The sequence below is a fragment of the Hyphomonas sp. genome (genome assembly GCF_046313735.1).
Lineage (GTDB): Bacteria > Pseudomonadota > Alphaproteobacteria > Caulobacterales > Hyphomonadaceae > Hyphomonas.
In genome coordinates, this window is the sequence record NZ_JBKBXW010000017.1 from 1 (window position 1) to 54,521 (window position 54,521).

The 54,521-nt window shown below is 64.8% G+C and carries 60 protein-coding genes and 1 tRNA gene (1 of these 61 running past the window's edge); 17 read left to right on the top strand and 44 right to left on the bottom strand.

Annotated features, from left to right (window positions below; genetic code table 11):
• Positions 1-33: 33 nt before the first annotated feature.
• The 3 genes from ACK4SV_RS09600 to ACK4SV_RS09610 all read right to left on the bottom strand — a co-directional run bounded on the left by ACK4SV_RS09600 (position 34) and on the right by ACK4SV_RS09610 (position 2,307).
• Positions 34-123: transfer RNA gene (locus ACK4SV_RS09600), tRNA-Ser, on the bottom strand.
• A 98-nt stretch (positions 124-221) separates the two neighbouring features.
• The gene (locus ACK4SV_RS09605; protein WP_409917608.1) at positions 222-887 is read right to left on the bottom strand and encodes a hypothetical protein; all 666 of its coding nucleotides are present in this window, start codon (positions 885-887) and stop codon (positions 222-224) included.
• Positions 880-2,307, bottom strand: coding sequence for a hypothetical protein (locus tag ACK4SV_RS09610; protein ID WP_409917609.1), 1,428 nt, complete (start codon positions 2,305-2,307; stop codon positions 880-882). The genes ACK4SV_RS09605 and ACK4SV_RS09610 overlap by 8 nt, the downstream gene beginning before the upstream one ends.
• 161 nt (positions 2,308-2,468) lie before the next feature.
• Between ACK4SV_RS09610 and ACK4SV_RS09615 the strand changes: the two genes are divergently transcribed.
• Positions 2,469-3,410 carry an isopenicillin N synthase family dioxygenase gene (locus tag ACK4SV_RS09615; protein ID WP_409917610.1) on the top strand — a complete coding sequence of 314 codons (942 nt, stop codon included), beginning with the start codon at positions 2,469-2,471 and terminating at the stop codon, positions 3,408-3,410.
• Positions 3,411-3,556: 146 nt separating this feature from the next.
• Complete coding sequence (locus tag ACK4SV_RS09620) at positions 3,557-4,666, top strand: DegT/DnrJ/EryC1/StrS family aminotransferase (RefSeq protein ID WP_409917611.1); 1,110 nt, start codon at positions 3,557-3,559, stop codon at positions 4,664-4,666.
• Positions 4,667-4,687: 21 nt separating this feature from the next.
• Here ACK4SV_RS09620 and ACK4SV_RS09625 read toward each other — a convergent pair whose 3' ends face one another.
• Positions 4,688-6,292 carry a GMC oxidoreductase gene (locus ACK4SV_RS09625; RefSeq protein ID WP_409917612.1) on the bottom strand — a complete coding sequence of 535 codons (1,605 nt, stop codon included), beginning with the start codon at positions 6,290-6,292 and terminating at the stop codon, positions 4,688-4,690.
• Between the two features lie 271 nt (positions 6,293-6,563).
• Positions 6,564-6,770 (bottom strand): hypothetical protein, encoded by a 207-nt coding sequence (locus ACK4SV_RS09630; protein WP_409917613.1) that lies wholly within the window; start codon positions 6,768-6,770, stop codon positions 6,564-6,566.
• Between the two features lie 156 nt (positions 6,771-6,926).
• Here ACK4SV_RS09630 and ACK4SV_RS09635 point away from each other — a divergent pair, with 156 nt between their 5' ends.
• The 7 genes from ACK4SV_RS09635 to ACK4SV_RS09665 all read left to right on the top strand — a co-directional run bounded on the left by ACK4SV_RS09635 (position 6,927) and on the right by ACK4SV_RS09665 (position 14,250).
• Complete coding sequence (locus ACK4SV_RS09635; protein ID WP_409917614.1) at positions 6,927-8,843, top strand: methylmalonyl-CoA mutase family protein; 1,917 nt, start codon at positions 6,927-6,929, stop codon at positions 8,841-8,843.
• A 101-nt stretch (positions 8,844-8,944) separates the two neighbouring features.
• Positions 8,945-9,472 carry an REP-associated tyrosine transposase gene (locus tag ACK4SV_RS09640; RefSeq protein ID WP_409917615.1) on the top strand — a complete coding sequence of 176 codons (528 nt, stop codon included), beginning with the start codon at positions 8,945-8,947 and terminating at the stop codon, positions 9,470-9,472.
• Entirely contained in the window at positions 9,469-11,631 is a 2,163-nt protein-coding gene (scpA, locus tag ACK4SV_RS09645; RefSeq protein ID WP_409917616.1) for a methylmalonyl-CoA mutase, read from the top strand. The genes ACK4SV_RS09640 and scpA overlap by 4 nt, the downstream gene beginning before the upstream one ends.
• An 18-nt stretch (positions 11,632-11,649) precedes the next feature.
• Complete coding sequence (locus ACK4SV_RS09650; protein ID WP_409917617.1) at positions 11,650-11,970, top strand: YbjQ family protein; 321 nt, start codon at positions 11,650-11,652, stop codon at positions 11,968-11,970.
• Positions 11,967-12,377 (top strand): metallopeptidase family protein, encoded by a 411-nt coding sequence (locus tag ACK4SV_RS09655; protein ID WP_409917618.1) that lies wholly within the window; start codon positions 11,967-11,969, stop codon positions 12,375-12,377. The genes ACK4SV_RS09650 and ACK4SV_RS09655 overlap by 4 nt, the downstream gene beginning before the upstream one ends.
• A gap of 26 nt (positions 12,378-12,403) precedes the next feature.
• On the top strand, positions 12,404-13,861 hold the full coding sequence (locus ACK4SV_RS09660) for an amidase (RefSeq protein WP_409917619.1): 1,458 nt from the start codon (positions 12,404-12,406) through the stop codon (positions 13,859-13,861).
• A gap of 2 nt (positions 13,862-13,863) precedes the next feature.
• Positions 13,864-14,250, top strand: a complete 387-nt coding sequence (locus ACK4SV_RS09665) for a GFA family protein (protein ID WP_409917620.1) — start codon at positions 13,864-13,866, stop codon at positions 14,248-14,250.
• 3 nt (positions 14,251-14,253) lie between these two features.
• Here the strand turns inward: ACK4SV_RS09665 and ACK4SV_RS09670 are convergent, their stop codons facing one another.
• From ACK4SV_RS09670 to ACK4SV_RS09690, 5 genes are all read right to left on the bottom strand, one after another.
• The gene (locus tag ACK4SV_RS09670) at positions 14,254-14,772 is read right to left on the bottom strand and encodes a periplasmic heavy metal sensor (protein ID WP_409917621.1); all 519 of its coding nucleotides are present in this window, start codon (positions 14,770-14,772) and stop codon (positions 14,254-14,256) included.
• On the bottom strand, positions 14,769-15,218 hold the full coding sequence (locus ACK4SV_RS09675) for a hypothetical protein (RefSeq protein ID WP_409917622.1): 450 nt from the start codon (positions 15,216-15,218) through the stop codon (positions 14,769-14,771). The genes ACK4SV_RS09670 and ACK4SV_RS09675 overlap by 4 nt, the downstream gene beginning before the upstream one ends.
• On the bottom strand, positions 15,215-15,763 hold the full coding sequence (locus tag ACK4SV_RS09680; RefSeq protein WP_409917623.1) for an RNA polymerase sigma factor: 549 nt from the start codon (positions 15,761-15,763) through the stop codon (positions 15,215-15,217). The genes ACK4SV_RS09675 and ACK4SV_RS09680 overlap by 4 nt, the downstream gene beginning before the upstream one ends.
• A gap of 100 nt (positions 15,764-15,863) precedes the next feature.
• The gene (locus tag ACK4SV_RS09685) at positions 15,864-16,451 is read right to left on the bottom strand and encodes an EF-hand domain-containing protein (protein ID WP_409917624.1); all 588 of its coding nucleotides are present in this window, start codon (positions 16,449-16,451) and stop codon (positions 15,864-15,866) included.
• Between the two features lie 47 nt (positions 16,452-16,498).
• Complete coding sequence (locus tag ACK4SV_RS09690; protein ID WP_409917625.1) at positions 16,499-19,210, bottom strand: bifunctional [glutamine synthetase] adenylyltransferase/[glutamine synthetase]-adenylyl-L-tyrosine phosphorylase; 2,712 nt, start codon at positions 19,208-19,210, stop codon at positions 16,499-16,501.
• 97 nt (positions 19,211-19,307) lie between these two features.
• Here ACK4SV_RS09690 and ACK4SV_RS09695 point away from each other — a divergent pair, with 97 nt between their 5' ends.
• The 4 genes from ACK4SV_RS09695 to ACK4SV_RS09710 all read left to right on the top strand — a co-directional run bounded on the left by ACK4SV_RS09695 (position 19,308) and on the right by ACK4SV_RS09710 (position 23,708).
• Positions 19,308-19,712, top strand: a complete 405-nt coding sequence (locus ACK4SV_RS09695; protein ID WP_409917626.1) for a cytochrome c-type biogenesis protein CcmH — start codon at positions 19,308-19,310, stop codon at positions 19,710-19,712.
• Between the two features lie 153 nt (positions 19,713-19,865).
• Entirely contained in the window at positions 19,866-21,404 is a 1,539-nt protein-coding gene (locus tag ACK4SV_RS09700) for a Do family serine endopeptidase (RefSeq protein ID WP_409917627.1), read from the top strand.
• Between the two features lie 62 nt (positions 21,405-21,466).
• The gene (locus ACK4SV_RS09705; RefSeq protein WP_409917686.1) at positions 21,467-22,147 is read left to right on the top strand and encodes a response regulator transcription factor; all 681 of its coding nucleotides are present in this window, start codon (positions 21,467-21,469) and stop codon (positions 22,145-22,147) included.
• A 121-nt stretch (positions 22,148-22,268) separates the two neighbouring features.
• On the top strand, positions 22,269-23,708 hold the full coding sequence (locus tag ACK4SV_RS09710; protein WP_409917628.1) for a sensor histidine kinase: 1,440 nt from the start codon (positions 22,269-22,271) through the stop codon (positions 23,706-23,708).
• Here ACK4SV_RS09710 and ACK4SV_RS09715 read toward each other — a convergent pair.
• From ACK4SV_RS09715 to ACK4SV_RS09825, 23 genes are all read right to left on the bottom strand, one after another.
• Positions 23,677-25,590 carry a heme lyase CcmF/NrfE family subunit gene (locus ACK4SV_RS09715; protein ID WP_409917629.1) on the bottom strand — a complete coding sequence of 638 codons (1,914 nt, stop codon included), beginning with the start codon at positions 25,588-25,590 and terminating at the stop codon, positions 23,677-23,679. The genes ACK4SV_RS09710 and ACK4SV_RS09715 overlap by 32 nt on opposite strands.
• Positions 25,587-26,012 (bottom strand): cytochrome c maturation protein CcmE, encoded by a 426-nt coding sequence (locus ACK4SV_RS09720; RefSeq protein ID WP_409917630.1) that lies wholly within the window; start codon positions 26,010-26,012, stop codon positions 25,587-25,589. The genes ACK4SV_RS09715 and ACK4SV_RS09720 overlap by 4 nt, the downstream gene beginning before the upstream one ends.
• 54 nt (positions 26,013-26,066) lie before the next feature.
• The gene (locus tag ACK4SV_RS09725; protein WP_409917631.1) at positions 26,067-26,666 is read right to left on the bottom strand and encodes a tetratricopeptide repeat protein; all 600 of its coding nucleotides are present in this window, start codon (positions 26,664-26,666) and stop codon (positions 26,067-26,069) included.
• The gene (locus ACK4SV_RS09730; RefSeq protein WP_409917632.1) at positions 26,663-28,090 is read right to left on the bottom strand and encodes an ATP-binding protein; all 1,428 of its coding nucleotides are present in this window, start codon (positions 28,088-28,090) and stop codon (positions 26,663-26,665) included. Before ACK4SV_RS09730 ends, ACK4SV_RS09725 begins: the two co-directional genes overlap by 4 nt.
• Positions 28,091-28,115: 25 nt before the next feature.
• On the bottom strand, positions 28,116-28,799 hold the full coding sequence (locus ACK4SV_RS09735; RefSeq protein ID WP_409917633.1) for a response regulator transcription factor: 684 nt from the start codon (positions 28,797-28,799) through the stop codon (positions 28,116-28,118).
• A 29-nt stretch (positions 28,800-28,828) separates the two neighbouring features.
• Entirely contained in the window at positions 28,829-29,155 is a 327-nt protein-coding gene (locus ACK4SV_RS09740; protein WP_409917634.1) for a PepSY domain-containing protein, read from the bottom strand.
• 64 nt (positions 29,156-29,219) lie between these two features.
• Positions 29,220-29,639, bottom strand: a complete 420-nt coding sequence (locus ACK4SV_RS09745) for a DUF1761 domain-containing protein (protein ID WP_409917635.1) — start codon at positions 29,637-29,639, stop codon at positions 29,220-29,222.
• Positions 29,640-29,701: 62 nt separating this feature from the next.
• Entirely contained in the window at positions 29,702-30,553 is an 852-nt protein-coding gene (locus ACK4SV_RS09750; RefSeq protein WP_409917636.1) for a DnaJ C-terminal domain-containing protein, read from the bottom strand.
• 37 nt (positions 30,554-30,590) lie between these two features.
• Complete coding sequence (locus ACK4SV_RS09755) at positions 30,591-34,217, bottom strand: glycoside hydrolase TIM-barrel-like domain-containing protein (RefSeq protein WP_409917637.1); 3,627 nt, start codon at positions 34,215-34,217, stop codon at positions 30,591-30,593.
• Positions 34,218-34,221: 4 nt separating this feature from the next.
• Positions 34,222-34,653 carry an NlpC/P60 family protein gene (locus ACK4SV_RS09760; RefSeq protein ID WP_409917638.1) on the bottom strand — a complete coding sequence of 144 codons (432 nt, stop codon included), beginning with the start codon at positions 34,651-34,653 and terminating at the stop codon, positions 34,222-34,224.
• Positions 34,650-35,297: a DUF2163 domain-containing protein gene (locus tag ACK4SV_RS09765; RefSeq protein WP_409917639.1), complete on the bottom strand. Its 648-nt coding sequence runs from the start codon at positions 35,295-35,297 to the stop codon at positions 34,650-34,652. The genes ACK4SV_RS09760 and ACK4SV_RS09765 overlap by 4 nt, the downstream gene beginning before the upstream one ends.
• 3 nt (positions 35,298-35,300) lie before the next feature.
• Positions 35,301-35,918, bottom strand: coding sequence for a TIGR02217 family protein (locus tag ACK4SV_RS09770; protein WP_409917640.1), 618 nt, complete (start codon positions 35,916-35,918; stop codon positions 35,301-35,303).
• Positions 35,915-36,286, bottom strand: a complete 372-nt coding sequence (locus tag ACK4SV_RS09775) for a phage tail tape measure C-terminal domain-containing protein (RefSeq protein ID WP_409917641.1) — start codon at positions 36,284-36,286, stop codon at positions 35,915-35,917. Before ACK4SV_RS09775 ends, ACK4SV_RS09770 begins: the two co-directional genes overlap by 4 nt.
• Positions 36,279-36,473: a phage tail assembly chaperone gene (locus ACK4SV_RS09780; protein ID WP_409917642.1), complete on the bottom strand. Its 195-nt coding sequence runs from the start codon at positions 36,471-36,473 to the stop codon at positions 36,279-36,281. Before ACK4SV_RS09780 ends, ACK4SV_RS09775 begins: the two co-directional genes overlap by 8 nt.
• Positions 36,470-36,763, bottom strand: a complete 294-nt coding sequence (locus ACK4SV_RS09785; RefSeq protein ID WP_409917643.1) for a GTA-gp10 family protein — start codon at positions 36,761-36,763, stop codon at positions 36,470-36,472. Before ACK4SV_RS09785 ends, ACK4SV_RS09780 begins: the two co-directional genes overlap by 4 nt.
• Positions 36,760-37,173: a phage major tail protein, TP901-1 family gene (locus ACK4SV_RS09790; RefSeq protein WP_409917644.1), complete on the bottom strand. Its 414-nt coding sequence runs from the start codon at positions 37,171-37,173 to the stop codon at positions 36,760-36,762. The genes ACK4SV_RS09785 and ACK4SV_RS09790 overlap by 4 nt, the downstream gene beginning before the upstream one ends.
• A complete protein-coding gene (locus ACK4SV_RS09795) occupies positions 37,173-37,586 on the bottom strand; it encodes a DUF3168 domain-containing protein (protein WP_409917645.1) in 414 nt (137 codons plus the stop codon). Before ACK4SV_RS09795 ends, ACK4SV_RS09790 begins: the two co-directional genes overlap by 1 nt.
• Positions 37,583-38,140: a hypothetical protein gene (locus ACK4SV_RS09800; protein WP_409917646.1), complete on the bottom strand. Its 558-nt coding sequence runs from the start codon at positions 38,138-38,140 to the stop codon at positions 37,583-37,585. Before ACK4SV_RS09800 ends, ACK4SV_RS09795 begins: the two co-directional genes overlap by 4 nt.
• A 72-nt stretch (positions 38,141-38,212) precedes the next feature.
• Positions 38,213-38,416 (bottom strand): hypothetical protein, encoded by a 204-nt coding sequence (locus tag ACK4SV_RS09805; protein ID WP_409917647.1) that lies wholly within the window; start codon positions 38,414-38,416, stop codon positions 38,213-38,215.
• A gap of 106 nt (positions 38,417-38,522) precedes the next feature.
• Entirely contained in the window at positions 38,523-39,689 is a 1,167-nt protein-coding gene (locus ACK4SV_RS09810) for a phage major capsid protein (RefSeq protein WP_409917648.1), read from the bottom strand.
• A gap of 35 nt (positions 39,690-39,724) precedes the next feature.
• On the bottom strand, positions 39,725-40,150 hold the full coding sequence (locus tag ACK4SV_RS09815; RefSeq protein ID WP_409917649.1) for an HK97 family phage prohead protease: 426 nt from the start codon (positions 40,148-40,150) through the stop codon (positions 39,725-39,727).
• On the bottom strand, positions 40,140-40,373 hold the full coding sequence (locus ACK4SV_RS09820; protein ID WP_409917650.1) for a hypothetical protein: 234 nt from the start codon (positions 40,371-40,373) through the stop codon (positions 40,140-40,142). Before ACK4SV_RS09820 ends, ACK4SV_RS09815 begins: the two co-directional genes overlap by 11 nt.
• Complete coding sequence (locus tag ACK4SV_RS09825) at positions 40,370-41,491, bottom strand: phage portal protein (protein ID WP_409917651.1); 1,122 nt, start codon at positions 41,489-41,491, stop codon at positions 40,370-40,372. Before ACK4SV_RS09825 ends, ACK4SV_RS09820 begins: the two co-directional genes overlap by 4 nt.
• 227 nt (positions 41,492-41,718) lie before the next feature.
• Here ACK4SV_RS09825 and ACK4SV_RS09830 point away from each other — a divergent pair, with 227 nt between their 5' ends.
• Together ACK4SV_RS09830 and ACK4SV_RS09835 are read left to right on the top strand one after the other, a co-directional pair.
• A complete protein-coding gene (locus tag ACK4SV_RS09830; protein WP_409917652.1) occupies positions 41,719-42,603 on the top strand; it encodes a ParA family protein in 885 nt (294 codons plus the stop codon).
• On the top strand, positions 42,600-43,118 hold the full coding sequence (locus tag ACK4SV_RS09835) for a hypothetical protein (RefSeq protein ID WP_409917653.1): 519 nt from the start codon (positions 42,600-42,602) through the stop codon (positions 43,116-43,118). Before ACK4SV_RS09830 ends, ACK4SV_RS09835 begins: the two co-directional genes overlap by 4 nt.
• Positions 43,119-43,204: 86 nt before the next feature.
• Here ACK4SV_RS09835 and ACK4SV_RS09840 read toward each other — a convergent pair whose 3' ends face one another.
• The 9 genes from ACK4SV_RS09840 to ACK4SV_RS09880 form a co-directional block, all read right to left on the bottom strand.
• Positions 43,205-43,603: an HU family DNA-binding protein gene (locus tag ACK4SV_RS09840; RefSeq protein ID WP_409917654.1), complete on the bottom strand. Its 399-nt coding sequence runs from the start codon at positions 43,601-43,603 to the stop codon at positions 43,205-43,207.
• A gap of 194 nt (positions 43,604-43,797) precedes the next feature.
• Positions 43,798-44,586, bottom strand: coding sequence for a tyrosine-protein phosphatase (locus ACK4SV_RS09845; protein ID WP_409917655.1), 789 nt, complete (start codon positions 44,584-44,586; stop codon positions 43,798-43,800).
• A gap of 49 nt (positions 44,587-44,635) precedes the next feature.
• Positions 44,636-45,226 (bottom strand): class I SAM-dependent methyltransferase, encoded by a 591-nt coding sequence (locus tag ACK4SV_RS09850; protein WP_409917656.1) that lies wholly within the window; start codon positions 45,224-45,226, stop codon positions 44,636-44,638.
• 11 nt (positions 45,227-45,237) lie between these two features.
• Positions 45,238-45,642 (bottom strand): cytidine deaminase, encoded by a 405-nt coding sequence (cdd, locus tag ACK4SV_RS09855; protein WP_409917657.1) that lies wholly within the window; start codon positions 45,640-45,642, stop codon positions 45,238-45,240.
• An 18-nt stretch (positions 45,643-45,660) separates the two neighbouring features.
• Positions 45,661-46,398, bottom strand: a complete 738-nt coding sequence (locus ACK4SV_RS09860) for an endonuclease/exonuclease/phosphatase family protein (protein WP_409917658.1) — start codon at positions 46,396-46,398, stop codon at positions 45,661-45,663.
• Positions 46,395-47,855 carry an AMP nucleosidase gene (locus ACK4SV_RS09865; protein WP_409917659.1) on the bottom strand — a complete coding sequence of 487 codons (1,461 nt, stop codon included), beginning with the start codon at positions 47,853-47,855 and terminating at the stop codon, positions 46,395-46,397. The genes ACK4SV_RS09860 and ACK4SV_RS09865 overlap by 4 nt, the downstream gene beginning before the upstream one ends.
• A 21-nt stretch (positions 47,856-47,876) precedes the next feature.
• Positions 47,877-48,473 carry a Maf family protein gene (locus ACK4SV_RS09870; RefSeq protein ID WP_409917660.1) on the bottom strand — a complete coding sequence of 199 codons (597 nt, stop codon included), beginning with the start codon at positions 48,471-48,473 and terminating at the stop codon, positions 47,877-47,879.
• A gap of 7 nt (positions 48,474-48,480) precedes the next feature.
• Complete coding sequence (infA, locus tag ACK4SV_RS09875) at positions 48,481-48,699, bottom strand: translation initiation factor IF-1 (protein WP_220987554.1); 219 nt, start codon at positions 48,697-48,699, stop codon at positions 48,481-48,483.
• A gap of 102 nt (positions 48,700-48,801) precedes the next feature.
• The gene (locus tag ACK4SV_RS09880; protein ID WP_409917661.1) at positions 48,802-49,977 is read right to left on the bottom strand and encodes an acyltransferase family protein; all 1,176 of its coding nucleotides are present in this window, start codon (positions 49,975-49,977) and stop codon (positions 48,802-48,804) included.
• An 83-nt stretch (positions 49,978-50,060) separates the two neighbouring features.
• On the opposite strand from ACK4SV_RS09880, the gene ACK4SV_RS09885 reads away from it, so the two are divergent.
• Positions 50,061-50,906, top strand: a complete 846-nt coding sequence (locus tag ACK4SV_RS09885; RefSeq protein ID WP_409917662.1) for a LytTR family DNA-binding domain-containing protein — start codon at positions 50,061-50,063, stop codon at positions 50,904-50,906.
• 2 nt (positions 50,907-50,908) lie between these two features.
• On the opposite strand, the gene ACK4SV_RS09890 is transcribed toward ACK4SV_RS09885, so the two are convergent.
• Both ACK4SV_RS09890 and hisD read right to left on the bottom strand, forming a co-directional pair.
• The gene (locus ACK4SV_RS09890; protein ID WP_409917663.1) at positions 50,909-51,397 is read right to left on the bottom strand and encodes a UPF0262 family protein; all 489 of its coding nucleotides are present in this window, start codon (positions 51,395-51,397) and stop codon (positions 50,909-50,911) included.
• Positions 51,398-51,400: 3 nt separating this feature from the next.
• Positions 51,401-52,699, bottom strand: coding sequence for a histidinol dehydrogenase (gene hisD, locus ACK4SV_RS09895; protein ID WP_409917664.1), 1,299 nt, complete (start codon positions 52,697-52,699; stop codon positions 51,401-51,403).
• Between the two features lie 300 nt (positions 52,700-52,999).
• Here hisD and ACK4SV_RS09900 point away from each other — a divergent pair, with 300 nt between their 5' ends.
• Positions 53,000-54,521, top strand: the 5' portion of a protein-coding gene (locus ACK4SV_RS09900) for a TonB-dependent receptor family protein (RefSeq protein WP_409917665.1). Its footprint extends 698 nt past the window's final position; 1,522 of the gene's 2,220 nt are visible here — the first part of the coding sequence; the start codon lies at positions 53,000-53,002; its stop codon lies beyond the right edge, outside the window.

Here is a 54,521-nt window from a genome sequence, read left to right on the forward strand (position 1 = left end):
GCCGGATCGGGAGAACGCTTTAGCGAGGGCAAGTGGCGGAGAGGAAGGGATTCGAACCCTCGATGGAGTTGCCCCCATACGCCCTTAGCAGGGGCGCGCCTTCAGCCACTCGGCCACCTCTCCGGCGACCGAACCCCTACAGATCGGCGCCGCCCGGGGCAAGCCCGATTTGCCGCTGATCCGCCGGTCGGGCTGAGCAGTCGCTATGCGGGCAGGCCTCACTAGCGCCGCATGGCCGACCGGTTAAGCACTGTCCCCAGGACCTGCCCGCCGGCTGCCTGATAGGCCGAGGCCAGCGCCGCAACCTCGGCGGCCGGGGTAGCATCCGCCCCCACGACCAGCACGGCCCCGTCCGCAACGGCTGCGAGCCTCAAGGCGAGGGAGGCATCCGAAAAGGCCGGACAATCAATCACAACGCACCCCGCAATCCTGCGAACCGCCTGCCACCAGTCCGGCGCATCGGTAAAGTGAACGGACTGGCCGGGCGCCAGCCGCTCCGTCCGGAAGCGGGTGACGAACAGGCGGGTCTCTCCGATCTGATGCAAGGTCAGCAGCTTACCTGAACCGGGCGTCTCTGCCCCGCCCGCCAGGCGGTAAATCTGCGGCGTGCCCAGCGACGCATCCAGTGGCCGGCCCGGGCGCCCGATGCCAGAGAGCCGTCCCTCTGCGAAAGCATTGTAGACAGCGTTGCCGGTAAAATCCGCATCGATCAGCCAGACGGGCCGCGCTGAGGATTCGCACGCAAGCAGCGCGGCAGAAGCTGCGACGCTGCTGGTGCCTTCCCCCCGGCGCGCCGCCATGAACTGGATGATCGGCGCCCCGGCGCCACGGGGCTGGAAAACACCGGCAGCGATCAGGCTGGTCAGATGCGGGCGAAGGTCATGCATCCGGACGGGTCCGAACTGGCCGGGCCGGCGCGCTGGCGAGCACGGGCAAGCCGAGGGTGCGCTCGAGCGCGGAGGGCGTGGCAAAGCCCCGCCGCGACCGGGCATAGCCCCATCCAGCTGCGAGCGCAGCGAACAGCGCGGCGAGGACCGATCCCAGAGCCACCGCAATCCGCAGGGTTTCCCCCTTTCTCATGACGGCAACAGGCTCCAGCCGGCTAAGCGGCGCGCCGCTGGCCGCCTCAAGCTGCGCCCTGACGCGCAGGTCCGCATCACGATCGGCGAGCGCTGCCAGGGCGCGGGCGGCAACATCCCTCTGTCGGACAAGGGCCGCAAGCTCTTGCGGCACGGCCTCGTTTCCATTCCGGCGCGCTTCGATCACCGCGAGTTGCTCTGCGAGCTCCGTCTGCTGGCGCACGAGGGCGGCGGCTTCAGCCTCAAGGCGCAGGATCGCGCCCTGCAGTTCCTGATACAGGGGATTTGCGCCCCGCCGGCGCAGCCCTTCCGGCCAGCTGCTGCTCTCGCGCGCGGCTTCGGCCCGCTCGATCTGACGGTCGAGATCGATAAGCGCAGGGTGGTCTGGGGAAACCCGCGCGCGCCAGCGCTCCCGCTCCAGATGCAGTTCCTGCAGGCGCTGACCGGCGGCATCCTCAATGAACAGGTCCTGTTCCGGCGCTATGCTCCGGATTTGCCGCTGATGCACGGACAACTGGCCCTGAACCTCGGTGAGGCGCGCACTGTTCCTAAGGATTGCGGCCCTGACTTCCGCCGAAAGGTGCCTCAGTGTCTCATCATCCTCGGGCAGGGCCGCATCCGTCTGCCCGCGAAAATCTCTAAGGGCCGCCTCAGCTTCGGCAAGCTCCCCCTCGAGGCGCGCATAGGAAGCGCCGAGACCCGCAGGCAGAGGCGGCTGGACGAGACCTGGGCGAAGGGCGCCGTAGGCGTCGAACAAGGCCTTAAGAAAGGCGGCGGCGACTTCCGGGTCGGTATGGATGAACGAGATGCGCAAGATGCCGCTGGCTTGCGCTTGCGGCAGCTTGAGCGCGCGCTGCGCAGCGCGAACCATGTGGGGCTCGCAGTCCGGATCGCCGCAGCCTTGCGCCAGCGCGGGGTAGAGCCGCAAGGGTCCGACCTCGGAAACGGCTCTGGCCACCACCGGCGCGCTGCGCAGCAGGTCCAGTTCGGATTGAACGGTCAGACTTCGCCCGGCCGCGTCAACAGGCGCTGCAACAAGATGCACCTGCGCTTCATGGCGCACTGGCAGGGCCATGGCGGCCAGTATCCCGCAGGCAAACAGCGGCAGAAACACGACCGCCATCAGCCATTTGGCGCGCCACAGGTACAGCGCGACATCCGCCGGGCCGAGGCGCACACGCCGCGGCACCGCGCGCACACTCGGCTGGCCGGCGGCGATGGGGGTCATTTCGGGAGAGGCTCCCTCCTGGATGTCAACCTCACAATCCTCGCATGGCGGCTTTGATATTTCCTTAAGCATCAGGGCCGTGAACACTGCATCCGCCGGCCCCTGCCCCGTGTCAGCACGTCCTCTATCGCGCGCCGGATGTCTCTGGCAAAAAGCTCTGTATGACCCAGTATTTCGACCCCATCCCCTACCCCCTCTGGCATCAGGACAAGGCCGCATTTGCCGCTGCAATCGGCCGTTCGTTCCGTGAAACCGGATTTGCGGTGATCACCGGCCATCCTGTCCCGCAGACCGTGATCGATGAGAACCTTGCGGCAACCAAAGCGTTTTTCGCGCTGCCCGCTTCCGTAAAGGAAACCTATCACGATGCCCCCGGCGGCCGGCAGCGCGGCTACACGCCGTTTGCGACCGAGAATGCCAAAGGCAAAGCTCAGGCAGACCTGAAAGAGTTCTGGCATACAGGCCGGACGCTGCCGCCGGACTCGCGCTACCGGGAGACGATGAAGGACACGCCTTCTGTTGCAGAAGTTGCAGATTTCGACCGAGCCACAAGGGCGCTCTATGAAGCGCTGGACCTGTTCGGCCGGGACCTGCTGCGGAGCGTGGCCCTTCACCTCAAGCTCGAGGAAAACTGGTTTGAAGACAAGGTGCAGTTCGGCAATTCGATCCTGCGCCTGCTTCACTATCCGCCTCAGATGGACCCGCCAGCGGAAGGGTCCGTCCGCGCCGGCGCGCATGAAGACATCAATGTGATCACCCTGCTGCTCGGCGCCGAGGAGGCCGGCCTCGAAGTGCTGCACCGGTCCGGAACCTGGCTGGCCGTCAATCCGCCGCCGGGCGCGCTGGTGATCAATTGCGGGGATATGCTGCAGCGCTATACCGGCGGTGTGCTGCCCTCCACCACGCACCGCGTTGTCAATCCGGCACCGGAGCGTGCGCGATTTCCTCGCTATTCGACGCCCTTCTTCCTTCATTTCAATCAGGATTTCGAGATTGAGGCCCTGCCCGGATGTCTCGCTGAAGGCGGAATGGCCGAGCCGAAAATCTCAGCTCAAGACTTCCTGATGGAACGGCTTCGGGAAATCGGGCTCGTGAAAGCCTGAGCGCCGCCGCGAGGCCCCTTTTCCGCAAGGCCTCGCAAACTGGCGCGGGACTGGCATATATGATCCTCTGAACAAGCTGGCAGCCGCCTGCCAGACACGATTTGAAACAGGGGTTTAGCGTGCCTTCAGTCGGTATCAGGGAATGGATGGCTGTCGGCCAGGCCATCGCGGACGGGCAGATGATCCGTTACGGCACAGGCGCGAACTTCACCGCCCGGTTCGAAGAAGAGCTCTGTGACTATATCGGCGCCGGCCACGCCCTGACGGTTAACTCCGGCACGAATGCCCTCGTCGCGGCGCTGGCCGCAGCCGGGATCGGTCCCGGCGATGAAGTCCTCGTCCCGGCCTACACCTGGATGTCCACCGCTGTTGCCCCGGTGCAGGTCGGCGCGGTTCCGATCCTCGTGGACATCGACGAAACGCTGACGATCGACCCGGAAGACATCCGCCGCAAGATCACGCCGTACACGCGCGCAATCATCCCGGTCCACATGGTCAATGCGCCCTGCGACATGGATGCGATCCTGTCGATCGCGAAGGAGCACGGGCTGATCGTGATCGAGGATGCCTGCCAGGCCGTGGGCGTGCGCTACAAGGACAAGTATTGCGGCGCGATCGGCGATCTTGGCGCGTTCAGCTTCAACAAGTTCAAGAATGTGAACATCGGAGAGGGCGGCGCCGTCATCACCAATGACGAACGCTACTATATCCGCGCGCGCAGCTATCATGATCTCGGCTCCATGATCCGCGGTCATGGCGACCGGATGAATGAGCCGGAATTCATCGGCATGAACATGAAAGTCACTGAAATCCAGGGCGCGATGCTCCGGGTACAGCTGCGCAAGCTGAAGCCGGTGATGCGCCAGATGCAGAAGCGCCGGGCTGAGCTCGCCGGGATCCTCGACACCGCGAAAGACTTCCGGGTGACACCGCACAATGACCTGGCGCATGCCGTCAGCCTGTCGGTCCTCGCGCCCACAAAGGAAAAAGCCATCGCACTCACGGGGCAGCGCGGCGTGTTCAACCGGCTCCGCGACAGCTCGAAACATGTCTACACGAACTGGGAACCGCTGATGGCGAAGCGGACCTTCCATCCGAAAATGAACCCGTGGTCCTGGGCCAAGCGAGAGATCACCTACACGCCGGACATGTGCGCCCGCACACTCGATATCCTTGACCGGACGTGCATCATCAATCTGGGCCTGAAGTATCCGGCGCCGCTGATGCAGATGGTTGCGAGGAAACTCGCCGCCTGAAGGCAGTCCTGATCCGGTTTGTCAGGCGGCAATATCCGAAAGGTTTGTCCGCCGAGCAGCCGCATGGGCTGCAGCCCGCGCCGTCAGCGCCATGATCGTCAGGGTCGGGTTGTGAACGTGCTGGCGCGGGAACGCCGCTGCGTCCGTCACATACAGGCCTTTCATATCCCAGCATTGGTTATCGGGGTCGAGAACGGACGTCTCCGGGTCGGTGCCCATGCGGGCCGTGCCGCATTCATGAATGCTCGTGCCGCCGGGTGAAAGCGCCGTGTTGATCGACACGCCGGTGAGGCCCAGCCCATCCGCGATCTGGCGGATCGTCTCGGCCTGGCGCTGTGCAAGGTCATGCTGAGCGATCGAATGGCGGAACCGGATGACCGCCTGGGGTACGCCATACCGGTCCTTCCGGCCGCGATCGATCGTCACGCGGTTTGAGTCATCCGGGAGCATTTCGGCGAAGGAGACAATGTCCACCCGCGCGCCGCCATCGGCCCGTGGGTGGAGATGGATCTGGAAGCCCATGCGGGTATCGATCGACGGATGCGGCGGCAGGAAGATGCACCGGCCGGGCTCTTCGGGCCCGGCACTCCGGCCCATCGGGCTGGGCACATATCCGGTGCCGCTCATTACGGCGTGGTCCATCAGGTAGGCGCCAAGGGCCGGAGAGCCCGTCCCGGTCGTGCTGCCCCCGTGTTTCGGGCGCGAGGCCAGCAGGATCCTTGTGCTCTCAATTGCCGATGCACACAGGAACACGATGGGCGCAATGGCCGTGCAGATATTGCCGGTCGCGGCATCAAACCATTCGACGCCCGCCACCCCGCCGCGCGGTGTCCGCAGCACCCGGCGCACCACAGCGCCTGCCTGGCAGGTCAGCCGCCCGGTCGAGCCGGCAAGGCCGAGCCAGTCATAGGGCGCCGCGTAATTGCCGATGGCAGGCTCCGCCTCCGGCCAGCGCGCCCTGAGCAGATCAATGATCTCGGCTTCCGCCTCAGCCGGCTGGAGATGTTCCGCCAGCTCGGACCGGTCGGCCCGCTGCCCGCCCGTGACGCCGCCTTTCAGCTTCAGCCTGGCTTCCACGCGCGCATACCACGGATCAAGATCATTGAGGCTAACGGGCCATTGGACCTCACCAGATGACTGCCCCCCCTGCGCCATGCCGGAGAGCCGGTAATACTGCCGGCCATGGCCGGGAACCATCATCCGCCCGCCCGGCTGGCGGGAGCGGAACCAGTAAAATTCGGTGCCTTCTTCAGCGGTATAGCTGCAATCCCGGTCATCCACGAATGCGCCGGGCGCCATCGCCCAGGCAAAACAGCGGGACTGCACAGGCTGGCGCGCGCGTCCGAGCAGCCGGAAGCCCTTCTCGCCGGCCCGTGCCAGCAGAGGCGGCAGGCGGCGTTCAGCGCCCACTGCATCCAGCACCCGGGCGAGGCCCGACAGGCCCGTTGTGACAGGATTGAGGCGGCGCTGCGCGGGAAAGCCAGCTTCCAGCACAAGCACATTGAGGCCAGCCTGGCAGAGATCTGCAGCAGCCACGCCGCCGGCAGCGCCGGAGCCAACAACGATTGCATCGAACCGGGCCCCGGATTCAACCGAAGGGCCCGACCAAAGGGTCGAATCCGGCATGTTTTCCTGTTCCCTCCCGGCACGCAACATCCGTGCGCTTGCAAGAATCGGTTACAGAAAACAGGTTTAAGAACAACTGGAAAGTGAGCCGCAAATTCCAAAGAAGTATGCTGTATTCGCCCGAAGAATACTTCCCCTGCTCAAAAACAACGCTCAGCAGTTGAATTTCCCTGCTGCACTTGGAAAGCCCGGGCCGGAAGGGGAACTGCCCGTGTGCCAGACCCTGTTTCGCAGCGACGAAAGCCGGGCCGGCTGGCTCTGCACGCGCCTATCAGTGGGAGGCCGGATCGGCGCCGGACAGGAGGCCCCGCCAGGCCGCCTGCCGGTGCAGCAGGGAAATCGTGTCGCCCGGATCGCCTTCAGCGATCAGGCGGTCGAGCCAGAGATCCTTCAGAAGCCCTTGCGGTTCTGAGACTTGCCCCTCGTCAGCCGGAGGGGAAACGGCGAGGGGTTGGGCAGCAGACCTTGATGCAGGCACCGTCGGATCTCCAGTTGCGACTAATTCTCACTCGCATAAATTCGGTCCGCGGGTCAAGTCTTCTGCCCATGACAATTCAGCCATGCACTAATGGCCGCACTTCTGCCGCTGAGGAAGCAGTTCACAAATCCGGGCGGATCGCCGTAAAACCAGAACATGGCCGATGATATTCTTTCCCTGAGTTCCGGATTTCCCGAGGCGACCGAAGCAGCCTGGCTGCGCGAGGTCGAAAAAGCCCTGAAGGGCAAGGGTGCCGATACGCTCACCCGCAGGACCGCCGATGGCGTCGGCATCCGCGCGCTGTACCGCGAGACGGATTTTGCCGCGGCAGCCGACCCGCTGGGCGTGCCCGGCGAGGCGCCCTTCCTGCGCGGCGCAACTGCAGCGCCGGATAAGTGGCTGCCTTGGGATATCCGCCAGGCATTCACGCATCCCTCGGCCGCACAGACCAATGCCGAGATCCTGCGCGACCTTGAACGCGGCGTGGCGTCCGTTGAACTGGCGCTGGATTGCACCGGCCAGTCCGGCGTACAGATCACGGCGCTTGAAGATTTCCGCACGGCGCTGGCCGGCGTCCGGGCTGATATCGCCGGGATCGCGCTCAGCCATGAAAATGCCTCCGGCGTGACTGCCTCCGCCCTGCTCGGCCTCTGGGCCACAGAGCAGGACAATCCCGGCGCCCTGAAAATCGATTTCAACATGGACCCTCTGGGGGCGCTCGTCCGCATGGGCCGCCTGTCCGGCGGGCTGAACGCAGCCTTCGAACGCCTTGCAGCGGCGGTGAATGCATTGGGAGAAGCCTTTCCCGCCGCCGGCCTGATCCGCATTGATGCTTCGGCAGTGCATGAGGCGGGCGGTTCGGAGGCGCAGGAACTCGGCGCGCTGATGGCCTCGGCGATGGACACGTTCCGCCAGTTGAACGGAAAGACCAGCCTTGAAACGCTCACCGGCCGGATGAGTTTCGCGCTTGCGCTGGACGCAAATTACGGCGTGGGCATCGCCAAGCTGCGCGCAGCGCGGCGGCTCTGGGCGCGCTGCCTCGAGATCCTGGATATTGCCCCTGCCCCGATGCGCCTGCAGGCCATCACGTCGGCGCGTATGCTGACGAAATATGATCCGTGGACGAATATGCTGCGGAATACAGCAGCGGCCTTTGCTGGCGCCGTTGGCGGCGCCGACATCCTCACCGTCCGGGCCTTCAACGAAGCGCTCGGTCTGCCCGAAGAACTCGGCCGGCGCATTGCCCGCAACACGCAGATCATCGCGATGGAAGAAAGCCAGCTAGGCCGCGTGGCAGATCCCACAGGCGGGGCGTGGTTCACAGAAACTCTGGCGGACGACCTTGCCAAGGCCGCCTGGGCGGAATTCCAGACAATCGAGAGCGAGGGCGGATACGCCGCCTCGCTCCTCTCCGGCACATTCCAGAAGCGCGTTGCCGCCGTGCGCGAGGCGCGCGCCAAGGATATTGCCCGCCGCAAGATTCCGCTGACCGGCGTTTCGGAATACCCGCTGCTGGACGAGATTGCCGCGCCGGTTGCCGAGATCGATCCACCCGCCCCGCGCAGCGGTGTGTCGGATGCCGGCCTCAGGCATTTCGTAAAAACCGCCCTGCCCTCGGGCGCCGACGCGGCGGCAGAACCGCTCACCCCTATTCGCCTCGCAGCCGAGTTTGAAGCGCTACGCGACGCCGCCGCCCGCGCGCCGAAGCCGCCAGCGGCCTTCATCGCTACGCTGGGCGCGCTCGCCGAATTTACACCGCGGGCTGACTTTGCGCGCAACCTGCTCGCCGCCGGCGGCATTGCCGCGAAGGAGGCGCCCGTGCCGCCAAGGGATGCCGCAGAACTGGCGGCCGCCTTCAAGGCATCCGGCTGCCGCCTTGCCGTCATCTGCGGCACGGACAAGGCCTATGAAGCAGGCGCCGCCGATGCCGCCGAAGCCCTGAAAAAGGCCGGGGCACAGGCCGTCTGGCTTGCCGGGAAAGCTGAAACGCCCGGCGTCGACACGAACATTTTTGCAGGCTGCGACGTGCTGCACGCATTGCGCCTTGCCCACGCTGAACTGGGGGTGGGGTGAGATGGTACACCTCGCTGCGCTCGCTACACCCTACGCATTGCGCGCCATTGTAGGGTGCAGCGAGCGCAGCGAGGTGCACCACAAGACCACGGGAGGCATCTATGCCTGAATACCGGCGCCTCTATTCCGATGGCGGAACATACTTCTTTACGGTCAACCTCGAAGATCGCAAAAGCGACTTGCTTGTCAGCGAGATTTCGAAGCTGCGGGCGGCCTATTCCTATGTTCAGAGCCGCCATCCTTTCCGGACCGATGCCATCTGTATACTGCCGGACCATATCCACTGCGTATGGACACTGCCCGAAGGCGACAGCGACTTCTCGAAGCGCTGGATGCTTCTGAAGTCATTTTTTTCCAGAGCCATCACTGGACGGGTGGCAACATCCGGATCGCGCGCCCGGCGAGGTGAGAAAACCATCTGGCAACGAAGATTCTGGGAGCACCTTATCCGAAACAACGAGGATTTCGAGGCGCACATCGGCTACACTTACGAGAACCCCGTGAAGCATGGATATACGAGCCGTGCAGAAGACTGGCCGCACTCGAGCCTTCACCGGGATTTGGTGCACTTCGCTTCGCTCACTGCACCCTACAAAGACATGTTTACGCCGCCGGGAGAACGCCTGTGACCAAATTCCCCGATTTTACGAAGCACGAACTCGGCGCCCCGAAGGCCCGGGTTGTTGCGCCGAAGCTCGGTGACCCCTGGCTCACGCCCGAAGGCATTGAGGTAAAAACGGCCTTCACCGCGGCGGACCGCGCTGGTCTCGACTTCCTCGACGACTATCCTGGCCTCACGCCGTTCGGCCGGGGCCCTTACCCGACGATGTATACCAACCAGCCCTGGACGATCCGTCAGTATGCGGGCTTTTCGACGGCTGAGGATTCCAACGCCTTCTATCGCCGCAACCTCGCCGCCGGGCAGAAGGGTCTCTCGGTCGCCTTCGATCTGGCAACGCACCGGGGCTATGATTCTGATCATCCCCGCGTATTCGGCGATGTCGGCATGGCGGGAGTCGCCATCGACTCCATTCTCGACATGCGCACGCTGTTCTCCGGCATTCCGCTCGACCAGATGTCGGTGTCGATGACGATGAACGGCGCTGTGCTGCCGATCCTCGCGCTCTACATCGCGGCCGCCGAGGAACAGGGCGTTACGCCGGACAAGCTGGCCGGCACGATCCAGAACGACATCCTCAAGGAGTTCATGGTACGGAACACCTACATCTATCCGCCCAAGCCTTCGATGCGGATCATCTCGGATATTTTCGCCTACACGTCCGAGAACATGCCGAAATACAATTCTATCTCGATCTCCGGCTATCATATGCAGGAAGCTGGCGCGACGGCGGACCTTGAACTCGCCTACACCCTCGCCGACGGCATCGAATATATCCGCGCAGGTGTCGCCGCTGGCCTCGATGTCGACAAGTTTGCGCCGCGCCTGTCCTTCTTCTGGGCGATCGGCATGAACACCTTCATGGAAGTCGCCAAGATGCGGGCCGCGCGCCTACTCTGGGCGAAGCTCGTAAAGGAAAAATTCGATCCGAAGTCTGACAAATCCCTCAGCCTGCGGACCCATTCACAAACCTCCGGCTGGAGCCTGACCGCCCAGGACGTCTACAATAACGTCATCCGCACCTGCCTCGAAGCCATCGCGGCGGCAGGCGGGCAAACTCAATCCCTGCACACCAACAGCTTTGATGAAGCCCTCGCCCTGCCGACGGACTTTTCCGCCCGCATCGCGCGCAACACGCAGATCCTGTTGCAACAGGAAGCCGGCGCCTGCCAGTCCATCGACCTTTTCGGCGGCAGCTATTATGTCGAGCGCCTGACGCATGACCTTGCCGCCAAGGCGCTGAAACATATCGAGGAAGTCGAAGCGATGGGTGGAATGGCGAAAGCCATCGAGGAAGGCCTGCCGAAGCTGCGCATCGAGGAAGCCGCCGCCAACACGCAGGCCCGCATCGACAGCGGTGCGCAGACTGTGGTCGGCGTCAACAAATTCCTGCTGGACGAAGAAGAAGAAGTCCCTGTGCTGAAGGTCGACAATGCCGCCGTGCGCCGGATGCAGCTGGAGAAACTTGCCCGCCTGAAAGCCGAACGGAATGAGGCCGAAGTCGCCGCCAAGCTCGACGCCATCGCCGAAGCCGCCGCCGGCACGAAGGGCAACCTGCTCGCCCTCGCCGTTGATGCGGCGCGCGCCAAGGCCACCGTGGGCGAAATCTCCGAAGCGGTCGAGCGCAGCCAGGGGCGCCACCAGGCGGTCATCCGCTCGATCCAGGGCGTCTATGGCAGCGGCGTGAAAGGTACGAACAAAGCGAGCGAGGCCGAGGCACTCGCCGCCGCCTACACGGCGAAACATGGCCGCAAGCCGAAGATCTACATCGCCAAGATGGGCCAGGACGGGCATGACCGTGGCCAGAAAGTCGTCGCTTCCGCGCTGATGGACCTTGGCTGGGAGGTCGAGATCGGCCCGCTGTTCCAGACGCCGGAAGAAGCCGCGCGCGATGCCCGCAAGGCGGGCGTGGATATTGTCGCGGCCTCCTCGCTGGCGGCGGGGCATCTGACGCTGGTGCCGGAGCTGAAACGCGCGCTCGGCAATGAAGGCGCGGTGAACACGCAGATCATCGTGGGCGGCGTGATCCCGCCGCAGGATTTCGATGCCCTGCGCACCGCCGGCGCGGCGGCGATCTTCCCGCCGGGCACGGTCATCGCCGACAGCGCGATCCGGATGCTGGAGCTCCTCCTCGGCAAGGACGATCCGGCATTGACGGCGGCGGAGTAGTCTTGGACAACAGAGGTCATGATCCTCTCGACCACTCCCACGCTTCAGGGCCGCGATATTCGCGAATACAAGGGCATCGTCTGCGGCGAGGTCGTCGTTGGCGCGCATATCGGCAAGGATATTCTCGCCGGTTTCACCAATCTCGTCGGCGGACGCTCTGAAGCCTATGAAAGCACGTTGCGCGAGACGCGCGACAGCGCCCTGCAGGAGATGACTACGCAGGCCCGCAAGCTTGGCGCCGACGCGGTCGTGGCCGTCAAGTTCGACTACAGCGTCATCGGCCAGGGCGGCTCGATGATGCTCGTCGCCGTCTCCGGCACCGCCGTCACGCTGGCATGAGCGCCCTCGGGATCGTCGCGCCGGACGGGGAGGCGCTCTATGCGTGCGCGGAGAAATGCTTCGCGCTGCTGCCGGATTTCATGCGCAAGGCGGCCGGCGACGTCCACATCATCGTCATGGAATATGCCGAGGATGAAATCCTCGACGAGATGGACATTGACGATGCGCTGGACCTGACGGGGCTCTATGCCGGTGTCCCGCTGACGCTGGAGAGCGTGACCAACCCCTCCGCCGAACGCCCGATCATCTTTCTCTACCGTATGCCCATCCTGTTCGAATGGGCGATGCGGGGCGACACAACGTTGGAAGACCTTGTGACTCATGTGTTCATCCATGAACTCGGCCATCACTTCGGCTGGTCGGATGAGGAAATGGATGCCAAACTCGCCGACGATGACGGCGACTGACGCCGCACCAGTCTGGGGAGGCGACTTTGACACTGGCAACAGATTATTCCGCTGAGGACGGGCTCGGCCTTGCGGGGCTTGTCCGCGATGGGAAAGTCTCGGCAGGTGAGCTGCTTGAAGAGGCGCTGCGGCGCGCAAAGGCCGCGCAGGCGCAGATCAACTGTTTCTCTGCGCTCTATCCGGAACTTGCCCGGGCGCAGATTGCGGCGGGGGGCCTGACCGGCCCCTATGCAGGCGTGCCCTTCCCGGTGAAAGACCTTGGGGTGGAAGTGAAAGGCGCGCCGATGACCAATGGCAGCCGCGCCTTCAGGGACAATGTCGCGCAGCGGGATTCGACGCTGGTCGAGCGATTCCGCAAGGCCGGCACCGTGTTCTTCGGCGCCACAACCTCCCCCGAATTCGGCCTGACGCTGACGACCGAGTCGATCCTCTACGGCCAGACGAAGAACCCCTGGGATGTCACGCGGATCACTGGCGGCTCCTCCGGCGGGGCGGCTGCGGCGGTGGCGGCAGGCGTGGTGCCGGTGGCCCATGCGAGCGATGGCGGCGGCTCGATACGCATTCCGGCAGCGTGTTGCGGCGTGGTGGGGCTGAAGCCATCGCGCGGGCGGATGCCGATGGGCCCGGCGCGGACCGAAGGCTGGAACGGGCTCTCAACTGTGGGCGTTGTCAGCCGCACTGTGCGCGACACCGCCGCGATGCTGGACCTGACCCACGGGCCGGAAACAGGAAGCCGCTATGCCGCGCCTGCCGTGACCCGGCCTTATCTTTCCGAGCTTGACCGCGACCCGCGCCCCTTGCGCATCGCGCTCTGGACGACGGCGCCCAACGGCACGAAGCCGGACGCCGATGCCGCCGAAGGCCTCGCCAGGACGGTGAAGCTGCTGGAAAGCCTTGGCCATGTCGTGGTGGAGGCCGGTCCAATGCTGGACGGAGAAGCCCTGGGCCGAGCCGCGCTCTTCACGATCTCTGCCAATATCGCCGCGATGATTGATGAACGCAGTGCTGCGCTGGGCCGCGCAGTGACGGAAGACGAGATCGAGCCAATCACCGCCTCGATGGCCAATCTCGGACGGACGGTGCCGATGGTGGAGCTGGCGCGCGCCAACAATGCCTTCATCACGGCGGCAATCTGCTACGAACAGTTCCTGGATGCCGGCAGCTTCGACCTGACGCTCTCCCCGACCCTTCACCGCGCGCCGGACCCGCTGGGCACGATGGCGCTGACGGCAGAACCGCAGGCGATGGGCGCGGCAGTCGCAGGCTTTGCCCCGCATTGCGCTGTGTTCAACCAGATGGGCAATCCCGCCATCTCCCTGCCGCTGCACTGGACCGGGCCGACGCCGACGGCGCCGTCGGGCCTGCCCATTGGCATGATGTTCGGCGCGCGCTATGGCCGCGAGGACCTGCTGATTTCGCTGGCAGGACAGCTGGAGCGCGCCGCGCCATGGGCCATGAAGAAACCGCCGGTCTGGGTGGGATAGCTATGCGCTGGTATGCTGGTGGCTGCCATTGCGGCGCCGTGCGCTTTGAGGTGCAGCTGCCGGAGGCTTTCGATGTGGAAGATTGCAATTGCACCATGTGTGCGATGAGCGGGAACATCCACGTCATCGTGCCCGCCAGCCGGTTCCGGCTTCTTCAGGGGGCGGATAATCTGTCCGAATACACCTTCAACACTGGCAATGCGAAACATCGGTTCTGCCGGACCTGCGGGATCAAGAGTTTCTATGTCCCGCGTTCTAATCCCGATGGCTTTGCCGTCACCTGGCGGTGCCTTGATGACTGGATGGAGCTGAACGTCACTGTGGTACCTTTCGATGGCCAGAACTGGGAGGCGAATGCCGCCCGGCTGGCGCACAAATCGAAAGCCTGAGGCTCAGTCGGCCGGCTTCTCGCGCGGCGGTGAACGTCCATTCTCTCCGCCCCGGCGGCCCCGGTGACCATCGCGGCGATCGGCCAGGATATGCGCCACCCAGGCGCGCTGGTCGGCATTCAACGCATCGAGCCCATCGATCAGGCCCGCGCCAATGCGCTGGCGAAGGCGTTCATCCGCGGCCCGAAGCGCATCGAAAGCGTCATCGGCAGCCTGCCGGTCGAACGGCTGCGACCCAATAACCTCCGCCAGCCGCCGCTCTGCAGCCCGGCGCGCTTCGAGCTCAGCCTCCGCCGTCTCGAATGCCGCACGCATCAGCATGCGTACTTCGCGCCGGTCTTCGCGGGAGAGTTCCGGTAACTCGGCAGGCCGCTCACCCATCGGGCGATCTTCGCCGGCTTTCGGCGGCGGCGGACCATCAGGGCGCAAGTGTGCGCCGGCTATAAACCCGCCAAGGGCAAGGTTCAGCAGCAGCGAAGCAGCAAGCCCGGCCGGCAGCACCCATCTGGGCATCGCACTCATTCGTCAGCCTCCAGAGCAAAAGCAGACACATCAAAGCCGAGCGCCGAGATCACAAGTTCCTGCACTTCGGTGTCGATTTCGTCTGCGGCGCTCGCGGCCGGCGCCATCGTCAGCCCCATCATGAGGCCCGCAACCGCAGCGGCGAAACCGCTCGCCGGCGCCCAGGGCGTTTTCAGGCCAAGCCATCCGCGTGCCGCTTTCCGGCGAGGCCGCGGCGCAGCAGCGAGGATCGCCTCTGTGAGGGCGGCAGAGGGCACAGCCTCTGGCAGCGCATCGAACGCGGCATCCAGCGCCCGGGCGGCCGCAAGAGCGTTGGCAAAGCGGTCCGGATGTGCGGCAAGAAGCGCCTCTGCCGAAGCCCGTTCCGCTTCCGGCCAGGAGAGCGTATCCGCCCCCCAGCACTCGATCAGCTCGAGCAGCCGTGCTTCCGTGATCTGAGCTGTCATCTCTGGCCTCCTTCGCCGAGAAGCTCTGCCTTCAGGGTCCGCCGGGCGCGGGCCAGAAGGCTTTCAAGGGCTTCCACACTGATGTCCATGATTTCTGCGGCTTCTGCCTGCGAGTGTCCCTGCAACGCGCACAAGGTCAAGGCGGCTGACTGGCGCTCAGGCAGGCGGGCGATCGCCGCCTCGACCGAGCGCACACGCTGCATCTGGTCGAGCGCTTCCATCGGTCCGGCAGAAGCATCCGCCAGATCGGGGAGCGCATCCCCGGGCAGGACTTCGCGGCGCCGCCGCAGCCGGTCATAGCAGAGGTTCAGCGCGACCCGGTGCAGCCAGGTCGAGAATTTCGCACGCGGCTCCCAGCCAGGCAGCGCCTTCCAGGCGCGGATGAATGTTTCCTGGGTCACGTCTTCTGCCTCTGCCAGGTCGCCCAGCATCCGGCTCGCCAGGGTGAGCACGCCGGGGCTGTAGCGATGAACAAGCGCGCGGATCGCAGCGGGCTCCCCCGCTGCGGCGCGCGTGATCTGATCAAGGTCGGATGTAAACGCCACGGGCAGGGTTCTAGCCGAGTCCGGGCCGGAATCCCGAGGGGGAATCGCAGGATTGTCGCGATCACCGCCCCAGCCTTCCGGCCCGCCTCGGGGAGGAGCGCTATTCCGGAGACGTCTTGCCGCGCCATTGGCCACGACGCTCCCGCATCTGTTCCCGCGCGGCAGCAGCCTCTGCAGCTGTCACGACGCCATCATTGTTGGCATCAAGACGCTCGAAACCCTTGATCCGCGCAGCGGTGAACTCGGCGAGGCTCAGCCGGCCATCGTCATCAGTGTCGATTGCGGCCCAGCGCTCGGCTGCGCGTTCGGCCATCTGTTCCCGGCGGGCTTCGCGGCGTTCCGGATCGGCCTGGCGGCGCTCGGTGCGTTCAGCCCGTTGCGGGCGGTCTGGCCGGTTTGCGCGGTCTGCCCGGCGGGACTGCATTTCAGCGCGCTGCGCTTCACGGTGGGCGCGCAACTCGTCCCGGGTCACGAAGCCATCGGAATTGGTGTCGATCTTGGCGAACTGCGCCGCAATCGCGGCTTCGGCTTCTGCACGCGTCACCTGGCCATCGCCATCAGTGTCGAGATGCTTGAAGATATGTCCGTGCGGGCCGGGGCCGCGAGGGCCAAGTTCAGCCTGAGCAACCATCGGCATCGCCAGCGCGAGGGCAGCAAGACCTGCAGCGGCCAGTGTGGATCTTTTCATGTCTGGTCTCCTGTTTCGTCTCCCAGCGCGTATGGAACGGGGAGGCGTCAGGTTTCCGTCGCTGTCAGCTGAAGTTTTTCCGCTGCGAGGGCATGAACACGGGATTTTACCTCGGCGAGCCGGGCCGCCAGCGCCTCAAACCCTTCATCTTCCCCGGCGGCGCGGCAGAAGCGGTTTTTCAGGCCCTCAGGGATATTCGCGAGCGAAGCATCGCCATCGCCGAGCGCAAGGCGCTGTATCTGCTGCAGCGAGGAAAGAAGATTGAGCGCGGCGCGCAAGTAGCACCAGTCCTCGGTCTCCTCAGGCGCGGTGCTTTCATCGGCATCTGCAAGCCCGGACAGGGCAAGCGCCGTCCCGGCACGGATCAGGTCAGGCCGGGCACGGAGCAGCATTTCCTTCTGCACCATGAACTCGATATCGATCAGTCCGCCCTCGGCTGTTTTCAGGTCCCAGAGTCCCTGACCCGGCTTTTCCCGGTAAAGCGTGCGGCGCATATCGGCGATATCGCGCGGGATGGATTTCCTCCTTTCACTGCGCGCGCGGGCGCAGATCGCCTCTGCCGCAATCGCCATCACATCGCGCCCGAGGCTTTCATCGCCGGCCACAGGCCGCAGCCGGGTCAGCGCCATATGCTCCCAGGTCCAGGCCTCCTCGAACTGGTAATGCCGGAAGGCCGGCAGGCTGACGGCCACCGGGCCCGCCCGTCCGGAAGGACGCAGGCGCATGTCGACTTCATAAAGCTCGCCCTCGGCCGTCGGCGCCGTCAGCGCCGTGATGAGCCGCTGCGTGAGGCGCGTGAACCATGTCTGCGCATCGTCCGCCTGCGCATCATAGATCAGGATGATGTCGAGGTCTGAGCCCGCCGTCAGCTCCATCCCGCCGAGTTTCCCCATGGCGAAAATCGCCCACCGTCCGGGCACGGCGCCGTTCCGGCGCGTCGTTTCCGCAACCGCCGCAGCGGCCATGTTGCAAATCGCCTCATCCGCAAGCGCAGTCCATGCCGCAGCCGCTTCATCCGTGGGCAGAAGGCCGTGCAGCAGGCGGTGACCGATCAGGAAACTCTGTTCCCGGTGATACCGGCGCCATGCATCCATCGCCGCATCAAAGGTTGCGCAAGCGGAAACATCCGGCGCGCGCGGGCTTGCATTGCTGACCAGGGATTCCAAGAGGTCCGGCCGGCGCGCAAGGATGCGGGCAAGGCGCGGGGCAAGTGCCAGCGTCGAGACGAGGTCATCCAGAAGGTCCGGTTTCGCGAGCAGCATCGACAGGGTCTGCACGCCGGAGGACAATCCCTCGAAGAAGCGCGAGAACCAGAGGAAGGCCTCATCCGGCTCGCCGGTTGCGCCCATCGCTTTCAGCATCCCCGGCAACAGGGCAGTCAACAGCTCCCGGCCCCGGCCTGTCCGCGTCGCGGGCACGCGGCCCCGGTGCCAGTTGCGGATCGTGTCGATAGCGGCCGGCGCATTGCTGAAACCGAGACGTGACAGGGTTTCGACCGTACCCGGATCATCGTCCACCCCGGTGAAGACGAGATTGCCGAGGTCGTGGCTGGCGGCGACGCGGTCCTCCTGCGCAAACAGCGCATCATACGCCGCCTGCACGCATTTGCGTGTCTCCAGCAGGTCGCGGTCAAACGCGGCGAGGTTTCCATAACCGCAGAGGCTGGCGACAGCCTCCCGCTCTGCCGGATCGGCGGGCACCCTGTGGGTCTGCTCGTCATGGCGCATCTGGATCCGGTGCTCGAGATTGCGCAGGCCATGATAGGCTGCCGTCAGATCATCCGCGACCGGCTTCGCGACTACGCCGGCCTCAACAAGCGCCGCCATCGCGCCCAGCGTTGAGCGATCCCTCAGGGCGGGGTCGCGCCCGCCGAGGATGAGCTGCTGGGTCTGGACAAAGAATTCAATCTCGCGAATGCCGCCCGGCGAGAGTTTCACATCAGGCGAAAGATCAGCGGCGCCGAGCGTGCCGACCTTGGTGTTGATCATCCGCTTGATGGCCTGGATGTCGCCGATCGCCCAATAATCGAGGTTGCGGCGCCAGACGAAGGGAACCATCCGTTCAAGGAAGGCCTGCGCCGCATCCCGGTCACCCGCTGCCGCGCGGCCCTTGATCCAGACCATGCGTTCCCAGTTCTGCCCTTGGCTCTCATAATAGACGTCCGCCATCTCCGCCGATACCGCGACGGGGGTCGATCCTGGGTCGGGGCGCAGGCGCAGGTCCGTGCGGAAAACATATCCGTGCCCGGTCATTTCCTCCATGATCCGCACAGCCTCGCGCACGACGCGCTGCGCCGCGTCGCCCGGATCGCGCGCACCGCCATCGAACCGGCTGCGCTCATAAAAGGCGGCCACATCGATATCGCTTGAATAATTGAGCTCGAACGCCCCCATCTTGCCCAGCGCGATGATGAAGATGCCGGTATCCGTCAGCCCCTTCGCCGCGAGCGCGCCCCGCAGCGCGGCGTCCAGCGCGGCGCCGGCAAAATCCGTCAGGCAGCGGGTGATCTCCGGCATGTCGCGCGTGCCCGACAGGTCTGTGGCCGCGAGCGCGAGATGCGCCTCGGCCTTCGCCTGCCGCAGGGCCGTCATGAGGTCAGCCACCGGCATATCCGGCGCCAGCCCCTCGACCGACTTGAGGGCTGCCCCGAAATCCGTACCCGTACCCCGCTCCGACAAGCGGCGCAGATAGGGCGCATGTGGCGCCGCAGCGGCAAGCGCGCCGGCAGGATCAGAATCAATCGGCGTAATCTGAAGCATTGCCCGAGCCTTAACCGACCCGGCGCGGCGCGACAAATCCGATCAGCGGGGCGCGGGGTCATTCCGTGCCATGCCGGCCTCTGCTAGGAGGTTCAGTGTGAAAGCCCTGCTTGCATCCCTCCTCATCGCGCTCGCCGCAGAAACCCCGCTGGAAGACCCGGCGATGGAAGCGCGCGCCCAGGCGCTGATGCGGGAAGTACGCTGTGTCGCGTGCGAGAACGAGCCCGTCTCCCAATCCACCGCCCCGATCGCAGAAGACATGCGGGTCCGCATTCGCGAAATGGTGGCAGACGGGGCGACCGACAGCGAGATCCGGGCCTGGTTTGTCAGCCGCTATGGTGAATTCGTGTTGTTCCGGCCTGCGGCGCGGGACCCGGCGGGCCTCTTGCTCTGGACGCTGCCCTTTGCCCTCCTGATGGCCGGGCTCACTGCCGGAATCGCCCTCGCCCACCGCCGCAGATCCGGCCCGGCGCCGGAACCGGTGGCCCCGGAAGAAGCCTGAAATCCGGCAATTTCGCTGCCGCAACGCCCGCCAGAAGGCTTTAACAGGCGCGGTTTTCACCTAACTGTCTTTTAATGACCACTCGTTCCGTGGCGCAGCTATGTTCAATCCAATCGCCAGTTCTGGCGTACTTTCAGTGATCTGGAGAACTTGATGAGCAAATTCGGGGTTTCAGCCCAGGCGCTGGTCGCAGCCGCCGTCGGCGCTGTCATCATGGGCGGGGTGGTTGCCGCACCGAAATTCTTTGCTCCTGAGGCCCGGGCACAGGCGATCGCCATTCAGGCTCCCCCCGGCGCACCGATGAGCTTTGCGGACCTGATCGAGCGGGTGGAGCCTGCGGTCGTGAGCGTCAATGTCATCTCGACTCAGGAAATCGGCCGGAATGCCGAGATGGAGGAGCTGCTCGAGAATTTCAGGGGAATGCCTGGCCTCGAAGAGTTCTTCCGCCAGCGCCGCTCCCCGCAGGAAACGCCTCGGACACGCGAGGCCCGCTCGCTGGGCTCCGGTTTCTTCATTTCCGAGGACGGGCTGATCGTCACCAACCATCACGTGATCGACCGGGCGACGCAGATCCAGGTCGTGCTGCATGACGGGCGCGAGATCGAGGCTGAACTGGTCGGATCGGACCAGCAGACTGACCTCGCCGTGCTGCGCGTCAAGACGCCGGGCAAGTATCCGTTCGTGCGCTTCGGCAATTCCCGCAACATGCGCAAGGGCGACTGGGTCGTCGCGCTCGGCAATCCCTTCGGCCTCGGCGGCACAGCCACCGCCGGCATCCTGTCCGCCGACAATCGCGAGCTGGGCGGCGGCAGCCCCTATACCGATTTCCTGCAGATCGACGCCTCCATCAATCGCGGCAATTCCGGCGGCCCGACCTTTGACCTTCATGGCAATGTGATTGGCGTGAACTCGCAGATCCTGTCGCCGACCGGTGGCTCGGTGGGCATCGGCTTTGCGATCCCGGCCGAACTCGCCCGGGAAGTCACCGACACGCTGATCCAGAGCGGGCGTGTTTCGCGCGGCTGGCTGGGTGTCGTGATCCGCGACCTGCCGACGGATTTTGCAGAAGCCCTCGGCATTCCCGGCACGAAGGGCGCCCTCATCGCTGAGGTGACAGGCGGCAGCCCGGCTGAACGGGCGGGCCTGCGCCGGAATGACATAATCCTCGGCGTCAATGGCCAGCAGGTTACCGATGCAACGACCACGACCCGGCTTGTTGGCCGGCTCGTCGCCAACACGTCGAACCGGTTCGAGATTGTCCGCGACGGCCAGACCCAGACCATCAACGTGGTTGTCGGCGAGCGTCCGGATGATCCGAATGCTGCGTCCGGCCTCCAGCCCGCACCGGGAACCCCGCGCGGGCAAGGCGAAACACCCACGACGCCCGGGACACTTCTTGAGCCGTTCGGGGCCCGCCTGTTGCCGATGACACCCGAAGTGCGCGAACGCCTCGGCCTGCGGGCGGGTGATACCGGCCTGTCGATCATGGAAATCGTCCCCGATGGCCTGTTTGCAAAGGCAGGCCTTGAGGCTGGCATCGTGATCCTCGAGGCGAATGGCCGGCCGGTGCCGACCGTCGAGGCGTTCAACCGCGTCGTGGTCGAGGCCCGCGCGGCCAACCGCCAGAAGATCCTGCTGGCGCTCCGCGTCGGCCAGATCACCAATTACCGGACAGTAGACCTTCCAGGCTGAAGTTGAGGAGACAAGTGGTGGAGACGATCATGGCCGAGAGCCCGCAAATCGAAACGGACGCCCTGAATGTGCTCGTCATCGAGGACGATCTGGAAATGGCCCGGTTCATCGAAAAGGTGCTGGTCGATGCCGGCCACTCGGTTGAATGCGTGCATGACGGATCGGCCGGACTGACGCGGGCCCGGGCAACCAGCTTTGACGCTCTGGTCGTCGACCGGATGCTGCCGGAAAAGGACGGCCTGACCCTGCTGCAGGAATTCCGCGCAGCCGGCGGCACAACCCCGGCCCTGTTCCTGTCCGCGCTGAGCGATGTTCAGAACAAGGTGCAGGGCCTGAAGGCCGGCGCGGAGGATTATCTCGCCAAGCCGTTTGCCCCGGCTGAGCTCGCCGCGCGGGTCGAGGCACTAGGCCGCCGGCAGCCCGCCGGAGAAGGCCCCGTCACCGTGCTGCGCACCGGCGACCTCGAAATGAACCTCCTGAGCCGCAAGGTCACCCGCGCCGGCAAGAAGATCGACCTTCAGCCGCGGGAATTCCGCCTGCTGGAATACCTGATGCGCCATGCCGGCCAGGTCGTGACGCGGACGATGCTGCTCGAAAAGGTCTGGGACTATAATTTCGACCCGCAGACCAATGTCATCGATGTCCACATCTCCCGGCTCCGGGCGAAGATCGACAAGGAATTCGGCGAACCGATGCTCCAGACGGTCCGGGGTGCAGGCTACCGGCTTCAGGCACAGGTCTGAGCATTTGACGTTTCGGGGCCGCGCTGGCACCTAACCGGACATGAAGCCGTTGTTACGCTTGCCCGCGCGCGTGGCCGCATGGCTGCCGGATCCGGCGCTGTGGAGGCGTCTGGCTGACTTTTTGTCCCGCTTACTGCCAAGCCCTGAAACCCGCCAGAAGCTCGCCAAGACCCTTCCGGTCTTCATCCGGACGACCACGTTCAAGCTGACGATCCTGTATTCAGCGACGATTGCAGCCTTCTCCGGCGCGCTTCTGATTTATCTATATTATTCAACAGTCTACCACATTCAGGCCGAATCAGAAAACCGGATCACGGTCGAGTTCGAACAACTCTCCAATGCCTATGCGGCGGGCGGGATGGAGCGCCTCAGCCAGGCCGTGTTCGAGCGGATGACGCTCTCCGGATCGCCCTTCTTCTATTACCTTGAGGATTCTTCGGGGCGGAAGCTCGCGGGGCATTTCTTTCAGCTCCCCGGTGAGGCGCCAGAGGTCGGATCGCGCACGGTTTATTTCGATTTTGCGCAGCCGCAATCGGACGGAACCGTCGTGTCCCGCCTCGCGGCCGGGCGGATCGTCCGCCTGCGTGACAATGGCGGCGCGCTGCTCGTGGCCTTCGATGCCGCTCAGCAAACCTTCGTGGTCAGCCGGATACGGGATGCGGTTTTCGTTGCGGTGCCGATCGGGCTGATCCTGTCGCTGGCCGGCGGCCTGCTGATCTCACGGGGCGCTGCCCGGCGGGCGGATGAACTTGCAAAGACCACCGAAGCGGTCATGGGCGGGGAGCTTGGCCGCCGGATGCCCGTACGCGGCACAGGCGACGAGTTTGACCGGCTCGCCCAGCGCCTCAATGACATGCTCGACCAGATCCAGACCCTCGTCGAAGCCTCGCGTCATACCGGAGACTCCATCGCGCACGACCTGCGCTCGCCGCTGACGCGCCTGCGCAACCGGCTGGAACTCGCCCTCAGCCAGCCGATGTCGGAAGAAGCGGCAAACGAAACGCTCGAAACCACGCTCGCCGAAGTCGACCGGGTCCTCGATACTTTCAATGCCATCCTGCGCCTTGCCCGCCTCGATGCCGGCTCGGAAGGCTCACGGGTTCGCATGGATCTTAGCGGCCTAGCCGAAGAACTGGCCGAGTTGTTCGAGCCCGCCTGCGAGGAAGCGTCGCTCGGCTTCCGCAGCCAGATCGCCCGCGGCTTGACGGTGCTGGGCGACAGGGACCTGATTGCACAGGCGATCGCCAACCTTCTCGACAATGCCGTCAAATATACGCCCGCAGGCGGCCATATCCGTTTTGTCGTTGCGCGCGGCCCGGATGGACAGATCGACCTGACGGTCACGGATACCGGCCCGGGAATCCCGGAAAGCGAGCGGGCCCGCGTGACCCGGCGTTTCCACCGCCTCGATTCGGCCCGCACCCAGCCGGGATCGGGGCTCGGCCTGTCTCTGGTGGAGTCGGTCGCGCAGATGCATGGCGGCCAGCTGATTCTCGGGGACGGCGATGGGCCGGCGGATTGCCCCGGCCTTATGGCGACGCTTCGGTTGCCTCGGGCCTGACCTGCCGGCGCCCCGGCCAAAGCGCAAGGAAGCCGCCGAGGCCGGCCAGCGTCATGCCGAGGAACAGCACATCGACCAGAGGGTTGAAATAAACCCGGAATATCCAGCGGGCCTCGCCATTCACTTCGCGCTGTTCCCCCAGCGCGGTGTAGAGATCGCCGGCCAGGGTCTTGTGGATCGCTGTCTCTGTCGTCGGCATCATGGCGGCTGGATAGAACCGCTTCATGGGCATCAGCGTCGTCGAGGATGCCCCGCGGCGCGCGGTCAGCACCGCCTTGTCGGCATACCAGTTCGGCCCTTCGATGGCGCGCACTTCCTCGAGTGTCAGCGTCCAGCCAGCAACCGTGCCGCTGCCGCCCGGTACGAGTGCGAGCGTTGCCTCATTCCGTCCGCTCGTTTCAACGACTGCCCCGATGACGAACAGGCCAAGTCCCAGATGCGCCAGCGTCATGCCCCAGACGCGGCGCGGCAAACGGAACACCCGGCCCGGCGTGATCGCGCGGCGGAAGAGTTCAGCAATGGCGCCAAAGACCAGCCAGCCCCCCAGCGCGACGCCGAAGGCTGCGCCGAGCGGTATGCTGAATATGCCGGAGCCGAGCAGCATGAACGCCGCCGTCACACCGCCGCCGATCAGCGCCCAGCGGGTCCATCCCGACAGGTCCGCCTTGCCCCAGGCCCAGGCCTGCACAATCGGCATGACGATCAGGATCAGCACCATGATCGGTACGAAGGTGAGGTTGAAATAGGGCTCGCCGACCGAGATCGTCCGCCCGAATGCCTCGGCGATCAGCGGGAACAGCGTGCCGAGGAGCACCGTGAGCGTTGCGACGATGAAGACGATATTGTTCGCCATCAGCGCGCCTTCGCGGCTCTGCAGGATCCACGGCTTGCCGCCGGCGATGGAGGGCGCCCGCAGCGCAAACAGGCCGAGCGCAAAGCCGCCATAGACCAGGAGGCCGATCAGAAGCAGCGTCCCGCGCTCGGGGTCCACCGCGAAAGCGTGCACGGAGGTAAGGATACCTGAGCGCACGAGGAAGGCGCCCAGGATGGAAAACAGGAAGGCCAGCACCGCCAGCAGAGCGGTCCAGGCCGCAAAACTCTCGCGTTTTTCGGTGACGATCACGGAATGGAGCAGCGCTGCGCCGATGAGCCACGGCATCAGCGAGGCGTTCTCCACCGGGTCCCAGAACCACCATCCGCCCCAGCCAAGCTCGTAATAGGCCCAGTAGGAGCCAAGCGCGATGCCAAGGGTGAGCGGGGCAAAGGCGGCCAGCGACCAGACGCGGGCCTCCTTCGCCCAGACCCGGTCGATGCGGCCTTCCATCAGGCCGGCTGCAGCAAGGGCAAAGACAAAGGAATAGCCGACATAGCCGAGATACAGCATCGGCGGATGCAGCGCGAGGGCCGGATCCTGCAGCAGCGGGTTCAGCCCGGACCCCTGGAAGGGCGCGGGATCGAGCCGCAGATAGGGCGAGGAGGCAAAAAGGAGGTAAGCGAGCGAGCCGACGGCAAGCAGGCCCTGAATGCCGAGCGCGCGGGCCTCGAACGTGTCCCGCCCCGTGCGCATCAGCGCGGCGGCAACGGCGCCGAAGCCGATGGTGACGAGGCACCAGAGCGCCATCGAACCCTCATGGTTTCCCCAGGTTCCGGCGAATTTGTAGATCATCGGCTTCAGCGTATGAGAGTTTGCCGCCACCAGCAGGACCGAGAAGTCCGAGCGCATGAACGCGTAGATCAGTGTCAGGAAAGACAGCCCCATCGCGGCAAAGGCGGCGATGGCGAGCAGGCCGGCCACCCGCCGCTCTCCCTTCAGGCCAAGCACGCCCTGCGCCAGCGACAGGCCGAGCGCGAGGAAGGCCAGGAAATGACCGGCCTCGATCATCCGCCCGCCTCGAGCGGCTTCAACTCGCGCGGCTGGTAGTTTTCATCATGCTTGGCCAGCAGGATCCGCGCGGTGAACTCGCCCTCCTCGCTGAACCGGCCCGTGGCAACGACGCCCTGGCCCTCGCGGAACAGATCCGGCGCAACGCCGGTGAAATTCACGGTGATCGTGTGCGGGCTGTTGTCGATCACGGTGAAGCGCATGGTCGTGCCGTCACCGATATAGGTCAGCGTGCCCGGCTCTACCCAGCCGCCGACCTTCACTTCTCGCTCTGGCGCGGGAAGGCCTTTTTCCGCAAGGATTTCAGGTGTGTAGAACAGGTTCGCATTCTCCCGCAGCGCAAAGAACGCGAGCAGGCAGGCCGCCAGCACGAGCAGGGCAGCAATTCCGAATGAATAAAGCCGGCGGGTTCGGGCGCGCATGATACGAGGTATAGGGCGACCCGGCCCGGTTGGGGAGTGCGGCAGATGCGGCGCTTACTCGCCCGGCGCTTCTGCCTCGCCGTCACCGATGGCCTCGATCATCGGGCGGAAGCGTTCGCGGCGGGGGTCGTCTTCGGGCAGGCGGGTATAGATGTAGCGCATCGCCTGACGGGCGCGGACTTCGTCGCCGGCCTGGGCAGCGCCCATCGCCGCGCGCATCCCGGCGGCGACCTGTGTTTCATCCAGCTGGTAGGCGCGGGCATAGAGACGGGTGGCATCCGGCCCTATGCTGCCGTCGCCGGACATGACCAGCACATCGGCCAGCGAGATCAGCGCGGGCACGAAATCCGCATTGCGCCGGAGGGCTGACTGATACGCACGAATCGCATCATCGCCCCGGCCCTGCGCGCGCAGAAGCTCGCCAATGAAGTAATGCGGCTCCGGCGCCTCCGGCTGGTCGCGCACGGATTGTTCGAGGCGCGAGAGCATTTCCGAATGCGTGAGGGAATTGGGATCGGTGCGGATCTTTTCCGCCAGCGCCGCCTGCCGCGCGCTCATCGGCTGGTCTGCCATGCCGGGCCGGCCGAGCGCGATGTATCCGCCGGCGGCCAGCAGGACGCAGCCTGAAATCACAATCGTATTCAACTTCATCATGGCCTCGGAAACCTAAGGCTCGCCTTCAAGCCGCCAAGGGCAGCGTCGCCGAGTTCGAGGCTGCCCTTATGCAGCTCCGCAAGCTCAGTGACAATCGAAAGCCCCAGCCCGGTGCCCGGCGTCGTCTCATCGAGGCGCACCCCGCGCTTCAGCGCGCCTTCGCGCTGCTCCGGCGTCAGGCCCGGGCCGTCATCCTCGACCGTGATGACCAGCGCCTGCGGCGTATCGGTGAGCGTGACGCGCACTTCGCTGCGGGCCCATTTGCAGGCATTCTCCATCAGATTGCCGGCCATCTCCTCGAAATCCTGCTGCTCGCCGCGAAAGATCGCACGCGCGCTGCCCTCGACGGTCACTTCGATCCCGCGCGCATCGAAGAGACGATTGAGCATCCGCGCAAGACCGTCGAGCACCGGGCGAATATCCGTGCGCGCGCCAATCGCCTCGGCCCGCGCCGCCATGCGGGCGCGTTTCAGGTAGTGCTCGACGTTCGTCTGCATCGCCTCTGACTGGCGGCGCACCACATCATCAAGCTGGGTCTGCCCCTTCGCCTCGTTTCGCAGCACGGCCAGCGGTGTCTTCAGCGCGTGGGCGAGGTTGCCCACATGCATCCGCGCGCGCTCCACAACCTCCCGGTTATGCTCGATCAGCTTGTTGAGCTCCTCCGTCAACGGACGAACCTCTGCAGGGTAGTCGCCTGAGAGCTTCTGTGTCTCGCCCTCGCGGACCTTGGCGACATCCGCTTCGAGACGGCTCAGCGGATTGAGGGAATAGCGAACCGCCAGCAGCATGGCCGCGAACACCCCGCCAAACAGCGCAACCATCGTGCCGATCAGCAGGTTGCGAAAGCGGGTCGTTGCTTCATCATTCGGGGTGCGGTCTGCGGCGGCCACAAGGACCAGCGGCGTTGCGCGGTTCTCGACGATGATCGACCGGGCCGCCACGCGCGAGCGCTGTTCGGCCGGGCCCGGAAAGTTCGAGTACTGCGTAATGCCGGGCATCCTCGCCACGCGCGCGATCAGCTCCGGTGTCGCCGGCACCGGCTCGTCCCAGAGGCTGCGGGAGCGGAAGTCGGCTGCGATCTCAAACTCCGGCGTAACCCCGACCACGGCCCAGTAATATCCGGAATATTGCGTCTGGAACCGCGCATCGCTCGCAAGAATCGCCCGTCCGGTATCGGTCACGCGGCCATCCGGCAGGAAGGCATCTTCGCGCGTCAGCTCGCGCGAGAGGGTCACGAGCGTCTGCTCCAGGTCCTCGTCGATCAGGGACAGCGTCTGCGCCCTGTAGACTGCCGATAGCGCAATGGCCCCGCCAATCAGCACAATCAGGCCCCAGATGGCCGCCGCTATCATCACGCGCCGCGCAAGCGACACGCTGGACCAGCGGTCATTCAGGCTTCGCTTCGGGACAGGCGCCTCGCTCATCGAGGCGGTTTAGCGCAGCGCTGCCTCATCCGGCAACGCGCGCTTCCTCGTCCGGCACGATCAGGCGGTAGCCGAGCCCGCGCTCGGTCTGGATCCGGTCCTGGCCGATCTTGCGGCGCAGGCGGCCGATGAACACCTCGATCGTGTTGGAATCGCGGTCGAAGTCCTGATCATAGATATGCTCGACCAGCTCCGTCCGCGGTACGACCCGGCCCTGATGGTGCATCAGGTAAGACAGCACTCGGTATTCGTGCGCGGTGAGTTTCACCGGCTCGCCATTCACCGTGGCGCGGGCCGCGCGGGTATCCACCATCAGCTTGCCGGCCTCCAGCGTCGCCGCCGTATGGCCCGCCGCCCGGCGCAGGAGCGCACGGAGCCGCGCCAGCAGCTCCTCAGTGATGAAGGGCTTGGTGAGGTAATCATCCGCGCCGGCATCGAAGCCGGAAACCTTCTCGCTCCACTGGTCGCGGGCGGTCAGGATCAGCACCGGGAAGATCTTGCCCTCCTTGCGCCAGCTTTTCAGCACGCTGACCCCATCGATCTTCGGCAGGCCGAGATCGAGGATCACCGCGTCATAGGGCTCGGTCTCGCCCAGGAACTGGCCATCCTCGCCGTCTGCGGCAAGGTCCACCGCATAGCCGGACTGGGACAGCACGTCCGCCAGCTGGCGCCGCAGGTCCGCATCATCTTCAACGACCAGAATTCTCATCAGGGTCTCCTAATCATCCTTGTCCGGTATCAGCCGCCGCGGCGGCCTGTGACCTGGCCCGTCTGGGCATCGACCGTGAACTGCACCTTGCGGCCATCCTCGGTCATCCAGTCAATCTCATAATAGGTGGAGCCGTCGCCGCGCGAATAGAGCTCGGCGCCAAGCTGGTAGCCGCCATGATCGCGGCGCAGGTTCTGGAAAATGCGGCTGAGGGGCACGGTCTTGCCCTCGCGCACTGCTTCGCGCGCCTGGCCCGGCGAGAACTGGTTCGTCCAGGGATTGGACTGCCCTTGCGCCGAAGCGAAGGAGGTCGCCGACAGGGCGGCAAGGGCAAGGAGGGCAAGCGTGCGTTTCATGATGCCGGGTATGCGGGCGAGGCTCTGAACATGAAGTGAATGATACGATTCAGCTGCAGTCACCCTAGCGCCAGCCGCCGATGATCGCACCGGCAATCAGCATACCGAGCAGCAGATGCACACCATCCATCACCATAAGACCAATCTTTTCAGGGCTGTAGACAAAGGAATAGAGACGAACAGGCATCGCAATGAAGAACCAGAGCTGGAAGGCGAGCACCAGCCCCGCCGCCAGAGTGTCCACCCGCGCGAGCTTGAACAGGATGGCAAGGCCAATGGCTGTCAGAATCGGCATGACGGGCGAGACCGCCATTTTCCACATATGCGGGCGCAGCTGCTCTTTGTCGTAGCCTGCCAGCTTCAGCCACAACCCCGTAAACACCAGCCCGTAAATCAGAAACCCGACCGCATAGATTGCCCCTGCCGCAGCAAGGACCGCCAGCCAGTTGTCGCCGGCGATGTTTGTCATGTCCGATGGCGGCATGCATCCCTCCCCAGAGACCATGCCGGGATGCTATTCCCAAGCCGGGGCGAAGTCGAGCGCGCTCAGCGCCCCTCCGCCCAGCGGCGCAGGCCCTCATCCTTCGGGTCTGACAGGACGATTTCCAGCCGGACATAGAGGTCCCCCGGCGGGCTCACCTGCACGCCCTTGCCCTTCAGGCGAAGCTGGCCGCCTGTGTTCGATCCCGCCGGAATCTTCAATGACACCGTGCCGGACGGCGTGCGGACATCGACGCTGCCGCCGACAATCGCGGTCTTCAAGTCAACCGGCAACGCCATGCGCAGATGATTGCCGTCCCGCGTCCAGATCGTGCTCGGCTGGACCTCGACCTCGAGCAGCGCATCCCCGGGCGGTCCGCCAGAGGGCGAGGGCTGGCCCTGGCTCTTCAGCCGCAGGGATTGCCCGCTCGTGATGCCCGCCGGGATGTTCACCTCCAGCGCGCTGCCATCCGCCATCGTCATCCGGCGGCGTGCGCCATTGACCGCATCCTCAAAGGAGATCTCTACCCGGTACCTTACGTCCCGGCCCTTCATCGGCCCGGGGCCCCGGCGGCGGCCGCCGCCAAACATGCCGCCAAGGATATCCTCGAACGGATCGCCCTGCGCGCCGAACGGGCTGCCGCCGCGGCTGTCCCAGCGATATCCCTCTTCGCCGCCCGGAAAACCGCGCGGATTGCCCTCGCCGTCGATTTCGCCGCGATCGAATTTCGCGCGCTTTTCCTTGTCGCCGAGGATGTCAAAGGCGGCCGACGCGCGTTTGAATTCTTCCGCCTTGGCGGCATCATTCGGGTGCAGGTCAGGGTGCAGCGCCTTGGCCCGGGCGCGGTAGGCTTTCTTGATCTCGGCTTCGCTGGCCGTGCGCGGCACACCCAGCACCTGATAGGGATCCAGCGCCACCCGGGGGCTCCTGTTCCGGTTCGAGTCGTCGTCGACGCTACAGGTAAGGCGAACCGGCGCGGATTGAAAGCCATGGGCCCCTGCGGCCATCCGGCCCGATCTCGGCAATGCGCACCGCTTCAGCCCCTTCCGGCCAGTCCGCCTCCGGTTCGTCAAGCAACTGGGCTGTGCCGAAGCCCTCTCCGGCATCGCTTTCGAGTGCATATCGCCGGGCCGCCACCGGGTCTGGCAGGTCCCAATTGTCGGGAACGTCCGGGCCGCGCGGGGCCCAGCGGACCCGGCCTGCCCCGGCCGGCAAGGGCGCGGGCCTCCAGGGGAGCCCCGCCCGGTCCTCGAACACCGCCTCCACCAGATCGCCGAGCCCCTCAGCCCGCCAGAGGAGGTTTACGCCTGCCTCCAGCGGCCCGGACCGGACCCGCTTTACAGCAGGGTCGATCCATACGAGGCGTGCGCCCACGGCGGCTGCGCCGCTTGGCCGGCCAGACTGGCCGCGCAAGAGCCCGCTCAGGCGCCACCGCTCCGGCCCCACAAGCTCAGCCTGCCGGAACTGGATGAGCTCCCATCCTTCCAGCGTTTCGAGCAATGCTGCATTGCCCCCGCCCAGCACCGCCAGCGGCGGCAGCGACTGCAGCCCGCCGCCCGGCAGGTCGATGACGATTGCAGCAGCCTCATCCCAGCGCCCCTCCGGTCCAGCAGACACCGGCTCGGCGAGCCAGCCGATCACCGCTGGCTTTTCCAGCCGGACCCGCTCTGTCAGGGACTCCAGCGACGCGCCGGCGAGTATTGTCACTTCGCCCGACCAGGGCTCGGCCCACGCCGCCACAAGAGGTCCGCCAACCCGCGGTGCCTCCGGCAGCGCGGGCGCATCCATCACCATGAGTTCGATGCCGCCATAGACCGGCGCGGGCGGCGGCGCGCGCCCGATACCCGCCGCCCGCGCCCCTGCAGGGCGCGCGGTATCCTGCACCAGTGACAGTGCCCGCGCCGCGCCCGCATCCCTTGTCTCATGAACCCTGAAGACCGCCCCGTCTCCCAACCGCACCCGGTCGCCGGGTTCGATCGCTGCGCCGGACAAGCCAAGGCCAATCTCCGCTCCGGAAGGCACGGCGGCCTGTTCCAGCAATGCCGCAGCAACCGCCTCAGCCCGCGCCGCGGAGAAGCGCATCGGCAAGGCGATATCAGTTACCAGCCGCGCATCGCCTGCGCCGCGGCGCGCCTCGGCGATGGCGGGCTGATAGTCCTTGTCCGGATCGATATAGGCAAGGCGCAGCCGCTCCGGCGACTTGTCCATGAGTTGCCGCGTCCGGATGATACCGGGCTCTGTCAGCGCGGCCGGATCGAGGTCAACTGGCACTGCATCGCCCATCTGGAAGACCAAGCCATCCGGCCGTTCTGCCACGTCGAAGCCATAGGCTGCACGCAAAGGCTCCAGCGCCGCGCGCACCGAATGCACGCCGTCCAGCCGGTAGCCCTCCACAATGCCGTCGAGCCGCCGCACATCTGCGCCCTCAATGCCGGCCCGCGCACAGATGTCCGCAACCACAGCCGACAGCGGCGCAAGGCCCTCGCGGCCGTTCAGCCAGTGCCCCCGGTTCCAGTTCTCGCCATCTGACCAGATGTCCGCCCGCAGCGGCCAGGCCGGAAAGGGCCGCCCGTCCCACGCCCAGACATAGGCCGCCTCGACAATCGGACTTTCCTCGAACACGGGCAGCACCGCCGCAAGCGCCCGGCGCTGGTACACATCATCCCGCTCGCCCGTCGAAAAAGGCGGCAGCGCGCTCTCCGTGCTTTTCGGATCGAAAAACAGGTTGGGCGCATTGCCTCCCTTGTCGACCGCAGCAAACCCGATCTCGGACAATCGCACCGGCTTCATCCCCGGCGTCCAGCCGGTCGGCTCGCTTGCCCGCACGCCGCCTGGCCGGGGATGATGAAGATTGCCGGACCATCCGGAAAGATCCTTTACCCGGAACACCCAGCCCTCACCATGCGCCGTATCAATGATAGGTGTTCGGACCTGTCCGGTGCGGGCTGCATCATCCGCATAGAACCAGTCAAAGCCTTCCCCGCCCTCTATCTGGCTTGTGAGATATTCCGGGTCATCTGCTGCGCTGAAGCCGGCCAGCGCATCTGCGTGATCTGTCCCTGCGCGCCAGTCTCCCAGCGGCGGATACCAGTCGATGCCGACGAAATCGACCGCCGGATGCGCCCACAGCGCGTCCAGCGGAAACAGGACATCCCCGCTATCGTCCGCCGGCACATACGCGCCATACTCTGTCCAGTCCGCCGCATAGGAGACATTCGCCGCCGTAAGGATCGCTTTCACCTCCGCCGCGAGCGCACACAGCGCCTCCACATACGGAAATGCGCCTTCCGCATCGCGCACGCGCGTCAGCCCGCGCATCTCGCTGCCGATCAGGAACGCTTCCACCCCGCCGGCCTCTGCCGCAAGGGCGGCATGATGCAGGATAAACCGGCGATAACCCTCCGCCCTGTGAACAAAATCATCGATATCTGATCGCGCAGACGCAGACCCATCTTCCGCCACAGTTATCCGCCCGCGCCAGGGAAATCCCGGCGCATCCATCAGCAGGAAGGGTGTCAGCGTCACCTGGTATCCGCGCGCCTTCAGTTCACGGATGGCCTGCACGACACAGGCATCAGACGGCGTTCCGCCATAGCTCGCAATGCCCGCCTCATCACGCGAAATCAGATACGCCCCGGCGCGCGTTTCGCCCGCCACCTGCCAGCTCCGGGGCGCAGTGATCCGCACCCGCGTCTCGACGCCTGGCCGGATCAGGCAGTCGGCGGCATCAAGGCTCGACCCGAACCAGCCGACATTCAGCGCAACATGCGACGTTCTTGGAAGACCTTCCCGCAACTGATCCAGCGAAACGACAAAATCCGCGCGCGCCTCTCCCGAGTTCGCATTCAGCGGCCGCTCCCGCCCCGGAGACTGGCGTTCCCGGATGATCTCGGTCGCGTAAACAAACTCTCCGGACGCCGGAATTATATTCACCCCTGTCACCACCGCGCCTAGCCCCGGCTCCCCATCTCCGGGTGGCACACGGACAATCTCGAAGGAAAGCTGCGGAATCCTGTTTCCGAACGCCTCCAACGGCAGGTCCTCGAATACGACATAGGCAGTCCCGCGATACGCGGGCGCGGCGCCCTCGATCATCTCAATCAGCGGATCCGGCGGCTGGTCTTCTTCCCCGCCATAGATCCGGCAGCTGACGCGCGACAGGTCGAATGGCTCACCATTCGCCCAGGCCCGCTGCACGCGAACGCCCGGTCCTTCGCCCAGCGCAACCGCAAAGCTGACGGTGTAGGCATACTCGTTGGCCCGGCCCGACCCTTTGCCGCCCGACCGTCCCCTTCGTGCCTCCCGGAACCGCGAGGCCCAGATCAGGTATCCCGCAACCCGCATCCGGCCGTAGACGGAGGGAACGCCTGACCCTTCTGCAGCCTCCATCACATGCAGCACCGGAATCCTCGGCCCTTCCGCTGGGCCGGCAAGATACCGGTTCAGCGCGCCGGCCGCGAGCGATCCTGCAGCCCGGCCAATCGCGGCGCCCGAAATGGTCCGCCCAAGCAGGGTGACACCCGTCGGCAGGAGCCTTTGTCCAATGGCTGCGCCGATCTCTGTAAGGATGATTTCTGCCATGATGTCAGTCCTCAATTCCCGGAAAGCGAAAGGCTGCCGCAATCCGGCGGGTCCACCAATCTGTCAGCCGCGTCTCTGCAACCGCCCGGCCCCAATAGGCGTGCACCAGGCGCCCGGAGGCCAACACGATGCCGCAATGCTTGGCCGGCACGCCTGTCGCCATGCGGAATATCAGAACATCGCCCGGCCCTGCCGCCCCCGGAGCAATCTCGATGAGATGCCTGCGCGCGGCCAACAGCAACGTCTCCTGTCCAAGCGCTTCTGCCCAGTCCGGTGTATAAGCCGGCGGCTCTTCCGGCTCGGGACCGATCACCCCGCGCCAGACACCGCGCACAAGCCCCAGGCAATCACACCCAGCCCCTTTGAGGCTCGCCTGATGCCGATAGGGTGTTCCAATCCAGCTGATGGCTTCGGCGATGATTGCGCCGCGTCTCATCGCTGCCCCCCGGTGTTGCCGAGGGCCGCAGGCCCCGCCAGCATGAAATCCGTTCCCGGAAGATGCGGAAATCCCCGAAAATTGTGAGCATTTGCGAATGTGTCCCGGCAGGTACTGAACCGGTGATCGCAGACGGCCTCAGGAAACACGCCGGTATCAACGCCGCAACGATCGTCACCAAGGACAGCATCGCACCTGCGCGCATATACCCGCCCGATGGGCCTCTCAAAGTCTGCCTTGAGAGACACAAGCTGCGCCTCGAAGCCTGCCGCCCCGCGCCGGATTTCGCTCAGATACCCGCTCCAGACATGAACGGAATACTCCGTTCGCTGCCAATCCACGCGGAAGATATCGACCTGCGTTCCGTCCCAAGCACCCGCGGCCAGGCCTTCCTCATCAATCGCATCATGCGCGAGCGCGCCTTCGCCGGCGGCCTGCCCCGGGTTCAGGCCTGCAGTCTGGGTGACCGAAGCCAGAGACAACACCGCACCCGGAAGATATACGCCGTCCGGCAGTTCAATCTCTGCATCATGTTCCGTCAATCGCAGCACATGCCCATCCCGCCGCGTCAGGCGCCAACAAAGGCACGTCGTGGTCACGCCGCTTTCAAGGCGTGCAGCAAATTCTTCCGGGATCTCCCGCATCGCTCACTCCAGTATCTCGATCAGCGGTACACGGATGGCGCGGCCAGCTCCGAAACCTTCAAGATTGATATCCAGCCGGTCCGCATCAAACCGGACCGGACAATCAAACCGGAACCCGGCGGTGACACTTGCCCCGTCAGGCGGCGGCACCAGAAAGTCGATGGTTCCCTCAACGTGATTGGCCGAAAAAGCCACCTCGTCCCCATCAACAGCAGCGCGCACCGTACCAGCAACGGGCTTCCAGATCCGGCGCGCCCAGCCATCATAGTGCTTGACCACGTGGAACCGGGTCTGTGTCCCGTCGCCGGTGCCGAGGAACTGATCAACCGGAGACACGTCCGCGCCCGGACTCCCCGACCGGTCATCCAGAAAGTCCCGGAACCGGAAGCCGTGCAGCCTGCCGCCCCGCGCCTCGAAAAACGCGATCAGCGCCTGCAATGTCTCTAAGCGCGAAGCCGCAGTTCCGATGTCCCAGCTGCGGCGGGATCCGGCCCAGACCGCGTTGCGCACCTCACGCCCGTTCGCAAGCTGAACAATCTGCACTTTCCGCTCTGGCCCGCCACTTGCCGCAAGAGCCAGTGGAACCGGCAGGCTCACTTCATGAAACTGCGCAAGGCTCACAGGAAACGCCCTCCGGCTTGAACCATCCGCGCAAGGACCGCTGCGAGGCCCGCCGTTTGTCCGGCAGTTCCGCGCCCGTCAGCTCCCGGAGGAAAATTGAACGTAGCGTTGACGCCCGGGCTGCCAGACTGTCCCCGCAGGATGATCGCCTCGGCGGCCACACGTGCGAGATCACGCAGGATCGATTCGGCCATCCTGCTGAAATCAAGCTCCCCACTCTGCGCCGCGCGGGCCAGTGACGCTTCAATCCGTTGGCCTGCCACAACAAATGCGGACGAAAGCGCCTCTGCAGCCTCCCTCGCCGGCCCCTGGCCCAGGTCTCGCAAGGCATCCCCCGCGGCGCCAAGCTGTAGTTCCAATTCATTCATCTGTATGCGTCCCTGTTGCCTGCCTGTCCGGAAATTCTCGCATCAACTGATTTAGCGCCGTGCGGGCGAGCGCCGGCGGCCCCGCCGTCATCCACCGCCACTCCCGCAGGCTGAGGCGCCAGAAAGCCTCGGGCGAAACCCCGGCCGCGAGCGCGGAGCGCAGCATCTCGTTCCATGGTAACATCATCCGCTGAGGCCGAGCCGGAAGGCTTCTGCGACAGCCTGCGCGGCCGCGCCCGGCGCGATATCCGCGTCAGTTATCTGCCGGGCGACATGCCCCTCGCCGCCGCCCCGAAGCAGGGCCGCGACCACGATCACGAGATCAGCAGCCGACATCCTGCGCAGGCGGGTTTCAAGTTCCGAAATCGTCCGGCATCCGAGGGCTGCCTCGATCTCTGCGAGCGCCCCGAGGGTCAGGCAAAGCCGCCTCGTCTGGCCCGCAACCATCAGGTCTGTTTCTCCGCGCACTGAATTCATGGCAGGGCCTCAAAGGTCAGTTGCCCGGCACTTTCCAGCGTCACAGAAAATTCTGCCTCGCCATCATGACGTCCAGACCAGCTGAGCGCCGAAATCTGGAAGAGACCCTCAAGCACGCCGAAACCCGGCAGGATCAACTGCCAGCCGCAAACATCGCCCTCAAAGAACATACTCCGCATAAGTTCATCGGAGGCGGCATCGCGGAAAACGCCCTGCCCACTGATGCGAGCGGTTTTTACTCCTGCCCCGCCGATCAGCTCCCGCCAGGCATCCGGGCTGTCCATGGCCGTTGAATCCACAAGCCCCGAGGCCAATTCGATCCGGCTCGCCCGTATCCCGGCAACTGTCGTGAAGCTGCCAGGCCCATCACTTATCTTAAGCAGGATATCCCTGCCCTTCTGCCCGGCCATCAGCCCGCCCCCTCTTCGGAAATAATCCGGAAACGGATGACACCCCGAAAGGCGCGCCGGTCGAAGCGGCGCATGACATCCGAATAGACCGTGTGCGCCAGCACAATATGCCGGCCTGCGCCGCTCCAGTCGGCCTCATCCACAGCGCTGCGCAGCGCCGCGAGCGCCTCCTTCGCCGCGCGCAGCCCGCCATATCGCGATGTCACAGACAGCGTGATGAAATGCTCGTCTGCCTCGCCCGCGCTGGCGCCTGCCGGGCGCAGCTCATGTCGCTCCAGCCGGGCAAACGGATAGGCTGGCGCCTCGGTCTCATCATCATAGACCCGCGCCGGAACACCGAACTCCGCCTGCACCCCGGCATTGCCGGTCAGCGCATTCATCAGGGCGGCCTGAACTTCCGTCTCGGCGCTCATATCGCCCACTCCCGCCGCGCATCCAGGATTGCCCGCACCTCGTCCGGCAATGCCGGCAGCGGCGAAGGCCCGCCGCGCAGATAGGCCGTCTGCACCCAGACCTTCACCGCGTGGGCAAGGTCCGGCGGCACATTCCCGGGCGGCCCGAAACCCGTTGTGAAAGTCACCTCGATCCAGCCATCCAGCGGGATCATGGGCAGCCCCCAGGCGCGCTTCAGGCGAAGGCGTCCCGCCATCAGCAGGAACCGCTCGGTGATCGTATCATCCCCGCCGGCCGGTGACTTCCGGACCACAGAGACGAGCTCATGTGCAGGTCCGGGCCTCAGGACGATGCCCTGCCGCATGAGACCATCCGGCCACCTGTGCCATCGGCGCCGCAGCGTGCGCTCCACAAGGGCGAGCCCGCTCGCGGACTCGATCTGCGCGCGGCCCGCCGCAATGAGGCGCGCGACCAGCGCATCTTCCGCATCCGTCCCGAGGCGGAGGAATTCCTTCGCGGCGGCAAGCGGCAAAGGCTCGCCCGCCGGCGGTGTCACCACCGTCAGTTCCGTCATCCTGATTATCCTTATCCTGAGGAATTCAAGGCCGGGCAGCTCCGCCGGAGTGCCCGCGCCCGAACACGCTGATCAGATCAGCGCCTGCAACCTTGCCAGAACCTTGCCCGCAACCGGCAGGCCCACATGGCGCAGAAGCTCGTTGTCAATCTCGCTGCGCGTCCCCTTCACGAGGGCGGCAAGCGCCTCCGCCACCTTGTCGGCAAACTCTTCCTGCTGCGGCTTCGTCAGCAGCGCTGCCTGCCGGATCACGGCGATCACGACTGTCTCAATCATCCTTTGTCCTCTCCTTCGGGCAAGGCTCCGCTCTGCAAGGGGTTTGACCCATGCCGCGCGCAGCCTTGCCTTGTTCACATCATTCAGCCTGCGGAGCGCTCCTCCGTCAGAACACCATTACCTTCACGGCATCGAAGTTCTGGACGCCGCCGCCCACGCGCTTGGTCGTGTAGAACAGCACATAGGGCTTCGCCGAGAACGGATCGCGCAGCACCCGCGCGCCCTGCCGGTCCGCAATCAGGTAGAACCGCCGGAAATCACCGAAAGCGATCGCGACATTGTCCTCGCCGATATCCGGCATGTCCTCGATCTCGGTCACAGGATACCCCTTCACCGTCGAAGGTTCGCCGCCGGTGCCTGGTTGCCAGAGATAGCGCCCATCGGCGTCCTTCAGCTTACGGATGGCCGACACCGTCCGGCGGTTCATCACGAACCGGCCATTTGCCCGGAACCGGCTCTTCGGGGCATAGATCAGGTCGATCAACTGGTCGGCCGCATCCTCATCGGTAAAGTCACCCGGCACGGACCCCACCTTGCCCCAGACATGGCTCGCATCGTTCACGATGTCATAGGTCAGGAAGCCCTTGGGCCGGCCAACGCCGTTGCCGCTCACGAATGCTGCCGATTCCTGTGCTGCGAAGGCGATCTCCACCTCATCCGCCAGCCAGGCATCAATGTCCGCATACGCATCCTCGAGCAACGTCTGCGTCGCCGCCGGCATGGCATAAAGCTCTCCTGCCGGGAATTCGAGCAGGTCGAGACCGGCCACATCGGTCACCGGCCGCGCGGCAGTCTCTCCAATCCACTGCGCCTCTGCACCGAGCCCGACCGGCTTGCGGTAGACGCCGGCCGATGTCCGCCGCACGGTTGCAATCTGCCGCATCGGGCTCGAAGCCATCAGCCGCGCCTCGATCAGCCGGTCAAGTTCGGGCGGCGCAACATGCCCGCCTTCTGCGCCCGAACCAGTATTCAGCGACTTCACTTCAAGCCGCGCAAGGCCGCTCTCGTCCCCGGTGCGCAGATAGCGCGCCCAGGTTTCGCGCAGCTCGTCATGGGCCGGATCAATGGCCGCCGGTGCATCCGGCCGGGCCATCTTCAGCGTCAGCGCCTCAAGGCGCCGGTCAATCCGGGCCAGCCGCTCATCCGTCAGCGGATCGCTCGCCCCTTTGGATTCGACCTCCGCAAGGCGCGTATCATTCGCCTGCTTGTAGGCCTCGAACGCGGCCATGATATCGGCCGTGTCCGATTTTGCCATCTTGGTTTCCTTGGTCATTCCTTCTCCTTGTTGAAGCTCCGGCGACGCTTTCGTCAGGCCGCAAATTCCATTGTCCGTCTACCGACCGTAAATCTCGCGCCCGCGAGCATCGGATCGCTGACGATCGATATCTCCACGAGATCGATCACTCTCAACTCGCGCCCACCACCAGTTCGGGGCACCCAAAGCACCGGCCGGAAGCCGATAGACAGCCCGTCCAGCCCCATGCTGATGAGGCGCCGCGCACTCCCGGTGTTCACCAGCCCGCGCACGCACAGGCCCCGCCCATCCTCGGTGATCCGCATCCAGCGCCCGGCCTTCGCCCCATCATTGTGCTGGATCAGCATTGGCACGATCGGGCGCCGCGCCAGGCTCGCGCTGAATGCCCCCGGGCGCACAACATCGCCCACCCGGTCCGGCGTGCCGAACAGGCTGGCATACCCCTCGATCAGGAAGGGCACCTCCGTGTCATCGCGCATCACCAGCCTCCAGCTTCCGCTCGATCCGGTCGAGTTGCGCGCGCATGGCGGCCACCTCTGCCTCCAGCCGCGCCAGCCGTTCGGCGACAGGCCGCGCCTCTATGGCCCGTGCCTCAAGTGCGCCGAGCCGCTCCGCAGCCGATCCCATCCAGAACACCGCACCAGCCGCCTGGACCAGCAGCGCCAGCAAAAGCGCCAGCGTCACCCGCGTGTCCAGTTTCATTCGCCAACTCCGGCAAACCTGCGCTTCTCCTCCGCAGTCAGGAAGCTCGCCCCATCAATCCGTGTCCAGAGCGCTTCACGTTCGGCCGACAGGGCCGGCACCTGATCAAGGTCTGGCGCCACGATCACATCCTCACCAAACGGCGCATCCAGCCAGCGCGACAGCGCCTCGGAAAGCCGGCTTGCCAAGGGCAGCACAGTCATCCGCCAAAAGGCGGAATTTGCCTCACGATAGTTCGCATACGTATTGTCTCCGGGCAGGCCCAGCAGCATCGGAGGCACACCGAGGGCCAGCGCAATCTCCCGCGCCGCCGCTGCCCGCGTGTCCAGGAAATCCATCTCCGCCGGCGAGAGCGACAGGGCCTGCCATTGCAGCCCGCCCTCGAGCAGCAGAGGCCGCCCGGCATTCGCCGCGCCGGCAAAATTCGCGGCCAGCTCTTCCTTGAGCCGGTCAAACTGGTCCGGCGCCATCCGCCCGCCGCTGTAGACCAGCGCGCCGGAAGGCTTGGCGGAATTGTCGATCAGCGATTTCGCCCAGTCGGCACCGGCATTGTGAAGGTCCAATGCCCGGCGGGCTGCCGCCAGCGGCGCAAGCCCCATCCCATCATCGAGCGGATTGTAGAATTTCACCTGCAGCACTGCGCTCCACCCGTCAGCGTCGCGGCGCACGGTCCGCTCCCGGCCAGCCGCCTTGATCGCCCAGCCTTCCACCCAGCCCCGCGTATCCTTCACCGGGCGCATCGTGGCCGTCTTCAGCGGGTAGAGCGCTAACACCCTGTCCTCGCCCGGCATCCGCACGGCTTCGGCAAAGGCATTGCCCGTGAGCAGAAGATCCGTGAACAGCGCCTCCAGAAAGCTCACCGGCGCCATGTCCGGGTTTGGCTGGCGCAGCAGGCGCGCGGCGCCCTCATGCGATGTCCTGAGCGGAATTGAGGACGCAGCCTCCGCAACCATCCGTACACAGCGATACGCCACCGCATTCTTCAGATACCCGTCGCGGATCAGCGCAGATGGCTCGCGCGAGCCCCAGCTGGCTGCGCGCGGTTCGCTCAGCGCGATCAGCGGCCAGGCCGATTTTGTCTCGGCGGCGGCTTTCCTGAATGGCCAGGTCCAGTTCATGGGGTCTCCCTGATGCTTGCCGGTTCACTCCGACGATGCACAGTTTGCCCCCATTCCGGACCCGGTCGGATTGGAACTGCGGAAAAATCTTCAATTCAGGCCTGTCTCACCTGAATAATTGAGAAATTTTTATTCGGCGAATGCTCCCAAAACCGGGGATAGAGGTGGCCTTGCCCGGCAGACTCTGGCAATAGCCCCCTTTGAAGCGAGTCAGGAAAAGAGAGCGGATGGCGGCGCGCATTATCTCCATTGCCAATTCCAAGGGCGGGGTCGGCAAGACCACAACCTGCGTAAGCCTTGCAGAGGCGTTCGCAGCGTCCGGTATGCGCACCCTCGTAGTGGATCTGGACACCCAGGCGAACGCATCGCTGCTGATTTTCGGGCATAACGGCGACGAGCACCTGTTCCAGGCCATCAATGATTACTCGACGATCTCCGACTGGTTGCTCGAAAACTTCTCCGCCGGCGAGCAGCGCCGCCTGTCGGATTTCATCATCACGGGCGCCAGCGATGTCAGTTTCAAGGGCAAACCGCTGCCCCTGGACCTGATCCCCTCCTCGCCGCGCCTGCGCAAGACCGAGCGCGAACTGATCTTCGATCTCACCAAGCGCGGCTATTCGATGGAAGCGCTGCAAGGCCAGGTCGGCAAACGCCTGCGCGATGACCTCAATCTCCTCAAAGCCCAGTATGACGTCATCCTGTTCGATTGCCCGCCCGGAATCTCCGTGATGACGGAAACCGTACTGGCGGCCAGCAATCTCATCATCGTGCCGACGATTCCCGATTTCATGTCCACGCTCGGCCTCGACCTGTTCACCGGCGACATCATGAAAAACTTGCGCGACCGGGAAATCGAAACCCTCCCCGTTGTCCTCGCAACACGCTTCGATGGCTCCCAGCACCAGCAGGTGGTCCTTGGCGCCATGCGCGATGCGGCCAACGCCGCTGAAACCGAATTCGCCATCTTCAAGACCATCGTTCCGCTGAAATCAGGCTTCGCGACGAACCCGATCGAGCTTGGGCCCGATCCGACCCTGCAGGCAAAATGGCCCGGAGACGCGCTCTCAATCATCGAGCAGTTGCTTCAGGAAGTGCGGGAGAAGCTCGCATGAGCGCAGTTGTCGCCCTGCAGGCCCTCATCGATGCCAGCAGCCGCTTCAGCAGCGTCTCTGACAAGGACTGGGCCGCCGCTACGGGCCTCATCGTCAAGAAGCTGCTCACCTCGGCCGGCCAGACGCTCGACTCCATCCGCGCCATCCGCGAAACCGTCGGCGAGGACATTTTCGAAACGCAGCTGAAATCCCTCACCCCGCACCAGGCTCGCCTGCTCGCCCGTCGGCTCGACAAATCTGTCCCCGATTTCGAAGTCTCGACGGCCGGCGCTGCAATCGCCCATGTGCGCAGCCTCCTCTCCGGCCGGCTCCAGCCAGGCTCCTTTGCGAAAGAGCCGCCCGCTCACGAAGCGCTAACGGAAAAATCTCTCGAGGGCTCCGCCACATCCGAAGCAGCCGGCACAACTGAAACTTCAACTGAAACTTCAGAAGAGACAAAGACAGGCGAAAGCCCGCCGCCCCCGCCGCCTGCCTCAGGCAATCCCTATTTCGGCCGGCGCTCTTTCCGCACCTGAAATCGCGTCGCACCGCTACCGAAAAGAAAACGCCCGGCCTGCAAGCCTGCAAGCCGGGCGAATTTTTCGCGAAAAGCTCGTAGCTCTTAGAGAATCCGCTCTTTCAGGTCCTTGGACGGACGGAACGCGACCTTCTTCGAAGCCTTGATCTTGATGGTCTCGCCGGTGGCCGGGTTGCGGCCGGTGCGAGCCGGCAGCTTGCGGACCTGCAGGATGCCGAGGCCGGAAATGCGCAGTTTCTTGCCCTTTTTCAGGTGGCCGCCCATGCGGTCCACCAGGTCGGAAACAACGGCTTCAGCCTGTTTCTTGGGCATTTCATGAGCTTCGGAAAGCTCAGCAGCCAGGTGCTTCAGCGTCAGCACTTCCGGAGCTGCTTTCTTTGCTTCTGCCTTTTTCGGCGCAGCCACTTTCTTGGCGGCAGGCGCTTTCTTCACCGGCGCTTTGCGCGCCGCAACTTTCTTTGCGGGGGTCGGTTTAACGGCCATGTCAGTATCCTCTGTTCAGCCAGTATTCTGCGGAAAACTGCGTCAAACCCTGGTCTTTCGCCCGTTTCCACATGCGTTGAGGAGAATGCCTCAAAGTGCGCGTTCGCATATCCCTACGCACGCACAAGCGCAAGCCACGTGCATCATTTCGCCCGGATTCATTGGTTATCTTGAACGTGCCGCCGGTTAACGCGTCAGCGTTCGATCAGCCGCCGGCGGATCTCAACCTGCATTGTTTCATCCACATTCAGCGTATCGGCGAGGTATCCGTCGAGCGATCCTGCGCGCGAAAAAATGGCGCCAAATGCCTTATCCAGATAGCGCAGATGTACGCCCATGAATGGCCGGTAGACCTCCGCCGGATACTCGCGGCCCAGCATCTGATTGAAATAGGCCGCTGCCTCGGGCAGGCGCGAATCAACATCCACAGCCCTGTTCGTCAGGTCATAATCCGCGCGCAGATCCGTCTCGCCAACGCCCAGAACATGATGCGTCAGGGCGCAGAGAATACCCGTCCGGTCCTTGCCCGCCGCGCAGTTCACAAGCCCTGCAGCGTCTCCCGGCAGCGCCGCCAAATGCCCGAACCAGTCGCGGAACATCGCCACATGATGCGCCTTGAACGGCGCGGCCTCATAATACTCGACCATCCATTGGTCCGCCGCGTCCGCGTCCACTTCCATCTGCATCAGGAAGCGCATATGCGGCGCCTCGCTCTCGCGCCCGCCATCATGGGTGATCGTCACAGGCGCCTGGAAACGGCTCTTCTGCTTCTCGCGCTCATCGGGCCGGCGAAGATCAGCCTGCACATGAATGCCCAGCGCCGCCATCTGGGCGAGATCCGCCTCGCTCGCCTCGGCATGATGGCCGGAGCGATACAGCTGGCCCATCTTCACGCGCCCGCCATAGCGGCTGTCATAGCCCCCGAAATCACGGAAATTGCGGACAGTCTCAAGCGGAAGCAGGCGCGGGCGTGTGTCAGTCATCCATCCCGCCTAACGCCGCCCCCGCAAGGCGTCCAGTGACAAAGCTGTGTCACGCGGGGTCAAGGGGCCGCACGGCATCGTAATAGTTATTGCCGCCCTCATCCTGACAGCAGCCGGCAAAACGCAAGCCCGCACCATCCAGAATGCGGTCATACTCTGCCCGCCCAAACGAGCGCGAACGCCGGCCCGTCAGCAGGTCATCCCATTCGCAGGCTTCCATTGGTGCACTGAACAGGAGGCGCCCACCCGGCTTCAGCGCCGTTGCCACGCGCCTGATCACTTCCCGCTGATCCTCCGCTGCCAGCAGGAAAAGCAGCCCGACCGCAATCGCCGCATCGAAAGTCCGCCCAAAGAAATCGCTCTCCTGCGCCGCCTCACAGACCGCTGCTGCTTGTGGGAAGCGCACCCGAAAAGCAGCGATCAGCCTCGGCGACGCATCTATACCGGAAACTTGAAATCCCTCTGCGATCAGCGCTGCCGACATCGGTATTCCCGACCCACACCCGATATCGACGATCTGCGCGCCACCCGGAAAATGCATCCGCGCCCAGCCGCGCACCAGCTCCGCACCAATATCGGAACGCGCCGCCATGAAGGCATCGGCGATCTCATCCCAGCCCTCCGAACGATCAGGAAGCATTTCCGCACCAGCTATTTCAGCCGGAACGCATGCGGCAACAATTCCGCCAGCGTGAAGCGCGCCTCCGCCCCATCCGGCGTGAAGCAGAGCACCTCCAGCGCGCCATCAGCTGAAAACTCCGCCAGCACCTGCCGGCAGATGCCGCAGGGCGTGCCCGCCTCCGGCCCGGCGGTCGCCACCGCAATCGCCCGGAAGGATGTATGCCCGGCCGCCACTGCGCTGAACACCGCCGTGCGCTCAGCGCAGCAGGTCGCGCCATAGGTCGCATTCTCGACATTGCAGCCGCAGATGACCGTCCCGTACACCGCCAGCAGCGCTGCCCCGACCCGGTAGTCCGAGTACGGCACATAGGCGTTCTGGCGCGCCTCAAGCGCTGCGGCCTTCAGGGCGGGCCAGTCGATATCCGTTATCGTCATGATTTTGATCTCATCCCGTCAGTTGGAAACAGACACGCTGGCAACGCTATCTGGCGTCAAACTAAATTCCGCGATCAACGGCACATGATCACTCATTTTCGGAAGTGTCCATTCGCCGAAAGTTCCAATTTCGAAGCTCCGGCAGGCCTCCAGACATGGCCCGGAAACAAACATGTAGTCGATATGAAACGGCTTCGTCTCGTTCCAGTGAAAGTAAAATGTCGCCTGAGTCTCAGCCCCGAAGCCGTCCCCGCTGCGGGTATGCCAGAGACTTCTGAGGCCTAAGGCTTCCAGCGCGCGCCTCACATCAGAAAATAGCGGTCGCGATCTGCTGAAAACATCGCTCGCATTGAAGTCGCCAGCAACGATGACTGGCTTGCCTTCCCACTCATCCAGCAATGCCTGAAAGGCTTTATCGGCGCACATCGCGGCGAGCGGCAGGGTGTAGCTTCGATTGGAAGGTACAGTCCAGACGCCAACCAGCAGCACCTCCTCATTGCCTTGGCGGGCATGTGCCGCGATCACGTTGGGCAAGGGGCCTACATAGCGCTGTGTCAGTTTCCAGCCGCCAAAACCCAAGAGAGCGAGGCCCTTTGCGTCTGGACTGTCGCCAGTCCAGAGCGTCTCGGTGTCCGCCATATCGGCGAGTGTTCGCGCATGCACCTCGCAAACGACAGCCAGGTCGGGCGCCAGGCGATCAAGGGCAGCATGCTTGGCCTGAAACCCGCCGGCACAGTTCCAGGCAACCAGCCTCACCGGAACGGCGGCTCGTCAAATGCGCGCAGCTTGCGGCTATGCAGCGCGGCGCCGCCGTCTTCGCTGAGGCGTTCGAGCGTTTCGATCCCGATTCGGATGTGTTCGCCGATCGCGCGCTCATAGAAGCGGTTGGCCGCGCCTGGCAGCTTGATCTCGCCGTGCAGCGGCTTGTCGGAGACGCAGAGCAGCGTGCCGTACGGCACCCGCAGCCGGAAACCGTTCGCCGCAATGGTCGCGCTCTCCATGTCGATGGCGACAGCCCGGCTCTTGTTGAAACGCCGCGCCGAGGCGGTGAAACGCAATTCCCAGTTCCGGTCGTCTGTGGTCACCACCGTGCCCGTGCGCAGCCGCTTCTTCAGCGCTTCGCCCTGCTCGCCGGTGATCTTCGCCGCGGCGCGCTGCAGCGCCACTTGAACCTCCGCGATCGGCGGAACCGGAATCTCCGGCGGCAGCACAGCGTCCAAAACATGGTCCTCGCGCATATAAGCGTGCGCCAGAACATAATCGCCAATCGCCTGAGAGTGGCGAAGCCCGCCGCAATGCCCAACCATCAGCCAGACCTGCGGGCGCAGGACGGCCAGATGATCCGTGATCGTTTTGGCGTTGGATGGGCCGACCCCGATATTGACGAGCGTGATCCCGACGCCCTTCGCCGCGCGAAGGTGATAGGCTGGCATCTGGAAACGCCGCCAGGGCGAGGCATCAATCGCCGCCCGGCTGCCTTCGTCCGGCTCGGAAATCTCCAGCCCTCCGGGCACGGAGAGTGACGTATACCGGCTCTCGCCGTCCAGCTGCGTCAGCGCCCAGTCGCAGAACGCATCGACATAGCGGTGATAGTTCGTGAACAGAACATAGCTCTGGAAATGCTCGACCGGCGTACCGGTATAGTGCTGCAGCCGCTTCAGCGAGAAATCCACCCGCTGCGCATCAAACAGCGCCAGCGGGCGTTCTTCGCCAGCCTCGAACGGCTCGCCATCGGCCACCTCATCGCCAATCAGCGTCAGCTTCGGCGAAGGGAACCAGCGCACCAGCTCTGCCGGCGCAATCTCCTCCAGCCCTGCCGCCTGCGACGGGTCCCAGACATAGGCATAGGGAATCTCGGAGGCCGAGCGTTCAACGAACACATCCACATCATAATCGCGCATCAGCGGCGTCAGCTGCTCGATCAGGTAGGTGCGGAAAAAATCCGGCCGGGTGATCGTCGTGATATAGATGCCCGCCTCGCTCATTTTCCCAAAGGCGCGGCTGATCGGCGGCGGCGGCCCGTCAGGGTCATAGACAAGGCGGATCTGCGGATAGCAGAAGGTGCCTTCATCGCGGGAGTGCATGTCCGGCGGGGTGCCGTCCCGCAGGAAACGGCCAAGAGCATCGGAAAGGGCGGAAACAGCTTCGGCATAGAGCGCTTCGAGCGCATCCACGACGGCTTTGGGTGTGGTCAGCTTCGTCATGGAACCCATTTGCGCGAAGCCGGGCAGGAGTCAATCGCCCGCCGGGCCCTCCGGCTGGTAGCCCAGCCCGTCCAGGAGCGCTTTCGTCTCATAGACCGGCAGGCCGACCACGCCCGTATAGCTGCCATTCAGCGACAGGATGAACACCCCGGCCCGCCCCTGGATACCATAGCCGCCGGCTTTTCCCTGCCATTCGCCGCTGGCGAGATAATCCGCAATTTCCCGCTCACTCAGGCGCTTCATCCGCACACGGGTCATCACGGCCCGGCTCGCCGTGCGCCCGTCCGGCGCGCGTACGCACACGCCGGTGATCACCTGATGCGCCCGGCCCGACATCAGCCGCAGGCAGGATTCCGCCTCCCCCCGCGTCTCCGCCTTCGGCAGGATTCGCCGCCCGACGCCGACCACCGTATCGGCCGCCAGCACAAAGCCCTCGGCAGTGCAGGCCGCCGCCTTCTCCTGTGAGAGGCGCAGCGCCAGCGCCGCGGGCACCTCGTCCTTGCGGGGCGTCTCGTCGATATCGGTGGGGATGATTTCGTCCGGCGGCAGGCCGATGGCCGCCAAAAGGTCCCGGCGGCGCGGGCTCGCGCTCGCCAGGATCAGCCGGGCCTTGGGCGCGCCTGCCACGCGCAGCTTACTTGAAGCGATAGGTAATGCGGCCTTTGGTCAGGTCATAGGGGGTCATCTCGACCATGACCTTGTCGCCGGTCAGCACGCGGATGCGGTTCTTGCGCATCTTGCCGGCGGTATGAGCAATAATCTCATGATTGTTTTCAAGTTTCACGCGGAAAGTCGCGTTCGGCAGCAGTTCCACAACCGTGCCTTCAAATTCGATCAGTTCTTCTTTCGACATGCCCTCTCCAGGTCTGGCGGCGCCATTGCGGCGCACGGCCCAAGCATCACACTGCCGCGCGCCATACAGCCTCCCGCAGATTCCGGCAAGCCGCGAGGGCATTCAGGTCCGCTGGCCGGCCCTCTGGAGCGCCGCCGGCTCCTTCTCCCCGCTGGCAAGGCCGATCCATATCCGCAGCGGCCCGGCGCGCCGCCCCGTTTCATAGAACAGCCAGCAGCCCAGCGCTGTCAGCCCGATCAGCACCCCAGCCTCGATCACAATGGGAAGACCCAGCCGATCAAGGTAATGCCCGGCAATGACGATGAGCGTCTGATGGATGAGGTAGAAGGGGAAGATAGCCGCTGAGAGCGTCCGGCGCAGCGGCGTGTCTCGATCCCGGAAGTGCCGGTGGAAGAAACCGAGGGCGGCCAGCATCGCGGACCAGGCCTGCGCCTCGCGGATACCGCGGAAGAAGACCAGTTCCCAATCCGCCGGCACGTCTGACCGGAGCGTGTACCAGGTTTGGATGATCGCCCAGGAAGAAAGCGCAAGCGACAGCATCGGCCAGCGCAGGCGCACCGCCGCCTCGAAGAAGGGCTGATGCTTGGCAATACCGAAGCCCAGCAGGAACAGCCCGAAGTAGACGGTGTGAAGATACCAGTCCTCGCGGAAATCGTGCGTCTGGCCGAAGATCGGGAACAGCCAGGCGCGGGCCAAAAACAGAAAGAGCCATGGAACGAGGAAGATGCCGGGCCCCGACAGGAGCCGCGCCATCGCTTGTCCGGGCAGGCGCCGCAACAGGGGCAGGATCGTCACCAGCGCCAGCGTATAGAGGATAAGATAAGCCACGAACCACATATGATTATAGGTCGGCGTAGCCAGGCAGCCGTCCGCATCACACCAGGCGCCCGTGCCGGTCACGTAGTTTTGGTAGAACCCTTCCAGCGCGGGGCTGCCCGGCCCCAGCGCTTCGACGATCTCGTAATAGCTTTGCGGCGGCACGATCACGAAGATCGCCAGCAGCAGGGGTGGCCAAAGGCGCCTCATCCGCGCACCGAGGAATGGCAGGGCGGGCATCTTGTCCGCCATGAACCGGGTCGCAGCACCCGAAATCAGGAACAGGAGGCCGAGCCGCCACGGGTTTGCCAGCAGCATCAGCGGCTCGATCAGCGGACTGGCGCGGCTGGATTTCACATGCCAGTCCCAGCTCACATAGAACATGCCGCAGTGATAAAGGGTCAGCAGCGCAAAGGCCGCAATGCGCAGCCAGTCGAGGTCGTATCGGCGTTCGGTCATCATGCGCCGCTTCTTGCGCGGACCTGTGCGCAGCGCTACGCCAATGCCATCAGAGGCGGGCAGCCGGGACGAACGGAGCGGCAATTGTGACCAGCGGCGACAAAACCGGGACAAGCGGCGAGAGCGTCATACCCGGGCCCTGGACGATCATCGCCCTCCTGACGATTCCGGTCATCCTGGTGAACGCCACCTCGGACCTGATCGACATGCAGCGCTCTGGCCTTACCGTTCACCCGGCCGAGCCCTTTATCTGGGAACTATCCAGTGCCTGCGTCATCGTGTTGCTCGCGCCCATGGTTGGCCTCGCCGTCAAGCGCTGGCCGCTCCTGCCCGGGCCGGGGCTGCCGATGGCCCTCCTGGTCCATTCCGGGCTGACGATCGCCTTCTCCCTCGTCCATGTTGCCGCCATGCTGCCGATGCGGCACCTCGCCTATGCGCTGGCTTTCGACTGGCCCTACAACTTCTTCGGCGGCGGGGTCTGGATCACGCTACTCTATGAATGGCGCAAGGACCTGCTGACCTATGGCATCTTCGTCGCCATCTACACCTTTCATGGCTGGTGGATCGCGCGGCAGGCCGCGCCCGGCACCGTGCACATGGATGCCCGTATCGAAGTGCGCGATGGCGGGCGCACCCTCTTCCTTCTTCCGGGCGATATCTTCTATCTTGAAGCCGCCGGGAACTATGTGAACATCGTCACCGTAAATGGCGCGCACCTTGTGCGTGGCACCCTGTCAGACTGGGACAAGCGCCTGTCAGCAATTGATCCGGCCGCGCCAGCGCTTCGCTTCCTGCGCATTCATCGCTCGCGCATCGTCAACAAGGCCCATATCACCGAGATTCAGCCAACGGCGTCAGGTGATTTCGAACTGGCGCTGGCGAATGGAGACCGGCTCACCGGCAGCCGCCGCTTCCGGGCGGCCCTCGGCTGAGGTCACGCCCCCGGCGCGCGGCCCTGGCCGGCGTGAAGCGCGCAGATCAGGGTGAACAGGCGCCGGGCGGTGTGGAAGTCGATCCCGATCTTGCCTTCCAGACGCTCCTTGAGCAGCTCCGAGCCCTCATTGTGGATGCCGCGGCGCGCCATGTCGATGGCCTCGATCTGGTGCGGGGTCGAAGTGCGGATCGCCTCGTAATAGCTGTCGCAGATCATGAAATAGTCGCGGATCACGCCCCGGAACGGACCCAGCGACAGGATGAAGGTGTGCACCTCTTCGCCGGCCTCGTTGCGCACCGCCAGCACCAGCCGTCGCTCCACCTGGCTCAGCGCCAGCACGTAGGGGCCCCTCTCCTCACCGGTCACGGTGAAGCTGTTCTCCTCGATCAGGTCGAAGATCGCGACGCGCCGTTCATGCTCTGCGTCCGGCCCGGACGCGCCCAGCGTCTCATCATCGATATGGACAGCCACCAGCCGGTTCGTGCTCATGCGCTATCCGCCGGAATTCGTGCGGATGGAGACTGACCGCCCATGCGCCGGCAGCCGCTCGGCCTCAGCCAGGCGCAGCGCCGCCGGGGCCAGCGCCTTCAGCCCGTCGGGACCCGCCCGCTGGATGCTCATGCGCTTCAGGAAGTCATAAAGCCCGAGGCCGGAGGAGAACCGCGCCGCCCGGCTGGTCGGCAGCACATGGTTAGAGCCTGTCACATAGTCGCCGAGTGCCTCAGGCGTGTGATGACCGAGGAACACCGCGCCCGCATGGCGGATCATCGGCAGCATCGTGTCGGGCTCGGCAATGCACAGCTCCACATGCTCGGCCGCAATGATGTTCGCCGCCGCCGCCGCCCGCTCGGCATCCGGCGCATGGATGATGGCGCCGTGCGCCTCCCACGACTCCCGCGCCCGCGCGCCGGTCGCCAGCGAAATCAACTGGATTTCCACAGCCTTCTCAACAGCCGCCCCGAGCGCCTTGTCCAGCGTGATCAGGATAGACTGGCTCGACGGGTCATGCTCGGCCTGCGACAGCAGGTCCGCCGCCACCCAGTCGGGATTGGCCGTATGGTCCGCAATCACGAGGATTTCCGACGGACCGGCAATCGTGTCGATGCCGACCTTGCCGAACACCTGCCGCTTGGCCTCGGCCACAAAGGCGTTGCCCGGCCCGACGATCTTGTCCACCGGCCGCACAGGCCCGGCCCCATAGGCCAGCGCCGCCACCGCCTGCGCCCCGCCGATGGGGTAGAATTCGCTCACCCCCGCCTTCAGCGCGGCATAGGCCACAGCCGGTGCCAGCTCGCCGCCGGGCGCCGGCGCAACCATCACGATCCGCTCAACGCCCGCAATCACCGCCGGCACGACATTCATCAGCACGGAGGACGGATAGCTCGCCCGCCCGCCCGGCACATAGACGCCGACCGAATCAAGCGCCGTCCAGCGCCAGCCAAGCTCCACGCCTGCCGAATCGGTAAACCGGTGATCGGCCGGGCGCTGCGCCGCATGATAGGCGGCAATCCGGTCATGCGCGAAATCAATCGCCTCACGCAGGTCAGCCGGGCACGCCGCCGCAAGCGCCTTCAGGTCTACCGCATCGGATTGCAGCGTCGCCGGGTCCAACTCCAGCCGGTCAAACTTCGCCGTGTACTCCGCCACCGCCGCCGCGCCGCGTGCGCGCACATCCGCGATGATGCCCTGCACGACCGCCGCGACATCCTCGCCCTGCCCACGGTCTTCCTCGAGGAACCGCAACAGCGTGTCCTCGAAGCCGGGTTGAGAAGCGTCAAAAGTGCGGGCCATGCGCGGCAGGTTCCGGAGCCAGTTCAAGAACCCCGCTACATGGACCGGCGGCCTGCCTCTGACAAGACAGGGACGGTGGCTGCAGGGAAAGGCAGCGAGGCCCGGCAGCAGGCCAAGCGCTCTCCCGACTTGCGAGCGCAGGGCGTGCCTTTCCTCAACTGTGTCCGCCCGGCACATTTTGCGAATGAAAATCATAGCTGCGACACATCTGCGATTGATTTGCATAATCATGTGCAGCTAGAGGGGTCCGTGACAAATCTGAGGCTCGTTTCGGGCCGGCCATTTCAAAGGACGCCACACGTGAACACTTTCTGCGGAACGCCGAACCGGAAGCAGGCCCTCCAGCGCGCCAGCCTGCTGACGAGCGCTGCCCTGCTGACCCTGACACAGCCCGCCCTCAGCGAAACGCCGGATGAGGCCGAGCGCGCCGTCCGCGTGCTCGATACCGTCACCGTCATCGGCAATATCGAGGATCCGCAATCGACCTATGGCTCGGCCTATACGCTGACCGAGCGCGAGCTGCAGAAGTTTGAATCCGCCAATGTGAACTCCATCCTGCGCTCGGTGCCAGGCGTGTACGTCCGCGAGGAAGACGGTCTCGGCGCCTTCCCGCGCATCGGCATCCGCGCCTCCTCCTCCGGCCGCAGCGACCGGATCCTGGTGCTCGAGGATGGCGTGCCCGCTGCCATGGCGCCCTATGCCAACACCTCGGCCTATTACTTCCCGAACATCTCCCGCATGCGCAGCGTTGAAGTGCTGAAAGGCCCGGAAACGCTCCTCTACGGCCCGCAGAACGTCACCGGTGTCGTCAACCTGCTCGCCACCGCCATCCCGGAGGAGCGCGAAGGCTTCCTGCGCGCCGAGATCGGCGACAACAATACGCGCCGCCTGCATGCCTGGTATGGCGACAGCGCCGGCCCGTTCAGCTTCCTGATCGAAACCTATCAGGGCTCAACCGACGGCTTTCAGAAGATCGACCGCACCAACCGCACCGCCGGCAACAATATCGAAGACTATGTCCTGCGCCTGCAATGGGCGGGCGAGCGCCAGCGGCTCGAATTCAAGGCCCAGCAAAATGACGAGTCCCATGACGTGTCCTATCTCGGCCTGACGGATGCCGATTTCAAAGCGAACCCGGACCGCCGCTACGGCCTCTCCGAACTTGAACGGATGAACCGTGGACGTACCGGCTTCGGCCTGCATCACGAATTTGAACTCACCGACAGCTGGGCCCTGAAATCCACCGCCTACTGGACCGACACCCGCCGTCACTATCGCCGTCTGAACCAGATCAACGGTGTTGCCATCGGCAGCATCACGACAGCGATCAACACCGGCGCGCCCAATGCTGCGCTGCTGCAAGGCATCCTCGACGGTACGCTGGACACCACCCATGCCAATGGCGTGCGTTATGGCAACAACTTCCAGGAATTCACCTCGCAAGGCATCCAGACGCAGCTCGAGGGCGAATTCACGACCGGCCCGCTGACCCACAACCTCACCTTCGGCATCCGCCGCCATGAGGACGAGACCCGCAATGTCGCGGCCGCCGGAAACGAAATCTACCAGCAGGTCAATGGCAGCCTTGTCTTCTCCAGCGTCACCGGCCCGAACATCAACAAGGGCGAGGCCGAAGCCTGGTCAATCTGGCTCGGCGACCGCATCTCCTATGGCAGCTGGAGCTTCCTGCCGGTCATCCGGTATGAAGACATCAAAACTGTCGGCAATGTGCTGAACCCCACCCCGCGCAACAGCCTGACCAAGACCTCCGTCGGCCTTGGCGTGAATTATGCGGTCGATGCAAACTGGACCCTGCTCGCCG

Excerpts from the sequence above, each read along its gene's own strand:
- hisD (WP_409917664.1), bottom strand. The coding sequence starts at position 52,699 with ATGGCCCGCACTTTTGACGCTTCTCAACCCGGCTTCGAGGACACGCTG.
- ACK4SV_RS09825 (WP_409917651.1), bottom strand. The coding sequence starts at position 41,491 with ATGAACTGGACCTGGCCATTCAGGAAAGCCGCCGCCGAGACAAAATCG.
- ACK4SV_RS09800 (WP_409917646.1), bottom strand. The coding sequence starts at position 38,140 with ATGACGGAACTGACGGTGGTGACACCGCCGGCGGGCGAGCCTTTGCCG.
- ACK4SV_RS09760 (WP_409917638.1), bottom strand. The coding sequence starts at position 34,653 with ATGAGACGCGGCGCAATCATCGCCGAAGCCATCAGCTGGATTGGAACA.
- infA (WP_220987554.1), bottom strand. The coding sequence starts at position 48,699 with ATGTCGAAAGAAGAACTGATCGAATTTGAAGGCACGGTTGTGGAACTG.
- ACK4SV_RS09795 (WP_409917645.1), bottom strand. The coding sequence starts at position 37,586 with ATGAGCGCCGAGACGGAAGTTCAGGCCGCCCTGATGAATGCGCTGACC.
- ACK4SV_RS09830 (WP_409917652.1), top strand. The coding sequence starts at position 41,719 with ATGGCGGCGCGCATTATCTCCATTGCCAATTCCAAGGGCGGGGTCGGC.
- ACK4SV_RS09890 (WP_409917663.1), bottom strand. The coding sequence starts at position 51,397 with ATGAGCACGAACCGGCTGGTGGCTGTCCATATCGATGATGAGACGCTG.
- ACK4SV_RS09665 (WP_409917620.1), top strand. The coding sequence starts at position 13,864 with ATGCGCTGGTATGCTGGTGGCTGCCATTGCGGCGCCGTGCGCTTTGAG.
- ACK4SV_RS09685 (WP_409917624.1), bottom strand. The coding sequence starts at position 16,451 with ATGAAAAGATCCACACTGGCCGCTGCAGGTCTTGCTGCCCTCGCGCTG.
- ACK4SV_RS09650 (WP_409917617.1), top strand. The coding sequence starts at position 11,650 with ATGATCCTCTCGACCACTCCCACGCTTCAGGGCCGCGATATTCGCGAA.
- ACK4SV_RS09880 (WP_409917661.1), bottom strand. The coding sequence starts at position 49,977 with ATGATGACCGAACGCCGATACGACCTCGACTGGCTGCGCATTGCGGCC.
- ACK4SV_RS09805 (WP_409917647.1), bottom strand. The coding sequence starts at position 38,416 with ATGATTGAGACAGTCGTGATCGCCGTGATCCGGCAGGCAGCGCTGCTG.
- ACK4SV_RS09845 (WP_409917655.1), bottom strand. The coding sequence starts at position 44,586 with ATGACTGACACACGCCCGCGCCTGCTTCCGCTTGAGACTGTCCGCAAT.
- ACK4SV_RS09715 (WP_409917629.1), bottom strand. The coding sequence starts at position 25,590 with ATGATCGAGGCCGGTCATTTCCTGGCCTTCCTCGCGCTCGGCCTGTCG.
- ACK4SV_RS09810 (WP_409917648.1), bottom strand. The coding sequence starts at position 39,689 with ATGACCAAGGAAACCAAGATGGCAAAATCGGACACGGCCGATATCATG.
- ACK4SV_RS09755 (WP_409917637.1), bottom strand. The coding sequence starts at position 34,217 with ATGGCAGAAATCATCCTTACAGAGATCGGCGCAGCCATTGGACAAAGG.
- ACK4SV_RS09835 (WP_409917653.1), top strand. The coding sequence starts at position 42,600 with ATGAGCGCAGTTGTCGCCCTGCAGGCCCTCATCGATGCCAGCAGCCGC.
- ACK4SV_RS09610 (WP_409917609.1), bottom strand. The coding sequence starts at position 2,307 with ATGACCCCCATCGCCGCCGGCCAGCCGAGTGTGCGCGCGGTGCCGCGG.
- cdd (WP_409917657.1), bottom strand. The coding sequence starts at position 45,642 with ATGACGATAACGGATATCGACTGGCCCGCCCTGAAGGCCGCAGCGCTT.
- ACK4SV_RS09865 (WP_409917659.1), bottom strand. The coding sequence starts at position 47,855 with ATGGGTTCCATGACGAAGCTGACCACACCCAAAGCCGTCGTGGATGCG.
- ACK4SV_RS09700 (WP_409917627.1), top strand. The coding sequence starts at position 19,866 with ATGAGCAAATTCGGGGTTTCAGCCCAGGCGCTGGTCGCAGCCGCCGTC.
- ACK4SV_RS09745 (WP_409917635.1), bottom strand. The coding sequence starts at position 29,639 with ATGCCGCCATCGGACATGACAAACATCGCCGGCGACAACTGGCTGGCG.
- ACK4SV_RS09740 (WP_409917634.1), bottom strand. The coding sequence starts at position 29,155 with ATGAAACGCACGCTTGCCCTCCTTGCCCTTGCCGCCCTGTCGGCGACC.
- ACK4SV_RS09635 (WP_409917614.1), top strand. The coding sequence starts at position 6,927 with ATGGCCGATGATATTCTTTCCCTGAGTTCCGGATTTCCCGAGGCGACC.
- ACK4SV_RS09840 (WP_409917654.1), bottom strand. The coding sequence starts at position 43,603 with ATGGCCGTTAAACCGACCCCCGCAAAGAAAGTTGCGGCGCGCAAAGCG.
- ACK4SV_RS09815 (WP_409917649.1), bottom strand. The coding sequence starts at position 40,150 with ATGCGCGATGACACGGAGGTGCCCTTCCTGATCGAGGGGTATGCCAGC.
- ACK4SV_RS09775 (WP_409917641.1), bottom strand. The coding sequence starts at position 36,286 with ATGAATGAATTGGAACTACAGCTTGGCGCCGCGGGGGATGCCTTGCGA.
- ACK4SV_RS09605 (WP_409917608.1), bottom strand. The coding sequence starts at position 887 with ATGCATGACCTTCGCCCGCATCTGACCAGCCTGATCGCTGCCGGTGTT.
- ACK4SV_RS09670 (WP_409917621.1), bottom strand. The coding sequence starts at position 14,772 with ATGAGTGCGATGCCCAGATGGGTGCTGCCGGCCGGGCTTGCTGCTTCG.
- ACK4SV_RS09615 (WP_409917610.1), top strand. The coding sequence starts at position 2,469 with ATGACCCAGTATTTCGACCCCATCCCCTACCCCCTCTGGCATCAGGAC.
- ACK4SV_RS09620 (WP_409917611.1), top strand. The coding sequence starts at position 3,557 with ATGGCTGTCGGCCAGGCCATCGCGGACGGGCAGATGATCCGTTACGGC.
- ACK4SV_RS09725 (WP_409917631.1), bottom strand. The coding sequence starts at position 26,666 with ATGATGAAGTTGAATACGATTGTGATTTCAGGCTGCGTCCTGCTGGCC.
- ACK4SV_RS09640 (WP_409917615.1), top strand. The coding sequence starts at position 8,945 with ATGCCTGAATACCGGCGCCTCTATTCCGATGGCGGAACATACTTCTTT.
- ACK4SV_RS09765 (WP_409917639.1), bottom strand. The coding sequence starts at position 35,297 with ATGCGGGAGATCCCGGAAGAATTTGCTGCACGCCTTGAAAGCGGCGTG.
- ACK4SV_RS09690 (WP_409917625.1), bottom strand. The coding sequence starts at position 19,210 with ATGCTTCAGATTACGCCGATTGATTCTGATCCTGCCGGCGCGCTTGCC.
- ACK4SV_RS09735 (WP_409917633.1), bottom strand. The coding sequence starts at position 28,799 with ATGAGAATTCTGGTCGTTGAAGATGATGCGGACCTGCGGCGCCAGCTG.
- ACK4SV_RS09655 (WP_409917618.1), top strand. The coding sequence starts at position 11,967 with ATGAGCGCCCTCGGGATCGTCGCGCCGGACGGGGAGGCGCTCTATGCG.
- ACK4SV_RS09820 (WP_409917650.1), bottom strand. The coding sequence starts at position 40,373 with ATGAAACTGGACACGCGGGTGACGCTGGCGCTTTTGCTGGCGCTGCTG.
- ACK4SV_RS09720 (WP_409917630.1), bottom strand. The coding sequence starts at position 26,012 with ATGCGCGCCCGAACCCGCCGGCTTTATTCATTCGGAATTGCTGCCCTG.
- ACK4SV_RS09780 (WP_409917642.1), bottom strand. The coding sequence starts at position 36,473 with ATGATGTTACCATGGAACGAGATGCTGCGCTCCGCGCTCGCGGCCGGG.
- ACK4SV_RS09730 (WP_409917632.1), bottom strand. The coding sequence starts at position 28,090 with ATGAGCGAGGCGCCTGTCCCGAAGCGAAGCCTGAATGACCGCTGGTCC.
- ACK4SV_RS09625 (WP_409917612.1), bottom strand. The coding sequence starts at position 6,292 with ATGCCGGATTCGACCCTTTGGTCGGGCCCTTCGGTTGAATCCGGGGCC.
- ACK4SV_RS09785 (WP_409917643.1), bottom strand. The coding sequence starts at position 36,763 with ATGAATTCAGTGCGCGGAGAAACAGACCTGATGGTTGCGGGCCAGACG.
- ACK4SV_RS09790 (WP_409917644.1), bottom strand. The coding sequence starts at position 37,173 with ATGGCCGGGCAGAAGGGCAGGGATATCCTGCTTAAGATAAGTGATGGG.
- ACK4SV_RS09675 (WP_409917622.1), bottom strand. The coding sequence starts at position 15,218 with ATGACAGCTCAGATCACGGAAGCACGGCTGCTCGAGCTGATCGAGTGC.
- ACK4SV_RS09850 (WP_409917656.1), bottom strand. The coding sequence starts at position 45,226 with ATGCTTCCTGATCGTTCGGAGGGCTGGGATGAGATCGCCGATGCCTTC.